Raw genomic sequence first — 56768 nt, 5'->3', positions numbered from 1 at the left:
GAATACCGCACTCAACTGTTCGGCGCGGCTAGCTCCGGCTGATGCGAGCTTCTCGTCGCGAAAGATTCGCCACCGCCGATCTCGAGCCCTCAGGTATTCAACGACGAGACCGTCTTTCGAGCCGAACCGTTCGTACAAAGTCTTCTTCGTGACCCCGGCGTCCAGTGCGACGGTATCCACGCCTACGGCATGAATCCCCTTTTCGTAGAACAGCTTCGACGCAGACTCCAGAATGCGACGCGCTTTCGGAGTCAATTCGGGTGTGGATTCCTCTGCCATGGACAAAAGTATACCGATCTGTATAGTCGGGCTCATGAGTAAACAGATCGGTATACCTCGGATCGTGACCTCGAGATCTGCCGTGACGGCTACCTTGTCGGTCCTGTTCGTCGCGTGCTGGAGTTCGGGATTCATCGGAGCCAAACTAGGCGCCGGCAGTGCCGGGGTCCCCACGCTGCTGATGTGGCGTTTTCTCCCGCTCGCGGTGGTACTGCTCCCGATTGTCTGGTTCTCCGCCCGGCGCCGGAACACGATGCCGACACCACGGGCTCTCGGCAGGCAGGTGGTGATCGGGATGCTCTCCCAGAGTGGCTACCTGTTGTCGGTGTACTGGGCAGTCGATCTCGGCGTGAACACCGGAACAACTGCGCTGATCGACGGTATTCAGCCGCTGGTGGCTGCCGCGCTGCTCGGTCCGGTCCTCGGTGTCGCAGTCCCGCGTATGCAGTGGGTCGGGTTGGCGATCGGAATGGGCGGCGTCGTGATGGTCACGGCAGCCGATGCCGGGGCCGGCACATCGGCGCCGTGGTGGGCGTACGCGATTCCGTTCCTGGGGATGCTCAGCCTGGTTGCATCCACCTTCGTCCAGCAACGCGCTCCCACGTCCACACCGCCACTGCAGGCTTTGGCCATCCACTGCTCAACCAGCGCAATAGTTTTCACAACTCTGGCGATCGTCTCGGATGCTGCCGTACCGCCGAGTATCAGCACATTCTGGATCGCGTTGCTCTGGTTGATCGTGTTGTCCACCTTCGGTGGTTACGGGCTGTACTGGTTGTTGCTCCGCCGCATCGGCATTACGTCCGTCAACACCCTGATGTTCTTGATCGCCCCCGTCACCGCGGTCTGGGGCGCACTGATGTTCGGAGAATCCTTCACTCCGTTCACCGCGCTCGGCTTGGCGGTGGGCATCGTCGCCGTCGTCGTGGTCACCCGGGTGGGCAATCGCCCGAAGAAGCAGGACGAGGGCACGGATTCCTGCCCGGCGAGAGCTTCGATCACGTCGCGCTGATGAAGGCCGATCGGGATGTGAACCGCTCGCGGAGCGCGGTGAGTTGCTCTGCGGTGAGCTTCAGTCCGTTGATTGCGTAGTCCTCGACGGTGCCGAAGTGCGTGCGCATTTCGTCGAGAGCTGCGTCGAAATAGCTGTCACGGACTCCGAGGAGGGGTCGTAGCACTTCTGCGTCAACGCCTTTGCTCGCGGCGAAGTCGAGAATCGGTTCTGTCATGGGGGCCAGATCGGTGTTCGTCTCCAGGTAGTCGGCGCGTACATCGGCTTCGTCGGCCCCGAGGAGGAGTAGGAAAGAGGTCGCGGCCCACCCGGTTCGATCCTTGCCGGTGGTGCAGTGGAAAAGTGCTGCCCCGGAGCGTTTTTCGTCGATGAGGTCGAGATAGAACGTGCGATAGGCGTCGAGAGCGGACGGCAGGCTGACGAAGTTGCGGTTGGCTTCCTCCATCTGTGCGATCCCACGTCCATCGCTGATGGTCTCGGCGTATGCGACCGGGTCCGTCATGAGTAGTCCAGTGGCCGCGGCGTTTTGGGCATTGTCGGCAAGTACGTCGAGCCAGACTGTGCGCGTCGAGTCAGGGAGATTGTCGAGTGCGCCGTCGCGCTCGGCGGCGGTCCTCAGGTCGTATACCGTCCGGACGTCCAAGTCGGCGACCGCGGCAAGGTCGTCGCCGTCGAGTTTCGCCAGAGTCGCCGAACGATAGAGCGCGCCCGCGCGGACGGTGCCGTCCGCAACAGGAATGCCACCGAGGTCCCGGAAGTTCGGAGCGGTCTTCAGGAGAACGCGGCGATCGAGCGGGTGAGTTGGCATGGCTGACTCCTTGTGGGTTCCGTTTCCGAACTGATCATTCATGCCTTCTGCACACTGCGCACGAGCTTTTCGGCATTGCGTCTCTTGATCCACTTGTCGATGACGAGAGCCATGAAGATCCACCCGCCCAATGCCGTGATCACCCACACGATGATCGGGGCGAGGATCCAGGACCCGACGCCGCTGATCTCGATACCGTCGGGGACCAGGGTCGCAACCCAGAGCGCGAGCAGTGTGGCGACCAAACCGACACCACCCGCGAGCGGAGCTGCGTAGTGCAGTGCCACGCTGAGCACGAATGGGCCGAGGATCATGTGTGCGAGGGTGAATACACCGATAGCGGCCAAGAAGCCGTTCACGCCCAGGCTGACCCCGGGAAGAGCAAAATGCACGACGATCAGCGCGATCGCGCCGAGAACACATTGCGAAATGAGCTGAAATAACAGACGCATGGCTTGTACCTCCGTGGTCAGGTCGAGTCACCCGAGAGTGGTGTGTGCGTGGGGAACGCTTTGCTGCAGGGCTTCGGGACGAGGCGCCGTCCAGGTGCCGTCGAGCACGGAGGGACGGGGGCGGTACAGGCGCAGTACGTAGTTCCACCCGGGCATGATGGGCAGTGCGTTCGCGACGCCGTCGAGATGGACCCCGAAGCGAATGGTGGTGCTGCCGTCGGAGTCTGGGGTGGCCGTGAGGCTGTTGATGCTGTTGACGCCCAGAGCGTTCTCTTCGAAGTATCCGGCCGCGTTGTACAGCGAGACCGACCAGAACGCATCCACGGGAACATCGTTCAGGCGGAGACGGTATTCCCCGACCGGGAGACGTTCGTCGAAGTTGACGTAGGTGGCCTCGTACTCGGGAAGGCCACCCCAGCCGGATGCGGTACCGAGCAGGTGCCTGATCGGATCGACTTCCGCAGCGGTACCGAATGAATGGTCGTACGTGGTGATGCCTCGCGCGAGTGCGAGGAGTGCGTCGCGGGTCTCGGTCTGCGATTGCTCGTCGTAGTCGGGCAACGGGAACTCTCCCGTTCCGCCGCCGTCGATGTTGAGGGCGTCTTGCAACCGGTTCACCTCGGCGACGTCTTCGGGGCTGTTCGGATCGACGAGGATGCGCACGATCAGTGCGGCGTAGTCGGTCCCGACCAATTCACGCGTGAGCAGGTGCTCTCCCGGGTCGCGCAGGATGACGGGACCGAAGTGATCTTGACTGACCACCCACACGGAGATGTAGCGCTCGCCGGTATCGGGCACCGTGATGGTGACGTTCTCGCGCACGTCGATGATCGCGCTGCTGTACAGAGTGTCGCGGTTCTGGCGGATGATCGGCTGGTTGTCGAGTGACCCGAGATCACGAGTGTGGTTCCACGTGCCCAGGCCGACGCCCGCGGCCAGGCGAGCGAACATGAGATCGGACTCTGCCCGATTGAAGTTCAGGACGTTGACGGCGATCGTGGACATAGTGGGTTCCAATCGGTGTCGGGGTACGGAAGCGGGCGCGGTAATCCATGGCCCGTCGGGGTGAATCAGCCGAGCAGTCGCGCTTTCGCGGCTTGGAACTCGGCGTCGCTCAGCAGGCCTTGTGATTTGAGGTCGCCGAGTTTCTGCAACTCGGCGACGAGATCGACCGGGGCCGCGGGTGCGGGTGTGGGCATCGGGAGTGCGGCATGCTGCTGGGCGAATTCGTACTGCGCCTGCTCGTAGTCGGCCTGAGCTCTCCTTTGCCGGCGGGTGGCCATACCGTCGCTGACGGCGGTCGCGGTACCGGTGACGACCGCGGTGCGGGCGGCGAGGCCCAGCAGTCCGGGGCGGCCTCGTCTCGGGATGTACGGCATGTCAGACCTCCAATTTCGGGATGATCGTGTCCATGAGGGCATTGACGACGGGTGCGGGTATCCGCTCGTAACCCAGTAGCACCGCGCCTGACGCAGCGGTGCGTGCGGCGAGTTCGCGCTGATAGACCAGCTCGAGCGCGACCAGCAGCGCTGTGGCACCGGTGGGAATGGCTGCCGCGAGTTCGGTGATGTCCTCATGCCCGAGCAGACCGGACGCGCCGAGCATCTCGACGTTGATCTCGAAGCCGTTCGGCAACTCCTCGACTTCGATGAGGGTGAGTTCATCGTCCTCGGACTTGGAGATGACGATCAGATCGAGCAGCCGCACCAGGCCGGTATCCGTAAGGTCGGTCAGTGCGGAGAGCGCGGCCGGGTCGAGGCTCTGCCCAGGCAGGCCGAGAAGGTAGAAGTCGACGGGGCCGAAACGCGCGGCACTCACGAGAGGACCTTCAGCTTGAGTGCGGCGAACTCGTCCTCGCTGATCGCTCCGGCTTCGAGCAGTGCTGCGGCTGCGGCGATCTCCTCGCTGGGGCTCTTCCCCGCGACCTCGCGGATATACGATTCGGCGGCCTTCTCGGCGTCGCGTGCGGCCTTGTTGCTGCGTTCCGTCATCCCTTCGCCGCGGGCGACGAGATAGACGAGCGCGGTGAGGATGGGCAGGAAGAGTAGGAAGAACACCCAGACGGCCTTCAACCAACCGCTGAGCTTGTGGTCGCGGAACAGGTCGGCGATGATCGCGAACAGCGCGAAGAGATATCCGATGAAGACGGTTGCCCACAGCATCCAGCCGAGGCTTTCCCAGAAGCTCATGTGTCTTATCCGTTTCGTGTCAGGCCTGCGCACCGGGATTCCGCCGACTAGCGCATTTCGGTTGATTCCGGCAATTCTCACTGGTTTCCGCAGGCTTCGATCGCGGTCTCATCCGAAGCGGATGAGACCGGATTTCCACGGACATCGAACGTCTCGAGTATCTTCGACACATGATCGAAGCCGTGCGTGACGCACTCGCCTCTGGTGAGGCGGAGCAGGCTCGACGAGTCCTGCGGAAAAACTGGCTTCGTTTGATTCTCGAATCTCACACCAGGGAACTCGAGCAGCTCTGCCTTGCTCATCCCGATCCCCACGATCCGCACATCCTGCTGATACGGGCGTGCTGCCGCGATCTCAGCGGTGATCCGTACGGCGCTGAGTTTCTCCGCGGGCAGGGTCTGCGGGTGGCGTCCGACGATTTTGTCGTCTGCTTCACCGACCTGCTGCTCGCTCCGGACACCTCGACCAAGGCCGTCATCGCCGATCGCGCGCGTCACGCGCTCGCCCAGTGCGAGCCCGAGGACGATTACCCGTCCGCGCTTTTCCTCCTCGGATGGACCGAGGTCAGGCTTCGTCGTGACCTTCCTCGTGCCATCGCGCTACTTCGCTCGGCCGGCGACGAGGCGCAGTTGCAGTCGCGCACGGAGACATTGCGTCTTGCACAGTCCAACTTGGCCTTTGCGCTGACCCACGCGGGAGCATTCACCGAAGCCGAACAGATCCTCGACGGCCTTCCTGCGCGAGATGTGGCGTCCGATTGGGAACGCTTCGAAGGTGGACTCCCACAGTCGAATCGAGGGTGCATCGCTTACTGGCGTGGCGACTTCGAGGAAGCGATCGCTCAGTTCGACTCGATCATCGTGGAGGGCAGTCCCGGAACCAACTTCGAGGCGCTCGCCCGTCTGTACCTGGTGATGAGCCTGATCGCTCTGAACCGGGAAGACCGGTACCACAACGCCGCTCGTCTGCTGCGAGGCGTGAGCACTGCGGACAAGCACGGCATTCCTTGGGATACGCTGCGGCGCGTCACCACGGCCTGGCTCGCCCACGCTCAAGGACAGGACGAGCAAGCTCGCCGCATCGCAATGCCCACGCTGACCAGAACAGGTGCTGCGGTCGCTCACGCGCTTCTCGCGGAGCTCTACCGAGTCATGGGGGATCCGGAACCGTCGGCTCAAGCGCTTCGCTTGGCAACCTCGGCCGCGCTGCCGCGATACGCGCTGGTGAGCACCCTTGTCACGTCTGCCGCCCTGAGCTCCGTCGCAGGGTGTGGACCGCAGGCACACGAGCAGTTGGATCGTGCGCTGGCCGAGGCAATCCCCGAGCGCATTCTCGCCCCATTTCTGAGCGGCGATCCGGTAGTTGTCGACCTCCTGACAGCGCACGCGGTCCGGGGGTCGAGACACCACGAGCTCCTACGCACGATTCTGGAAAAACGGGGCCAGCTCTCTGCCAAACTCGCCGGAGTCCTGACGGAACGTGAGAAAGAGATCCTCACTTTTCTGCGAACTACGATGACTGCAGACGAGATCGCTGCGCACCTCGGCATCGCCTATCCCACTGTGAAGACTCACATTCGCTCGATCTACCGCAAACTAGGCGTGACCAAACGGCGTGCCGCAGTCCAAGCAGCCGACAACCTAGACCGCGGGATCGGGGGCGATTCCGCGGCGGAGGCTGCGAACCGTCAGGTCCAAGGCTTGTAGGCGCGTCCCGGAACCACGGTTCACGTAGTCCATCGACGTGTAGAGCAGTGACCACAGCAGGTTCTGCACCCAGTCCGAACCCATGTCGGGGTCGATGGAACCGTCGGAGTGTCCGCGCTCGATGGCATCGGTGACTGAGTCGTCGTTCGACGCGGACTCGGCAAACGAATCTTCCTGATACACACCGGGAGTGAAGAACAGGACCGTCAAGAGGTCGGCCAGTTCGAAGTATTCATGGCACAGGCGAACCAGCGCTTCGGCTCCCGTACCCTCGCCGAGTCGAGCTGCTGCTGCTGCCTCTCCGACGGCGCGGGTGGCCTCGGCCGCGACTGCGTCGACCAGGTCTGACCGTTCGGGAAAGTAGCGGTGCAAAGTGGTCCGGCCGACCTTTGCGGCCGAAGCGATCTCGCTGAGGGTCGCAGCAGGCTTGGATGCGAACACCGAAACGGCAGCATCGAGGATGGCCTTCCGTGTGCGCTCGCGGGTCGCGCTTTGTTCTGGCGCGCTGTGGATCGTTGTCACGAATCCGAAGCGTAGCCGTGTCCGGTTTCGGTATCCAGTGTTTCCGAATCGGAATTTCTCTTGCCCTTTATGGAACATTCGTGTTCCATAAATTCATGCTTGAATCCGACGCTTCTCAGCCCGCACCGAAATGGAGCAATCTCCGCGTCCTCTCGGAGTTCGCTCGACCGCATCTGCCGTCGCTCCTCCTCGGATTGGTACTGGCGCTGTGCGGCTCCGCGGCGACGCTGGCAACGCCCATGGTCACCAAGTGGGTTCTCGACACCCTCGATACCGGTGCGTCGCTGAAAGGACCTATCCTCACGCTCGTCGTCCTTCTGATCGTCGGTGCCGTGCTCGGTTGTGCTCAGTGGATCGTTCTCGGAACCGCCGCCGAGAAGGTTGTCTTCGACGCCAGGTCGTCGCTGGTGAAGCGATTCCTGGCGGCGACCGTACCTTCGCTGCAATCGCGATCCGTGGGTGAATTGGTCACCCGGGTCACGTCTGACACCTTGCTGCTGCGGGAGGCTGCGTCGTCGGCCGCGGTGAATATTCTGAACGCAGCCGCGTTGACCATCGGAACGATTGTTCTGATGGGCGTACTGGATCTGCCGTTGTTGGGCGTCACCATGGTGGCAATCGTGTTCGCCTCCATACTCTTTGCCGTTCTGATGCCTCGGATTTCCGCAGCCGAAGCGCGAACCCAGGAATCGCTCGGTCAGCTCGGCGGCGTACTCGAGGGTGGCTTGCGTGCGATCCGGACGGTCAAAGTTTCCCTCGCCGAGGATCGCGTCGGCGCTCTGGTGACGAACAATGCGTCCGAGGCGAAAAAGCATGCGATCACGGCAGTTCGAGTGTCGGCAACCGCGTGGACTGTCGCGTGGACCGCCATTCAAGGATCGATCATTGCCATCCTCGGCTTTGGTGCCTGGCGAGTCGCCGACGGCGAAATGGCAGTCTCGACGCTCATCGCGTTTCTGCTCTACGCCTTCACCCTGATGGGGCCGGTGTCGGAGCTTGCGCAGAACGTGACCTCCGTTCAGTCGGGAATCGCGGCAGCTATCCGGATTCGCGAGATGCAGTCGTTGCCCACCGAGCAGTACGACGAGGTCGTGGACGTGGTCGCGAAAACCAACGCTGCCGCGCCGCTGATCGAGTTGCGCGACGTCACCGTGAGCTACCACGGATCGAACCAGCCGGCGTTGCGCGATGTCTCGCTGGTCATTCCGACGCGTGGGCACATGGCCATCGTCGGCCCGTCGGGTGCAGGAAAGACGACCTTGCTCTCGACCGTGCTGCGATTTGTCGAACCGCGATCGGGTGAGGTTCTCCTGCATGGAGTCGGTTACGACGCGCTCGATCACCGCGCTGTGCGCGAGAGTCTCGCATACGTGGAGCAGGAGACACCGGTGGTGCCCGGAACGATTCGGGAGAACGTCGTCTTCAGCCATCCCGATGCGACGGACGAAGAAGTCCAGGCCGTTCTGCGCTTGCTCCGGCTCGACGACGCGATCGAGGCCCTGCCCAACGGACTCGACACCGCTCTGACGGCCACTTCGCTGTCGGGCGGCCAACGTCAGCGGATCGCGATGGCGCGCGCAGTTCTGCGGCCGAGTGCTTTGCTTCTGCTCGACGAAGCCACTGCCCAGGTCGACACGCTCACCGAAGCCGCGATTGTCGACGCGATCAACGAACGTGCGCGCACCGGGGCCGTGGTGACTATCGCTCACCGGCTCTCGACGGTGCGTGACGCCGACTGGATCGTGGTCATGGAAGACGGTCGGATCCGCAACATCGGCAACCATGACGAGCTCATGGACAAGGACGATCTGTACCGCGACATGGTGGTTGCCGGCCGGCTCGATCAGGGCGAGGCAATGCTCGAGGATTGTTGACCCGACGCGTCGGCGTGTGCGAGAGTGCTGATACCGAGCGATCGCTCGGTCGGGATGTTCTTTCGGAGGTGGCTGGTGGCAATCGATCTGACGTACGCGCCCGAGGTGGTGGCGCTGATCGAGAAGACGCGCGACTTCACGCGCAACGTAGTGCTCCCCATCGAAGACGAACACGCCGGTGACATCGCTGTAGCGGGTGGCGATGCAATCCGCATCGAGATGCAGTCGGCAGCAAAAGAAGCCGGTGTCTTCGCCCCGCATGCGCCGATCGAGTACGGCGGACACGGACTCAACATGAGTGATCGCGCGCCGGTCTTCGAGGAAGCCGGCTACTCGCTATTCGGGCCGACGGCGCTCAACATCGCGGCGCCGGACGAGGGCAACGTTCACATGCTGGCCCACGTGGCGAACGAAGCACAGAAGCAGCAGTTCCTCGCGCCGCTCGCAAGCGGGGACATGCGGTCGGCATTCGCCATGACCGAACCCGCGCCGGGAGCGGGATCCGATCCTTCGGCTTTGAACACCCGCGCCGAGAAAGTCCCCGGTGGCTGGAAGATCAACGGTAAGAAATGGTTCATCACCGGCGCCGACGGCGCCGGGTTCTTCATCATCATGGCGCGCACGTCCGGTGAGCCCGGGCAGCGCGGCGGAGCGACCATGTTCCTGGCGCCGACGGACACTCCCGGCCTGGTAGTGGGTCGACACATCGACACCCTCGACAAGGCCATGATCGGCGGGCACTGCGAGGTCACGTTCGAGGATCTCTTCGTACCCGACGAGGCCGTTCTCGGTGAGGTCGATCAAGGTTTCGCCTACGCGCAGGTTCGCCTCGGTCCCGCCCGCATGACGCACGTGATGCGCTGGCTCGGTGCAGCGCGCCGCGGCCACGACGTCGCCGTGGCCAGGGTTGCCGAACGAGAAGGCTTCGGCTCGAAACTCGGTGATCTCGGAATGATCCAGAAGATGGTCGCCGACAACGAGATCGACATCGCAGCCAGCCGCGCACTTCTGGTGCAGGCCTGCTTCGAACTCGATCAGGGCGGGCACGCGAGCAACGCGACGTCCATCGCCAAGACCTACGCTGCCGAGGCGATCTTCCGGATCGTGGACCGCTCCATTCAGATGTGTGGCGGAATGGGCGTGTCCGGCGATCTGCCGCTGGCACGCTTGTCCCGCGAAGTGCGTCCCTTCCGCGTCTACGACGGCCCGTCCGAGGTTCATCGCTGGGCAATTGCGAAACGTGTTGTCGGAGCTGCGAAGCGCGCTGCTCGGGAGGAGTCGAAGTGACGGACTTTCCAGGACTCGATCTCGCGGCGCTCCACAAGTATCTGCAAGCCGCAGGCGTCGAGGTGAGCGGTGAGTTGCGAGCCGAACTGATTTCAGGCGGCAAATCCAATCTCACCTACGGAATCTTCGACGACAACTCGAAGTGGATTCTCCGTCGTCCACCCACGGCCGGCCTCACGCCGTCGGCGCACGACGTTGCGCGTGAGTTCCGAATCACCTCGGCGTTGCAGAACACCGCCGTGCCGGTCGCGCCGACCGTCGTGCTGTGCGAGGACGCCTCGGTGATGGGTGCGTCGTTCACGGTGGTCGAGTTCGTCACCGGTCAAGTGATCCGAACCAAAACCGAGTTGGAAGCTGTTCCGGCAGCGCAGGTCACGCAGTGCACCGACGAGTTGGTGCGTGTTCTCGCTGCACTGCACGACGTCGACTACACCGCAGTGGGTCTCGGCGAACTCGGCAGACCCGACGGTTACGTAGCCCGCCAGGTGAAGTTGTGGGCCGGTCAATGGTCACGCGTCAAGACCGAGGACTCGGCCGACGTGGACAGGTTGGCGTCGAGCCTCGCGGAATTGATTCCGGCGGAATCAGCCTCGTCGATCGTGCACGGCGACTACCGGATCGACAACACGATTCTCGCGGCGAACGACGTCACCAAGGTTGCCGCAGTGGTGGACTGGGAACTGTCGACGCTGGGAGATCCGCTGGCGGACATCGCGATGATGTGCGTCTATCGGCATCCCGCGCTGGATCTGGTTCTGGGTGAGCCTGCTGCGTGGACGAGCCCGTCGCTACCGTCCGTTGTCGATCTGGCGCAACGGTATTCGTCCGTTTCGGGTCGTGAACTGGCGCATTGGAACTTCTACATGGCGCTCGGGTTCTTCAAACTCGCCGTCGTGGCGCAGGGCATCGATCACCGATTCCGAGCAGGAGCCACCGTCGGCGGGGGATTCGACAAGGCTGGATCTTCTGTGCCGGAACTGATCTCGGCCGGACTCAACGCACTGCAAGGGAAATTCGAATGACTCGATCAGCACTGGTCACCGGCGCCTCCAAGGGAATCGGGCTCGGCATCGCAACACGCTTGGCTTCGCAAGGGTACGGGCTGACCATCACGGCGCGTGATACCGAGCGGCTCGCCGTTGTCGCCGAAGAACTTACCCGCGCCGGATCGCCGGACGTCGTCGTCTCGGCCGGCGACATGGCGGACGAGAACTTCGCCGCAGCACTCGTCGCCACACACAATGAGCGATTCGGCTCCATGAGGGCTCTCGTCCTCAACGCCGGAGTGGGAACCAGTGGGCGAGTAGCGGATTACCCGATGCGACGTTTCGACAAGACCGTTGCCGTCAATCTCCGAACACCGTTTGCACTATTGCAAGCGTCGCTGCCGCTCCTGCGTACAGCGGCGGACGCGGACCTTGCCGGCGGAGCGAAGGTGATCGCTCTCGCCTCGATGGCCGGTGTGTATGCCGAGAGCGGCCTGGCCGTCTACGGAGCCACCAAAGCTGCGCTGATTTCGATGGTCGAGGCACTCAACGCCGAGGAATCCGGAAACGGCGTCAGTGCGACGGCCATCGCTCCCGGTTACGTCGACACCGACATGTCGGCATGGACACACGATCGGATCACACCGGACACCATGATCAAGGTCGACGACGTCGTGGAGTTGGTGGACGGTCTGCTCAAGCTCTCGTCTCGAGCGGTCGTTCCGAAGGTCGTCATGGCGCGGGCCGGGACCAACGGCTACTCCGCCTGAAATTTCAATCCAGCTTGGCTTCGCCCCGCTTGCGAAAGAAGTGAAAGCCAGGCACCCCGACGATCGCCTGCCGCAGGTCCTTGACCACTCCGAGGAGTTCGTGGATCTCGGGCGAGACGGAGTCCAAGGTTCCGAGGATGGGCAACACCGCGGCCACCCGGTCGGTGAGCTCCGGTAGTTGGTCGATCAGCTTGATCGCGGCGCTGACCTCTGCCTCGGAAAGGTCGTCGGCGAACCTGGCGGCGAGCGGCGCGAGCTGTAGGGCGATGGGCTCGTAGATCTCGAGGAGTTGTCCCGCGATGTCCGACGTCTGCTCGACGGCCTCGACCAGTGTCTCAGCGCGAACGGTCACGGCGGCAGCTCCGATGACGACGCGGTCGGCGTTGTCGGCGATCTGGTTGATGCGCGCCACCAACCTCTCGACCGAGAAGAGGAGCGCCTCGAGTCGAGTGGGCAGGGTGACCGCAAAAGCGACCGTGGACAGGGACCAGTGCACCACGTCGCCGACGGAGCGGACGACGGTGGAGCTGCCGGGCAAAACTAGAGCCATCCCTCGATACTGCCTGATGTGACGTCAAAGTACAGGTAAATCTCACATTCACGAGGCCCGCGGCGTCTTCGAGGTGTCGGTGCCGGCGCGGACAATCAATTCACCCGCTGCCTGCCGCACCGCGCAACCTGGAAGGATCGAGACATGACGGCTATCCGTACGCACACTGTGATCGACTCGCCGATCGGAGCGTTGACGCTGGTAGCAGCAGGTGACGACCTCTGCGGTCTGTACATGGCGGAGCATCGCCACAAGCCGGACGAGTCCACGTTCGGTGATCGTTCCTCGGCGGTCTTCGGTGAAGTCGAATCGCAGCTCACCGAGTACTTCGAGGGTGATCGCACGGAGTTCTCCGTGCCGCTGGCGCCCGTGGGTACCGAGTTCCAGAAGCGGGTGTGGGACACCTTGCGAACGATCCCGTACGGCGAAACCTGGACCTACATGGAGCTCGCGCAAACTTTGGGTAACCCGCTTGCGATCCGTGCTGCCGCCGCGGCAAACGGCAAGAATCCGATCAGCATCATCGTTCCCTGTCATCGCGTGGTCGGTAGCGACGGAAGTCTGACCGGTTTCGCCGGCGGCCTCGAACGTAAGCGGTTCCTGCTCGACCGCGAGCACGGCGGCGAATCGGATGTCCTCTTCTGATGCGCTCGGCTCACAATTCGGTGATCGGGAACGTCTACCGGTCGTGACACTCAAACCGTTCGAAGACGTCGTGACCGAATACGGTGCAGTGGTCCTCCGTGTCTGCCGCGCGGTGGTCGGGCCCGTCGACGCCGAGGACGCGTGGTCCGAGACGTTCATCGCGGCGATGCGGGCATACCCGGATCTGAACCCGGACGCGAACATCGAAGCCTGGCTGGTCACCATCGCGCACCGCAAGGCAATCGACATCACCCGAGTGCGTGCCCGCGTGGCCGTGCCGACAGACGACGTTCCGGAGTTGCCGACGCGAATCGGCGTGCCGGGCACGTGGGATCACGAACTCTGGGACGCACTCGAACAACTACCACTCAAACAACGTGCGGCGGTCGCCTATCACTTTCTGGGTGGGCTGCCGTACGCAGAGATCGCGGACATCCTCGGCAACACGCCGGCAGCCGCCAGACGCGCGGGTGCGGACGGTATCGCCACCCTACGAAGAACCTACTTGTCCGCTACCGCTGCGGAAGGGAGTCACTCATGAGTAACGATGTGTTCGAGGCGCTTCCAGCCGTTGACGCTGACGCCATGATCCGCCTACGGGCGCGCCTGGCTGCTCAGGCGTCCGAAGCTGAATTGATCGACGTGGCATATCGAACCGTCGATTCGCCGGTCGGAAAGCTGCTCCTGGCGGCGACCGATGTCGGCCTGGTGCGGGTTGCCTTTGCCGTCGAAGGGCACGACCTCGTTCTGGAACGTTTGGCGGACACCGTCAGCCCCCGTGTGCTTCATTACCCGCGCAGGCTGGACACTGTCGCTCGCGAGTTGGACGAGTACTTTGCCGGTGCGCGTCGAGAATTCGATCTGCGCTTGGACTTCCAACTCGCGAAGGGGTTCCGACGCGAAGTGTTGCGTCATCTCCCCGAGATCGAATACGGCCACACTGCAAGCTATTCGGTGGTCGCAGCAGCGTCGGGAAGCCCGCGTGCGGTGCGTGCCGTCGGGACCGCATGCGCAAAGAATCCGCTGCCGTTGGTGGTCCCGTGTCACCGCGTGGTGCGCAGCGACGGCAGCCTCGGACAGTACGCCGGCGGCCCCGAACTGAAAGCGATTCTGCTGGATCTGGAAGCCGGCCGGTGAGCGCAGCGACGCTGCGCTTTCAGGCGCCCTATGCAGTCGAACCGCTCACCGGTGCCTTGCGGGCTCACTGCGTCGCAGGCCTCGAGCGTCACGACGACGGTGTTCACACCAGAGTCATACCGTTGCCTTCCGGCCCGGTAGTTGTGTCGGTGTCGTGGACAGACGACGGTGTCGTCGTGGATTCCGATGTGCCGGTAGCGGATTCCGCAGTGCTGGAGGTGATCGTGCGCCGTTGGCTCGACCTCGACGCCGATCACACTGCTGTCGAAGCAGCGTTCGGTAGTGATGAGTTGTTGGCCCCACTTGTTGCCGCCCGTCCAGGATTGCGTGTGCTCGGATCGGTGGACGGGTTCGAGACCGCAGTGCTCACCGTTCTGGGACAACAGGTTTCGCTCGGCGCGGCGAGGACGTTCGGTGGTCGTTTTGTCAGCGCATTCGGAGCGCCGGTGCAAGGGGATTTTCTTGCCTTCCCTGATCCGGACGTGGTTGCAGCGCAATCAACGGAGGGCATACAGAAAGCCGTCGGATTGACCACAGCGCGCGCAAGAACAGTGCACACGCTGGCAACTGCGGCAGCGAACGGCCTCGATCTCTCCTGGAATGCGGATCCTGTCCAATTTCGGCGAGAGCTGTTGGCGCTAAAGGGAATCGGACCGTGGACCGCTGACTATCTCACTGTTCGAATTCTCGGTGATCGCGACGCCTTCGTACCCGACGATCTGGTGTTGAAGCGAGCGTTGGGGGTTTCGTCGGGCAAAGAAGCCGCAGCGTTGTCCGAGCGCTGGCGACCCTGGCGAGCCTACGCGCTCTTTCATCTGTGGACCAAGGAAGCGTTTCTGTAGTCGGTCAGTCTTTCGCGCGCGCCAGTTCGGACGGCCACCAAATACGTTTCCCGATGTCGTGAGAGAGTGCCGGCACCAGGACGCTGCGCACGATGATCGTATCGAGCAGCACGCCGAAGGCCACGGCAAATCCGATCTCGGCGAGGAAGACCAGTGGCAGGATGCCCAGTACGGCAAATGTTGCGGCCAAGACGATTCCGGCTGACGTGATCACACCGCCCGTCACCGCAAGACCGCGCAGTACACCTGCGCGGGTGCCGAATTCTCCGGTCTCCTCCCGGACTCTGGTCATCAGGAAGATGTTGTAGTCGATACCCAGTGCGACGAGGAAGACGAAGGCGAACAGCGGGAACGATTGATCCGCCCCGGCGAACCCGAATACGTGTGTGAAGAAGAATCCGCTCACACCGAGGGTCGCCGCGAAGGAAAGCACCACGGTGACAATGAGAATCACCGGGATCAGCAGAGCGCGGAGCAAAGCGGCCAGAACCAGGAAGATCACCACCAACACGATCGGGATGATCAGGTTTCTGTCGCGGACCGAGGCGGCCTGGACATCAAGGGTGGTGGCCGTGCTGCCCCCGACGAGCGCGTCGGCGCCGGGCACGTCGTGGACGGCAGTCCGCAGTCGCTTGACAGTTTCGAGTGCCTGCGGCGAATCGTAGGAGTCGGCGAGGGTTGCATTGATCATGGTTCGGCCGTCGATCGGTGCAACGGTGAAAGCCGCAGGGGCGCAACCCGCAGCGGCGGCTTGTGCGACGGCAGCGGGGTTGGTCTTGATCAAATCGCTGACCTTTGCGACGTCCACCTGGGTGCAGACGGCGCCGGGATCCTGCGAGATACTTTCGACGCCGCTGGCTGCTTTGATGACGGCGTCGGCCTGGTCGGCGTTTGCGGTGATCACGGCCGGTGCGCCGGCTCCGGGATCGAACTTCGAGTCGTAGAGTTCCTGTCCGACAACGGCGTCGGGACGATTGGTGAAGCTTTCGGTAGACGTCAGGCCATCGGTTTTGAGACTGCCGATCCCGGCCGCGAACAGGATGATCAACAACACTGTGGCGCCGATCCACAGTGGGCGGTCCTTGCTGCCGACGGCCTCGGCGATCTTGCCCCACATCCCGTGCGTCGTAAGGTCTGCGGCGTGATCGACCTTGGGCTTGCGCGGCCAGAAGACCCACCGTCCGGTGGCGGCCAGAGCGACCGGCATGAACGTCATCATCACCAGATAGGTGCAGGCGATCCCGATGGCGGCGACGGGTCCGAGGCTCTTGTTGGAGTTGAGTTGAGAGAACGTCAGGCAAAGCAGACCGAGAATGACGGTGACAGCCGAAGCGGTGATGGCCGGCGCAGACTCGCGCCAGGCCTTGATCATCGCGTCGAAGCGGTTGGGATACGTGTGCAATTCTTCGCGATAGCGAGAGATCAAGAGTAGGGCGTAGTCGGTACCGGCACCGATCACCAACACGAAAAGGATGCCTTGAGACTGTCCGGTCAGAGTGAGTAATTCGGCTTTCGCGAGAAAATAGATCACCATCGACGACAAACCGATGGCGAGGAGCGCGGAGAACAGCGGGAAGAACCACAACACCGGCGATCGGTACACGACAAGCAGGATGAGGATCACGACCAGGAGTGCCGCGCCAAGGAGCGCTCCGTCCAGACCGGCAAAGGCGTCGATGAACGCAACGAGTAGCCCACCTGGCCCGGCTGGGAGTACCTCGACATCACCAGCTGCTTGTTTTGCTGCGTCGATGACGTTCTGCTCGGTGGTCGCCAGGACATCGCCTGCCACGGATGTGTCTCCGTCCTTGGCGACGAGTGGCACGAAGATCGACGCAGTTGTGCCGTCGGCGGAGTACTGAGTGGGCTGCATACCGTCGGCGTCTACCCCGGCGACGCCGGCAATGGCGCCGTAGGCCGAGTTGATTGCAGATTTGTCCGCCTCGGTGAGGGCCGAATCTCTATGGAACAGAACAAATCCAGGGATCGTCTCGACTGCGAGGAAGTTCGCGGATTGGTTGCTGACGATTGTCGATTCGGCGGAACTCGGGAGGTACGAGGCGTTGTCGTTCTTTTGAACCTCGGCGAGTTTGCCCTGGAAAGAACCGCCGAATCCGCCTGCGACGAAGGCGAAGATCGCAAGGGCGATCACGGTGAAGATCGGCACGCGAAGGCGCTTCACGGCTCCGCGCTCGTTCCGTTCTGCGTCAGTTGTGTCCAGCTTGGTCATGGTTCTCCTCGAACGCAGTCGACCAGCACCAACAAAGCAACGTTTTCCAGTAGAACACGCAATACGGGCGCGGTGGAACCACTTGGCGTGGAATTGACGACGCTACGAAGTGCCTTTGCCGTATGTCTCGCGGGCTGCGACGTCCATGGGAAAACGGACGACTGTGTCGCCGAACAACAATCGAGTTGCCGAAGCAGCTGCGGCCAGCACGTGCGCGGTACCGGTTTCGGGGTTGCGGGTATGCACGACTACCTCGTCGTGCTGGAAGAAGACCAACTCGCCGTCCGGGTCTTCGGCGAGGCGGCGCCTGAGGTCGGCCAGGAGGCACAGCGCCCACTCGGACGCAGTGGCCTGCACGACGAAGTTTCGCGTGAAACGACCGCGGGCGTGAGCGTCGCCGTGGGAGTAGAAGTCGGGAGACGGTGGGGGACAGGCCCGGCCGAGCAGTGACTTCACCACCTCGCCGCGCTCACCTGCCTTGGCAGCTTGCTCGACGTACTCGACGGCGACCGGGAATCGCTTCCGCAACAAGATGAGCAGTGCTTTGGCTTCACCCGCCGTCGCCCCGTACAGGACTCCGAGGATTGCGACCTTGGCTTTTGCGCGATCACCGCCGAAGGCTTCGGCACCGACAAGTGCGTACAGGTCGTCGTCCCCGGCGGCGGCCATCATGCGGCGGTCGCCGGACATGGCGGCCAGAATTCGGGGCTCGAGCTGACCGGCGTCGGCGACGACGAACACGTGGCCCGGATCGGCGACGACGCTCGAGCGCATTGTCTTCGGAATCTGGAGGGCCCCGCCGCCTCGACTCGCCCACCTGCCGGACACGACACCACCGGGAACGTAGATCGGACGGAATCGATCTCCCCGCACCCAACTGTCCATCCACTGCCACCCGTTGGTGCTGTACAGCTTGGCGAGTTCGCGATGACGAAGGAGTAGCGGCACAGCCGGATGATCGATCTCCTGCAGAAACCACTTGCGCGTCGACGGAAGTTCGATGCCCTGACGCCCGAACGCCTCGGTGATCTCCACCGAAGACGAAGGATTGACGGTGCGCCCGAAGACCTCACTGATCTGTGCGGCAAGTTCCTGCATACGAGCGGGGAGGTCGTATCCCGTCGGCCGCGGCCCCAGCCGTTCTTCGAGGAGTTCGCGATGCTTCTGCGTCGAGAACGGAAGGCCCGTGTGCGTCATCTCGGCGGCGCTGAGAGCGCCGGCCGATTCTGCTGCGATCAACAAGTCCAGTCGAGCGTCCGCGCCGATGGTTGCGCGCTGCTCGGCGAATTCGGTGACGACGGCGAGGGGATCGAGAACGGGTGCAGTGTCGAAGAGTCCGAGTCGATCGTCGTCGAACTCCTCGGCGGGCGGTGACGGTTTGCCGGCGCGCATTCCGAGTATCGCGCGGGTCAGGGAGATGTCGTGGCACCGCTGAACCCGTGCGCCTGCCCGCAGTAGCGGTGGGTACACGGTCGCCGTACTCGGCCACACCCACCGCGGGTGCTCGGCTTCCTCGATGGTGCGTACCGCTGCGATCAGGTCGGGGTATTCGACGGGATCGGCGAGCGGCGTTCCAGCGGGATCGGTCCGTAGGACAGTTGCCGTCACAGCTCCCGTGGACGTCGTACTACCGGGGACCAGGACAACTCGCACGACATCAGTGTGACGGCTGGGTCCGACACGCCATCGCTCGGCGTGCTCAGGCCCTGACGAACCGGATGTGTTGACCCGGGCGGGCTTGGCCGAGTCGGTCGATATCTGCGTCCGCGACCACTCCCACCACCGGATAGCCGCCGGTGATGGGGTGATCGGCGAGGAACACGACAGGTTGGCCGCTGGGTGGGACCTGGATCGATCCGAGTGCCACGCCTTCGGTGGGCAGTTCGGTGTCGTCTGTTCTTCGAAGTAGTTCGTCGGCGCCGACGCGATCGACGCGTGCGCCGATTCGGTCCGAGTCGGTCGAGATCGCCCATCGGCCCTGGAGGAGTGTTTCGGGGTTGGTGAATCGATCTGCGCGAGGACCGAACACCACTCGAATGGCGAGAGTCTCGTTTGCCATCGGCGGCACCGGTGCGAGGTCGACGGCTGAGAACGTGGTCGGCGATGGCCCGATCGGGAGAAAAACACCAGGCTCGAGAGGCGCCGGACCGATCCCGGACATCGTGTCGGTGCTGCGCGATCCCAGGATCTCGGGAACCACAATGCCGCCTCGGACGGTCAGATACGTCCGCAGTCCACTCGGTGCGTAGTCCAGGCGGACGGTCTGCCCAGCCCGCAGATCGATCACGCTCGAATGCCCGACCGGAATGCCGTCGCGGTAGGCCTGTGCAGGCGCACCGGTGAACGCGAACGTTGTCGGTTGCTGCGCCCGAAGACTCAGCCCACCCAGGAGGACCTCGACACCGGCTGCGCCCTCGTTGTTGCCGACGAGCCGATTGCCAAGCCTGAGAGATCGCCTGTCTGCCGCACCGGAAACCCCGACACCCGAGCGAAGATGACCTATCCGTCCGAGGTCCTGGATCAGGCTCAGCGGCCCGGTGTCGAGTATCTCCAGACCGTTCATCGTTGTTCCTCGTTCACGAAGCGCACGCGTCTGCCGGGCTGAACGGTGGCCGGTGGTGTGGCGTTCAGATCCCACATCACGGCATCGGTGCTCCCGATGATCTGCCAGCCACCCGGTGATGCACGCGGGTAGACCGCGCTGTATCCAGCGGCCAGGGCGACGGAACCGGCAGGCACAGCGGTTCGTGATTGCGTTCGACGCGGAACGTCGAGCCGAGTGTCGCCTGAAGTCAGGTAGGCGAAGCCGGGTGCGAATCCGATGAAGGCGCAACGCCACATTGCCCCGGTGTGGGCCGCAACCACCTCGGATCGGCTCATACCAAGTGACTGTGCGACGTCGTCGAGGTCGGGCCCGTCGTACCTGACGGCGATGGTGAGTGCATCCGTCTCGAAATGCTCGTCTGTGGTCGCGGCAGAATCGGTCTGCTCGAGATCGTTCAAGCGCTTCCGGACGTACGTGAGATCTGCCGCCGGGGTGCACGTGACCAGGACCGTGCGAGCTGCGGGGAGGAAGTCTTCGACCCCGACCGGGGTGTTACGCGTCAGTGCTTCGGTGAACGCGAGAACGCCAGCTTCGGAATCGAAGTCCACGAGCAATGCGCGTTCTCCCGCGGGAAGTATGCGAGTCACCGGGAGGGCTCCCTATCGACTCGAGTCCGCTCCACGTCCGCTCGCATCGCGGCGATGAAACTCGCGATGGTGGCTCGCTCTGTGGCGGTAAAATTGCCGAGGGTGCTCACCGCCCGTGAAATGAGTGGGCCGAAGTAACTCTCGCCCAGAGTGACCGCCGATGGTGTGACCTGCAAGAGCACCCGCCTGCGGTCTGCTGAGTCTCGCTCCCGAGCTACGTGGCCCGCTTTGACCATCCGGTCGACGAGCGCGGTCACCGACGCCGAGTTGATACCCAGCTGTGCGCCGAGCCAGCCTGGTGTCGCCGGTGCGTCCGAGCGCTCGGCATCGAGAAGGCAGATCAACGCGCGCACGTCGGTGGAGTGCATTTTGTACTTGTTCGCAAAGCCGGAAACCGCCACGTTCAAGTCGACGGTAAGTGCGCGAAGCGAGTGGACGATCGCCATCGCTTCGTCTTCTGCATCGCCGACGCTCAAGGATGCCTCCAGCCCTGGTGTGTTGTCTCTTGATTGTCTACTATCTCGATAATCGAGAGAAATGGGGGTGGGGGATGGACTTCAATCGCGCATACGACGCTGTACTGACCAAATGGCCGCAGAAACCGCTGGGTGTGGATCTCGCGGGGCGGTTCGGTAACACGCATGTGAACGTCTGTGGGCATGCAGACTCGCGGCCGTTGATCCTTCTGTCCGGGGGAGGTGCCACTTCGACGGTGTGGTTCGACAATGTTGCGACGCTGTCGAAATCCCGGCGTGTCTTTGCTGTCGACACCATGGGCGATGCCGGGCGGAGCGTTCCGAATGGTGATCCGATGAAGTCCGTCGACGATCTGATCGAGTGGATGGACTCGATAGTCGATTGCACCGGGGCCGGCACCGTTGATGTGATCGGACATTCCTATGGCGCAATGATTGCGTTGGCCTTTGCGCTGCATCGACCGAATCGTGTCGGGAAACTCGTTCTGCTCGATCCTAATTCGAGTTTCTCCGGCATGAAGGCGGGCTACCTTCTGCGTGCGCTTCCGCTGTTGCTCTCCCCGTCGCGAGCACGCCGACGGCGACTGTTGGAATGGGAGACAGGCGAGTTGAGTATCGACTCCGACTGGCTGTCTCTTGTGGAAGTGGGCACTTCGGATCTACCGCGACCCGATCTCGTAGTGCCTCGACGTCCGTCGAAGGAGGCCTTGAGCGCACTGGATGTCGAGTTGCTGGTGGTCCTCGCACAAGACGGACGGGTGCATGATGCGGAAACCGTGTCGAAGTCAGTGCGGGAGAGGGTTCCCGCAGCGCGTGTCGAGGTGCTGAAAGATTCTTCGCATCACAGCATTCCGATGGTTCCCGCCGATGAAATCAACCGGGTGCTCGTCGACTTCTTGGAGGGCTAGCGGATCAGGGTGCGACGACGCACCCCGGACCGATCGGGGTGGCCGGATTGACCATGACCGTTGCGACCGGCCCGCCCGCGGACGTCTGGTAGGCCATCAGGGAGTGCTCACCGGGTGCGGTCGGAGTCCACAGCGTGACTGCGTGGCCGAGCACCACCGGCAAGGTGAAGTAAGGATTGACGGTGTCCCAGATCAATTCCTGCGGGAACATGGTCGACGCCCGGTTCATGTCGACAATCGAGACGTTCGGCTCGTTCAACGCTGCTGTCCTGGCAACCACCAGATATGTGCAGCCCGCTCCGTACGGCGTCGTCGGTCCGCTGCTGAGACCCGGAAGGATCGTGACGTCGACTACGTCCGCGGAAGCTGACGTCGCGGAACAGATGGCTGCGCCCGCGCAGAGGGCGGCGGCGATCACGGAAGTGCGAGCGATACGTGAAAGTGTCATACCAGCAGGTCGGTTTTATCTGGGTGGGCGTTACAGGCAGACTGACCGGATGCGCGCACTTCACGTTCTGCTGGCCGGCTTCGGCTTCCTGCTGGGGTTCCTGATTATTGTTGTCTCCGGCCTGATCGAGTGGGCGTCCTTCGCCTCCCGAACCGATTTCGCCTTCGTCGGTGACTCCGCCGTGTCGGTTGGTGTTTCCAACGAGGCGATCTACACCGCCGTCGCTGCTCCACTGGTGGGTGCGCTGATGGGCTGGCTGTCAGCTGTCATCGCGACGAGGTTCGGGTGGAGCCTCACTCGTGGGAGTGTCACTCTGGCAAGCGAGTGACCAGGCAGCGGACCCGCTTGCTGGTCCGTGGGTTATGAGGAAAGGCCCCGACCTCCATCGAGGTCAGGGCCTTCCTTTGCGCCGAGCTACTTCTGTGTCGAACTACTTCTGTGTCGAACTACTTCTTCGAGACGCGGAGCAGCTTCTTGTTGACGAACTCGTCCATTCCCCACGGACCCAGCTCGCGGCCGACTCCGGAGCGCTTGACTCCGCCGAAGGGCAGACCGGGCAACGTCGTTCCGTGCTCGTTGACGAACGCCATTCCCACGTCGAGATCTGCAGCGACCGACCGGGCGGAATCGAGATCGCTGCTCCAGACGGATCCGCTCAGGCCGTAGACCGACGAATTGGCAAGTTCCACAGCCTCGCTGGCCGACTTGACCTTGTAGACGACTCCGGCAGGTCCGAACAGTTCTTCGCTGTAGGCCCGCATGTCCGGTGTCACGTCTGCGAGCAATGTCGGTTGAACGTAGGCGCCCGGGCCGTCGATCTTCTTTCCACCGGTCAGCAGCGTGGCACCCTTGGACACAGCGTCGTCGATCTGCTCGATCAGAGTGTCTGCCGCGCTCTGCGAAGAGAGCGGACCCAAGACTGTGGATTCGTCCAACGGGTCACCGGCAGTGACGGATTCGAAGGACGTCGCCAACTTGTCGGTGAAGTCGTCGTAGAAATCTTCGGTGACGATGAAACGCTTGGCCGCGTTGCAGGCCTGGCCGGCATTGGACAGACGTGCCTTGGTTGCGGACTTGACGGTGGCATCCATGTCGTCGGAATCGAGGACGATGAACACGTCTGATCCGCCGAGTTCGAGGACGACCTTCTTGAGATTGCGTCCGGCAGTTTCGGCGACGCTGGTTCCGGCGCGTTCGCTGCCGGTCAGTGACACACCTTGAACTCGGGGATCGGCGATCATGTCCGCGATCTGCTCGTTGGTCGCGAAGACGTTGACGTAGGCGTCGTCCGGCAATCCGGCTTGTCGCAGAATCTCTTCCATCAGCAGCGCCGACTGCGGACAGTTCGATGCGTGCTTGAGAATGATCGTGTTACCGAGCATCAGATTCGGTGCCGCGAAGCGGGCGACTTGGTAGTACGGGAAGTTCCACGGCATGACGCCGATTAGAGCGCCGATCGGTCGCCGGTACACAACCGACTCCTCGGCCCCGGGAACGTCGAGTCGTTCTTCCTCGAGCAGTGCCGGACCGTGGTCTGCATACCACTGATAGATCGCGGCCGAGAGTTGTACTTCGCCCTTGGCCTCGCGGACCGGCTTACCCATCTCCAAGGAGATCATTCGGGCCAGTTCGTCTGCGCGCTCTGTGTACAGTTCGGCGGTCTTGCTCAGGACTGCCGCACGCTGCTGTGGCGCACTGTTGCGCCAGGTCAAGTAGCCGCGATGCGTGTTCGCAAGTGCGGCTTCAACTCCGGCGTCATCCAAAGTATCGAATTCCCTGACGGTTTCACCTGTCGCGGGATTGACTGTTTTGTAATTAGCCATAGTTGTACAACGTGCGGAAGGGGCTCGAAGATTCCCGAAACGCGCGATCACATTGAATCGGCTCAACAGGTTTCGATCAAATCCCGGCTGGGTACCATGTCACGCCACCTTGGGACGGTGGGTGCGCTCGTAGCCCTTGCGGTCGTAGAAACGGGTGGTCACGATGCCGAGTACGACGCCGATCAGTAGACCCACCAACGTCATCCAGACGGCATGCAGCAGGCCTGCCTCACCGCGTGCGCCGAAGAACAGGATCGATCGCGTGCCCATGTAGATCTGGTGCATCGGCTCGAATTGCGCCAGCCAGGCATACAACCTGGGGCTGGCTTCGAGGGGGATGGTGCCACCGGACGAGGGCAGCGCGAGAATGACGAACACGAACAGGTTGATCAACATGCCCAACGAGCCGAACGCGGCCATCACCGACATCGCCGTGATGCCCACCGCTGTGATGACCAGCGCGCCGTACTCCCACAATGCAAGCCCGTGAGTGACCGGCATTCCGAGGGCGCGACTGATCCACTGGAACAACGCGGAGACTATGCCGGACAACACGATCATGAATGCCCATTTGACGAGCAGCGTTCGAAACCTGTTGATACCCACAACGTCGTTCTGAACGAAGAGTGGACCGAATTCGGTAGGCGCGTATCCGAGCATGCCGTCCACCAAGGAATTGACCACGGTTGCTCCGGTGAATCCCGCAAGGACCAACAGCAGCGCGAAATAGAATGCCACCAAACCGAATCCGGTTCCGTCGGGAAGCGGATCGTGGGCAACCGTGAGTACGTTCACCGGGTTTTCGAGCAGCAGGCGGCTCGCTCCGGAGATCTGGGTTCCGGTGCCTCCCGCTTCCAACTGCGCGGTGACAAGGGCGGTGAGTTGCTCGCCCATGTTCTTGTTGACCGAGGCGAGGGCTGTGGTTCCGATCGACTGGACCAGCGATGCCGAGACGGAACCGGCGCGAGGATTGGTGTAGATCGTGATGATCGGTTGCTCTACGTCACCGGCGACGACGCTGGCCTCCGCCAGGATGATCGTCCTCTTCGTGAAATCACTGGGAATCACGATCGCGCCGTACAGCGTGCCGGAGTTCAACCGCGATTGGGCTTCGGCGATACCGATCTGCTGCAGGTCGATCTTCTGGTGGTCGATTCCGCTTTCGAGGCCGGCGACGATGTCGTTTCCGAAGTTCTTGCGGTCGGCGGGGTCGCCACCGGGGAGGGTGTCGCCCTCGTCCTGGTTGACCAGGGCGATCGGGAACTGGTCCAGGTGTTTCTTGGGGTCGAGTATTCCGCCCATGTACAACGCTGCCAGCGCAGACATCAAGAGGGTGACCACTATCAATGGTGTCAACCAGAATCGTGGTGTGTGCATGACGGTGCGGGCAGACGGCTCCGTGTTCTTGCTCATCGTCAGTCGACCGGCTTTCGTTCGCGCGGAGTTCCTCGGGCTGAGCGTAAACGCAAAGGTGCGCCGGGGCAGTCTTTCGATCTGCCCGCGGCGCTGGAGACCTGTCCGGTCGGCGACAGGCCGGATTGCCGGCAGTCTCATCCGAAAAGGCTGAGAACGGATCGGTAGGGTATGGCCCGCGGCAACCCTGCCGAGACGATTTCGGAGAAACCGTTGACCAACGTGCTGATAGTTGTCCTGATACTCGTAGTGATCGCTGCCGTCGTGTTTGTGGTCCTGCGTGGACGCCAGGGCAAGCCGAATGCTCGCGTCGACCCGCTCGCCGACTATCCCGAGGTGTACGACCCCCACAAGATCGGGGTCGGCGACATCATCACGTACGCGGGTATCGACCATGTTGTTCGAGGGACCATCACGCTCGACGAAGAGGGGTACATCTGGCGTGAGCACCTTCTCGACGGTTCGACCGGTCGTCGTTGGTTGACGGTCGAGGACGACGAGGGCGAATTGGAGATGACTCTCTGGATGCGTCGAGAAGGAACCAACCTGGTCCCGAACGGCGACGTCATTCTCGACGACAAGGTTCACCGCAAGATCGAAAGTGGAACGGCGAAGTTCACGGCCGAGGGTACGACGGGTACGGCCCCTTCCGGCTCGATGGAATACGCGGACTATGCGACCGCAGACAAGACCGGCCTGATTGCATTCGAGAAGTGGGCGCGCGGACAGTCGTGGGAGGTTTCCACGGGACGGGCGGTCACTCGCAGCGAACTCACTGTCATCCACTCGGGCCCCCCGGAATGAGCCTGTATCTACTCGACGTGGAGCCGACCGACGTGGATGCCTCGGCACTGGGGTTGGTACTGGGAGCTCCTGCGCCACCGACCCTCGCCGAGTTGGTGATCGGAACTTCCGACGCGACGCTGACACTCGGAGTGCTCGGGGCTTCGCACGTGGTGACGGCCTGGGCGTCGGGAAAGGAACTGACCGAGCAGGTTTCGTGCGATGCTCTTGCCGCCGGCGGTGAACCCTTGCCGGCAGTGGAGTCCACGGAAAACTACCGGTTCGAGTCTTCCTCGCTGATCCTGGACCGAGTCGAATTCGATTCGGAAGCTGCATCGTTGAGAGAGTCCGCCGGCCAGGACGGTTGGATCTGCGGATCCTTTCCCGGCGACGACACAGCGTTGACCGCGTTGTGTGGCGTGCGAGACCGCCAGGGGTGGAGTTGGCAGAGTTGGCATTTGTACCCGGGGGAGGGGACAGGAGTGATCGTGAAGACGCGCAGTAGGTGGCGCCCGTGAGGGGGCGGACGTGGTTTGCTCCGGTGATGCTGGCGGCCGCAATTATGTTGTCGGCGTGCGGTGGTGGAGCCAAAGACTTCATCGCGGACAACTATTCCAAGACGTCCCAGGATGGCGACGTCGTGTTGTACTCGTCGAAAGATCCAGTGGGCACGACCGTCTCACGGATTGTCGACGCGGACGAACCAGCGGCCCGAAGTGCTGACGGCGGCAACGAATACCTGCGCTACGACGACGACATCGTCACTGTCAGTTCGGCTTCGGGCGGTGGCAGCACCATCAAGGTAGAGGACATCGACGGCACGTATCGCAGCGGCGGATACGCGTACCTGGGACCGGGCTTCAACCCGGGATCCCCGGCGGGTGGAAGCAGTGGCAGCGGCGGCTCGGGTAGTGCCAAATGACGGTAATGCTCAATGAGAAGGAGAACGGCGTGACGAACATCTTTGCATCCACTTCCGTCGAGATCGGAACGGTGGATCCGGCATTGCTCGTCGGGGGCGTTCTCGGCACCCTCGCCTACTTCGTCGTCGGTGCAGCGGTTCTGGCGACGGGATTCCTGGTCCTCGACCTCATGACACCCGGAAATCTCCGCCACCAGGTTTACGTCGACAAGAACCCGAACGCTGCGATTCTGTTGGCCTCCAATCATCTTGCGCTGGCGATCATCGTGGTGACGGCAATCCTGACCAGTTCGGACGGCTTTGCTCAGGGACTCGCCGACTCCGCGGTGTACGGACTGTTCGCGATCGTGTTGCAAGCGATCGCGCTGCGATTGATGAACGCATTCCTTCCCGGCAAGTTGGTTGCGCTGGTGCAGGATCCGAAGATGTGTGGCGCCGCGTGGGCTGTGGGTGTGAGCTTGCTGTCCATCGGTTTGGTGAACGCCGCAGCGCTCACCTGATGGTTGCCGCTGATCCCGATGTGACAGTTGACGAGCGTTCGACGATGCTCGGCCCGCGCGCACGCGTCCTTCTCCTTGCGGCTGTTGCGGCGTGCGCTGCGTGTGGCCTGATCTACGAGCTGGCCCTGTTGACACTCAGCGTGAGTCTGACCGGCGGCGGCATCACCCAGACGTCGTTGATCGTCGCGGGATTTGTTGCGGCTCTGGGTATCGGAGCGCTGGCCGCCAAACCTCTGCTGGGACACGCTGCCGTTTCGTTCGTGACGGTCGAGATACTGCTCGGGCTGATCGGCGGATTCAGTGCCGTCACGCTGTACGTGACCTTCACGTTCTTCGGTTCCAGCGCAGCAGTTCTGGTGGCGGCGACCGCGCTGATCGGCATCCTCGTCGGTGCCGAAGTGCCTCTGCTGATGACGCTCTTGCAGTCCGGTCGCAGCGACAACGACGCACAGAGCACCGGAAAGGTACTGGCCAACCTCAATGCCGCCGACTACCTCGGCGCATTGATCGGTGGTCTGCTGTGGCCGTTCGTACTGTTGCCGTGGGCGGGAATGATTCGCGGTGCCGCACTCACCGGCATGATCAATCTCGTGGCTGCGGCAGTGGTCGCGCTGATACTCCTTCGGTGGCAGCTCAGCCTGCGCGCACGATCGATCGCCGTCGTCGCAATGCTGATGGCAGCAAGTTTGATCGGATGGTTGCTGATCGCAGCGTCGGACATCGAGACCACGTCGAGGCAGCGGCTCTACACCGATCCCGTGGTGGCCGCCGAGCGATCGGTGTACCAGGAAATCGTCGTCACCGAGCGGGGGAACGACGTGCGCCTGTTCCTCGACGGAGACCTGCAGTTCTCCAGTGTCGACGAGCATCGGTACACGGAGTCGCTGGTGTATCCGGCCCTGGTGAACGACCCCCGGCGCGTGCTGATTCTGGGCGGCGGTGACGGCCTCGCTGCACGGGAAGTGCTGCGAATGAACAGCGTCGAGCAGATCGTTCAAGTGGAACTCGATCCGGCAGTCATCGAGTTGGCCAACACGCGTCTTCGTGATCTGAACGCGGGAGCGCTCGAGGATCCACGGGTGGACGTCGTACTCGACGATGCGTTTCGGTGGCTGCGAGAGCGTCCGGAACCGGGTTTCGATGCGGTGATCGTCGACCTCCCAGATCCCGACACCCCCGCACTCGGCCGCTTGTATTCGATGGAGTTCTACGGACTTGCCGCTGCCGCGATGAATCCGGGCGGGCTGATGGTCGTCCAGTCCGGCAGTCCGTACTCGACACCGGATGCGTACTGGAGAACGGTGTCGACGGTATCGGCTGTCGGACTGAGTGTCTCGCCCTACCACGTTTTCGTGCCGAGCTTCGGTGACTGGGGATATGTGCTCGCGCAAGCGGGATCCACTCCACCCGACCTTCGTCTGCCCGCTGATGTGCCGGAACTACGGTTCCTCGACGAGCCGACGCTGGCGTCGGCCTCGGTGTTTCCTCGCGATCGCCCGAGGCGGGAGTTGGAACCCTCGACGCTCGACCGGCCACGCATCGTCGACGATATGCGCAAGGGCTACGAACGCTGAACTCCCGACCGAGTAGCTTGAATCGAGACTCTCGGCCACGACGGAGGTACGGATGACTGTTCGGATCGAGGAGCACGCACCGGGAGTTCGGTTGCTCACGATGAAGCGCAGGAAGCATTCGCAGCTTTTCATGAAGAAGAGGTGATCGAAATGAACGGTGCACAGTCGCTCATCCAAAGCCTGGTCGACTCGGGCGTCGAGGTGTGCTTCGGCAATCCAGGAACGTCCGAGATGCATTTTGTCGCCGCACTCGATTCCGTTCCGCAGATGCGGGCGGTACTCGGCTTGTTCGAGGGCGCCGTGACCGGTGCCGCGGACGGCTACGCACGGATCGCCGGAAAGCCTGCCGCGACGCTGCTCCATCTGGGCCCCGGTATGGCGAACGGACTGGCGAACCTTCACAACGCGCGCCGCGCCCACACACCGATCGTGAACATCGTCGGGGACCACGCGACCTACCACCACGGTTTCGACGCTCCTCTCGAATCGAACATCGATGCGCTGACCGAATGGTTGGAGGGGTGGAGTCGACGTTCCGAATCCACCGCGACCGTCGGTAGCGACGCGGCCGACGCCGTTGCCGCCTCGATGAATCCGCCCGGGCACATTGCCACACTTGTCCTCCCTGCCGACGTCTCGTGGGGCGAAGGTGGAGTTCTTGCGGGTCCTCGGGACATACCGCCGCGGGCGGAAGTTTCTGCAACACAGATCGACTCGGTGGTGGGCGCGCTCAATGCCGAGGGTCGCGCCACGCTACTGCTGGGCGGCGCAGCCTGTTCCGAAGCTGGGCTGCGCGCCGCTTCCCGAATTGCGGTCGCGACCGGTGCCCAGATTCTGATCGAGACTTTTCCAGCCAGGCTTCAACGAGGTGCGGGGCTACCGTCATTCGAGCGTTTGGGATACTTCGCCGAGCACGCCACCGAACAACTTCGCGGAACAACTCAGCTGGTTCTGGCCGGAGCGGTTTCGCCGGTCTCGTTCTTTGCGTATCCCGGAAAACCGAGCGATCTGGCACCGGAGGGTGCTGCGGTGACAACGCTGGCAAGCGTCGGCGACGATGTTGCCGGTGCACTGGAGGCAGTGGCCGAACTCGTGGCACCGGGAGTCGAACCTGTTTTGCAGGAAGCGAATCGGCCGGCGCTGCCGAGCGGGCCTCTGGACGTTCGAAATTGGGCCGACGTGATCGGCGCCCTGCTGCCAGGCGACGCCATCATCTCCGACGAGGCGGCGACTTCCGGTTGGGCGATCCCGATTGCCCTTGCCGGAGCGCCGCGCCACGACGTGCTCACGCTCACCGGAGGTGCCATCGGCCAGGGCATCCCGGTGGCGACGGGCGCCGCTGTGGCAGCGCCGGAGCGACCGGTGATCAATCTCGAAGCCGACGGAAGCGCGATGTACACCATCACGGCGTTGTGGACGCAGGCGCGAGAGCAGTTGAACGTCACGACGATTCTGCTCAACAATCGCGCATACGCCATCCTGCGTGGCGAACTGCAACGAGTCGGCGCAGAAGGTGGCGGCGTCGTCGCACAGTCGATGTTGGATCTGTCATCTCCGAACATGGACTACGTCAAGATCTCCGAGGGGTTGGGAGTGCCCGCGTCGCGGGCGAACACAGCGGAGGAGTTGGCCGAACAGTTTGCCGCAGCGCTGGCGGAACCCGGCCCGCATCTCATCGAGGTCATGCTGCCTCCGACGTCGTGATTTCGACGCTCGAATCGATCGTCGATCGTGCATTCAACTGGAGGTTTTCGGTGCTAGCTGCGATCGGATTGTCTCTTCCGATTGCCCTCGGCCTGCTTTTCGTCTCGATGCCCATGGCGGTGATCGTGCTCGTCATGATCACCGCTGGAGCACATCGAGGGGCGGCATCTTTTCTACTCGGGTGGGTCCTCGGAATCTCGGCAGTCGTCGCGGTGACCATCGTGATCGCGGACTATTCGTTTGCGGAGTCGCAGTCGTCGCAGACTTCCGTGTGGTCGAGCGTCGTACGAATCGTGTTGGGTCTTGTCCTGTTCGGCTTGGCATACAAGCAGTGGCGCGCGCGTCCGCGAAACGGGAGTGAGCCGACAGTTCCGAAGTGGATGAAGAGCGTCGACGGGTTGACTCCGCGGAAGGCGTTCGGGTTGGCGTTCTTGTCCGCGGCGGTCAATCCCAAGAATGCAGCGCTGGCGGTATCCGGTGCGGCCACTATCGCGGTCGCCACGAATGTCGTTGTCCAACAGATTGTTGCCGCGGTGATCTTCACGGTCATCGCGAGCGTCGGCATCGCGTCGCCGATCCTGGTGAAGGTGTTCTCCGGCAAGCGTGCCGACGAGATCCTCGCGTCCGCGAAGGCATGGATGACCGCCAACAACGCGGTGATGATGACGGTCATCCTGATGATCCTCGGTGCGACCGTGCTGGGCGAGGGGCTCAGTGGGCTGCAATAGGTCGCCTACCATTGGCGGGTGACTGATTTCGACGACGACGCTGCCGGTTCCATTGCCTCCGCTGCTTTGGCTGTTCTGCGCGAGCAAGGCCCGCTGAGTCTCGAAGAGTGGGCGACCCATCTCGAGGAGTACGGAACTGCGACCGAGTTGGCCGATGTACTCGAGTACCTGTCCGAACCGATGCTCGGGTACCTGCCCAACGGAAAGTACGTCGCTCTCGACACGGTCCTCGAAGGGCTCGTGTTCACTCACCGGCTCAGCGAAGTCGAAATTGCGTCGGACATCCTTGACGCGAGCCCCGACCTGGAACCGATCTTGGCATTCGGCGACGACGACGGGGCGATCCGGGTGGCCCTGGCGGAAGAAGCAGCCTCCGAACGCGGAGCTGCTCCCTTCCGGAGTCGACGAGTTGTGGTACTTCCGGCCGGAACCCTCGGCGAGTGCGCCGACGGTGATCTCGTCGGCTTGGCTGTCGAAGACGGAACACTTGCGTTTCGTCTGGTCGAGATCGAGGACGAACCCGATCTTGCTCCGGCGCTCGGCGAACTCTTCGAGGAGGACGGAGTCGAGGCCCTGGATTCTGTGTGCTGGCAACTCCTGATCGAGGATCCGTCACTCTTCACGGTTCCTGTTGCGCCGCTGGGTGAGATCTTCGAGGTGGCAGGTTACGAGCACGAGCGTGAGCTACTGGCTCGGCGGGGATTCGACTTCGACGCCTACGACCTGCAGATTCGGACAGCCTTGGTGGCCAGTACCTACGACCTGACCCACGACGAGGCAGTCTCTGCCGTTGCGTTTGTCGATCTGGCGGACCGCGGATACACCGACGCGGTCATCGCCGACTTCGATATCGCGGACTGGGCCCACCGTCATGTGAGCGCTGCTCCGGACTCTTTTGTCTCACTGGCAGATCCGGGTGCTGCAGTGGCCGTGTTCGATCTCGGATTTCGGAATCAGGACCCGGTGACCGACGCAATCCTCGAATCGCTTGCCTCCGAACTGGCCGAGCGAGGGCCACGGTCGGTGCGGGCGGCGGCTCATTGGCTCGCCGGTAAGGCTGTCGATCGGCTGGGGCGCGTCCTCGAAGCGGAGGCGCACTACGAGAAAGCGCTCCTTGCCGAATCCGGTTGGGGTCCGGCCTTGTTCGAGCTGGCTCAGTTCGCGTCGGACCGCGGCGATGCGACCCGGGCGCTGTCACTGCTCGGGCGGATCGACGGCGGAACCGAAGAGAATCTCTACGCCGTACTGCAGGACTTCGTCCCAGCCGATCACCCGGAACTCGGGCGAAACGACAAGTGTTGGTGCGGTTCCGGCCGCAAATACAAGGTCTGCCACCTCGGAAAGGCCGATGAATCCGTCAAGGCGGACGGTCGGTGGCTGTACAAGAAGGCATGCCTGTTTGCGTTTGCCTCCGAATTCGTCGACATCGTGACCGGGCTCGACGATCTCGAAAACGAAAATCTCTCCGAGGACGAACTGATCGCGGCCACGATCTTCGACGGATCGGCACTGGACGTCGCTCTGTTCGAGGGTGGAATCTTTGCCGAATTCTTGGCCAGACGCAGCGAACTACTTCCGGAGGCGGAAGTTGTGACAGCCGCACAGTGGCTCGGAATCCGGAGGTCGGTGTACGAGGTGATCGAAACGTCCGACACCGGCGTCGTGCTGCTCGATCGTGGGTCCAAGGAGACCGTCACGGTTGCTCACTCGGTCGAAGGCAAGCCAGGTGATGTGATCAGTGCTCGGGTCCTGACGGCCCCCACTGGCGCGTTTGCGGTGGGTGTTGTGGTCATGGCAACGGAATCGCAGGCTGCGAGGGTACTCGAAGTTCTCGCTTCCGAAGATCTCGAGGCCGAAGAACTGGTGCGCGAGTTGCGTGGAGGCGCCGATCACTCGACCGATGACCGGTGACGATGTATCGAGTCGACCCCGTTAAAGTTGGATAGGTGAACGAACCGATGGATGCCAATGACTTGATCGCCGAAGCCGCGATGGAGTTGTTGCGTGAGCACGGCCCGCAGACAGCGGCGGACTGGGGCACCCTGTTGGCCGATGCCGGCCACGGTACAGCCGACGACATGGCCGAATTCGTAGAGTACGTCGAGGACCCACTGCTCGGCTACTTGAGTGAGGAGCGGTACGCCGCACTCGACACGTTGTTCGAGCATCGAGTGCTGACCCATCGGCTCACCGAAGCCGAAATAAAGTCCGGCGTTCTCGACGCGAACCCCGATCTGATGATGCTGCGGGTGTTCCTCGATCGTGACGACGACGAGATTCATGGCATCAGCGTCGTGCACCGCGGGATAGACGACGACCTGTTGGCTGATCGTGGGATCGAAGATCCGGAGTTCCCACACGACGAAGGCTTTCTACTCGACACCGACACCCTTGCCGAGTGCTCGGCAGGTGACTTGATCGGATTGTTCGTCGCTGACCGTGAGCTGACGCTCTGCACCATCCCCGAGGTACTGGATCCCGCACCCGGATTCGGCGAGCACCTGGCGACGGTCCTTGCCGACATCGGTGCTGACACCCTCGATGCCATTGTCTGGCAGTTGATGCTCGACGAGCCGTCGCTGTTCCGTCAGCCGACCGCCCCGCTGGGCGAGATGCTCGAGGCGTCAGGTTACGTCCGCGACGGTGACTACGTTGCGGTCGACGGATTCGATTTCGAGGCATACCACCTGGCGAACCGGGCCCGCATGCTCGAGGTCCGCGAGAATCTGCACCCCGAAGAAGCCGCGTCGGTGATCGCCTTCGTCGATGTGGTCATGGCCGCGAAAGCCGAAGGCGTCGACGATGTCTCGGACTGGGCGCGCAAGCAGATCAAGGAGGATCCGCAGGCCTTCGCAGGCCTCGCCGAGCCGCCCGCGGCTGCGGCAGCGTTGGAGCTGTTGTCCGAACTCGACGATCATGATTCCGTATTGCATTCTGTTGCAACTGCTCTCGCCGAAAAAGGGTCGCGTCGTGTCAAGCCGGCAGCGCACTGGCTGGCGGGCAAGGCTTCGGATCGTCTCGGCAAGATCCTGGCCGCTGAGGCGTCGTACGAATCAGCGCACGATCTCGATCCCGACTGGACTCCCGCGATCTTCGATCTGGCGCTACTGGCCGCCGATCGAAGCGATGTGACGCGCGCGCTGGCTTTGCTGGGCCGAATCGAGGGTGGCGAGTCCGAGGTTCTGCACGAGGTTCTTCAGCGCTACGCCCCGGCCGAGCACCCCGAACTCGGACGAAATGACAAGTGCTGGTGCGGTTCCGGTCGAAAGTTCAAGGTTTGCCATCTCGGTAAGTCCGAGGTGACGTTCGACGACCGGGCCAGCTGGCTCTACGTCAAGGCTCAGTTGTTCTCGCGCACACCGGAGTACTTCGACGCCGTGTTCGATCTTGCGCTCATCCGTGCCGAGCAGTTCAACAGCGAAGAAGCACTGACGCTGGCCGTCGAAGGTGGTTTGGCCGTCGACGCTGCCTTGTTCGATGCGGGTATTTTCGCAGCTTTTGTCGAGCGCCGCGGAGAACTGCTGCCTGCCGACGAACGCGAACTGGCCGATCAGTGGTTGTCGATTCCGCGCTCGGTGTACAAGGTCGCCTCGACGGAGCCGGGACAGTTGGTGACCCTCAGCGACGTCCGCAACGGGCATCTGGTGAAGGTCACGGACGAGTGGGGCTCGCTGAACCTCGAGCCAGGCACACTCGTGTGTGCTCGTGTTCTTCCGGCCGGGTCCACGATGCGCACGTTCGGTGGCATCGAACCGCTTGCGGTAGAAGACAAGAAGGAGTTGATCCAACTGATCGAGTCGGTGGATACCGAACCGGGTCAGCTGGTGGAGTTCCTCAGCCGCGGCCTTGCCGGTGCGCCTTTCCGGTAGCGTGCACTACCAAAAAGGCGCACGGGGCCGGAGGCCCTAGGGCGTTACCTGAGCCAACATCATCTGCTCGAAACCCTCACCGTACGGCGGGAGCATTCCCCATTCACCGCGTGGGTCATGCTGCGCTGCTTCGAATACCGTTCGCGCGTGACTGAACTCGAGGAAACCCTCACGGCCGTGGTAGTGCCCGATGCCCGAAGCTCCGACGCCGCCGAAGGGTGCGTCGCTCAGCCCGGGGTGAGACATCGCGTCGTTGATGGTGACGCCGCCCGAGACGGTCCGTTCGAGTACGGATTCCTTCTCGTCCAGATCGGTTCCGAAGTAGTACAGCGCCAACGGTTTCGGTCGTGAATTGATGTCGGCGACGACGTTGTCGAGTTGGTCGTACGGCAAGACGACGACGGCCGGCCCGAAGATCTCCTCCTTCATGATCTGCGCGTCGGTCGGAGGGTCGACCACGATTCGCAGTGGGCGACGACGAGTGTCTGCGGAGAGTTCTTCGTCGGGAACGGTGATGATTCGTGCCCCACGTTCTTCGGCGTCCGCGATGTACCCCTCGATGCGTGCGAGGTGACGATCGCTGACTATCGAGACCATGTCTTTGTTGTCGGCAATCGTGGGAAACAGTCCCGTGAACTGGTCGGTGAACGCGTCGATGAATGCTTCCGTGTTCTCGCGCGGAACGTAGATCAGATCGGGAGAGACACAGAGTTGACCGGCGTTGGTGGACTTCGCGATAGCCAAACGCGAAGCAGCAGAGCTGATATCGGCACTGCGGCTCAAGACGCTCGGTGACTTGCCGCCGAGTTCGAGGGTGACCGGCACCAGGTTCTTCGCAGCATTGGCCATGACCAGCTTTCCGACGGTCGTGCTGCCGGTGAAGACGAGGTGGTCGAAAGGCAGCGACGTCAGCCGATCAGCGACTTCCGGGCCGCCGGTCACCACCGCGACCTCCACGGGGTCGAGAGTTCGACGCGCCGCCTCGGCCAGGACGGCCGCAGTATTGGGCACGATCTCCGACGGTTTGAGAACGGCGCGATTTCCTGCTCCGAGGGCGCAGGCGAGCGGGCTCAGGAGAGTGAAAAGGGGAGCATTCCAGGTTCCGATGATGCCGATCGAACCCTTCGGCTGGTACGACACGTACGCCGTGGCACCCAACTGGTCCTGCATCGCTCCGGTAGCTCTCGGTGAGCGAATCATCCACTCTTCGAGCGAATCACGAACGTGCTTGAGTGAAACCATCGACCCGAGAACGTCATTCATCACCGAGTAGGCCGGGATTCGACCGCCGAAGTCTTCGTTGATCGCCTCGGTCAGATCCTTGTGGTTTGCCACCAGGAGATCGACGACGCGTTGAATGCGCTCGCGTCGTGTCTGCGCGGACGGAAGACCAGCGGCTCGAGTTGCTTCCTGCTGAGCGCGCAGAATCTCTTCGAGATCAGTGGTGACGGCGGCATCGGTGCTCATGGGCACTCCTCGTAGTGGCGAAGTATTGACCGGACCGTATCGACGCGGTGCGAGTGGATGTCCTTTTCGTCTCGTTGACCGGGACGGATTCGATTGGTAGAGAGAACACATGTCGCAGACACAGGTAGAAGACACTGCAGTGAAGATTTCCGTCGAGGAATCGGTGGGACTCGGTTTCCTGACGCTCGATCGGCCGGCGCGGCGCAATCCGCTCTCGGCGGAGACCATGCGTGAGGTGACGGCTGCCCTTGTCGAATTGTCTGTAGACGAGCGCGTGCGGGTCGTGATCGTGCGCGCCGAAGGCCCGGTGTTCTCCGCCGGACACGATCTGACGGAGATGATCGGGAGAACCCTCGAGGACGAGCGGGCGATCTTCGACGGCTGTACCGAGATGATGGAGACCGTACAGCGGATTCCGCAGCCGGTGATTGCCGCAGTACAGGGCCCGGCTATCGCGGCGGGCTGCCAACTGGCCGCGTCGTGTGATCTGGTTGTTGCTGCGTCGAATGCTGTCTTCGGCACGCCGGGCGTCAAGATCGGACTGTTCTGCTCGACGCCCATGGTGGCGCTGAGCAGGGCAGTAGGGCGCAAGCGCTCGATGCAGATGTTGCTCACCGGGCAGACGATCGACGCCGACACCGCTGCGGACTGGGGTCTGGTGAACTTCGTCGTCGCGCCCGAAGACCTGGACCGAGAGGTGCGCGAACTGGCCGCCAAGATCACGACGGCCAGCCCCTTGACGGTGAAGATCGGTAAGCAGGCGTTCTATCGCCAGATCGATCTGCCGCAAGCGCAGGCGTACGAGGCGATGGCGGAAACTATGGCAACCAACGCCGTGACCTGCGACGCTCAGGAAGGTATGCAGGCCTTTGTGGACAAGCGAAAGCCCGAATGGCGCAATAAGTAACGATCACTCTTCCGGTTTAGTTGGACGTCCTATAACCTGAGGCGCATGAGCCTGGATCCACGCACCAACACTGTCGACGGAGTGCTTCGGCGCTCGGCAGCCAAGTACCCCGACCGTGTAGCCGTCGTATTCGAAGATCGCACTCGCACCTACCGCGAACTCGACGACGCGGTGACGCGGGTCGCCGCCTACTTGCTCGGTCTGGGGCTCGAACACGGCGACCGCGTCGCGGCATACGGAACCAACTCCGACGCCTATGCAATCGGATTTCTTGCCTGTGCACGAGCAGGTTTGGTGCATGTTCCGGTCAATTACGCACTGAAGGGGGAGGAACTCCGGTACCTCGTGGCGCAGTCAGGCGCCCGCGCGGTGTTGGTGGATCCGGCATTGGCGCCGACGCTCGACTCGGTACGCTCCGACCTCGATCTCGATCACGTGATCGCACTGCGGGACGCGGAACTGTCCGTGGTCACGATCGGTGAGGCGGGCGAGGTGCCGGTCTTCGAACCGCGTGCGACGTCGACCGATCTGGCGCAACTCCTGTACACCTCGGGCACCACCTCGAAGCCCAAGGGCGCCATGATGTCTCACGGTGCACTGGTTCACGAGTACGTGTCCTCGGTGATCGCGCTCGGCCTCGACAAGAACGACAACCCGCTGATCTGCATGCCGATGTACCACTCCGCGGGCATGCACGTCTTCATGCTGCCGTACCTGTCCGTCGGCGCGACGGTCAGTCTGATGCAGGCGCCGGACATCCCGGAAATCCTGCGCCGTGTCGAAGCCGAAAAGATCGGATCGCTGTTCCTGGCGCCGACCGTGTGGGTGCCGCTGGCCAACCATCCGGACCTCGAGACCCGCGATCTGTCTTCGCTGAAGAAGGCGCAGTACGGCGCCTCGATCATGCCGGTCACCGTGCTCAATCGTCTGCGCGAGCGCTATCCGGACATCGGTTTCTACAACTGCTTCGGCCAGTCCGAAATCGGCCCACTGGCAACAGTTCTCCAGCCCAGCGAGCATGCTGATCGCCCGTCTTCCTGTGGTCGCGCGGTGTTCTTCGTCGAAACCCGCGTCGTCGACGCCGACGGAAACGATGTTGCCGACGGTGAGTCCGGCGAGGTTCTCTACCGCTCACCCCAGCTGTGCAACGGCTACTGGGAGAATCCGGAAGCCACCGCCGAGGCCTTCCGTGACGGCTGGTTCCATTCGGGCGATCTGGTCGTGCGGGACGAAGAAGGGTTCATCACGGTCGTCGACCGGATCAAGGACGTCATCAACACCGGCGGCATCCTGGTGGCGTCACGCGAGGTCGAAGATGCGGTCTACACGCACCCCGCCGTGGCAGAAGTTGCCGTGATCGGTACGCCCGACGAGAAGTGGATCGAGGCCGTCACCGCGATCGTCGTGCTCAAGGACGGCAACGACGAGTTGACGCCCGAGGCGTTGATTGCCCACGTCAAGGAGCGAATCGCTCCGTTCAAGGTGCCCAAGCATGTCCGTTTCGTGGCCGAGCTTCCGCGCAACCAGAGCGGCAAGCTACTGAAGCGGGAACTGCGCACCGTCTGAAGCTTGCTATAGGTTCTGCCTTACCTTCGGTTCGTTTTCAGGTCTTTGACTCCGATTGCCTCACGGTATTGACTTCGGGGGACGGCATGGACTTCGGAAACAGCAAGGTGAGTGGTGGGAATGCAGGTCGACGCAGATGACTTCGCAGATATCTTGGCGACTGCGCGGGAGTTCATCCGTAAGGAAGTAGTTCCGCGTGAGCAGGAGATAGCCGACACCGACGCCATTCCTGAGGACATACGCAAGAAGGCCGCAGCTATCGGGCTCTTCGGTTACGCGATCCCTCAGGAATGGGGTGGGCTCGGACTCGACCTCACCCAAGACGTCGAACTGGCAATGGAATTCGGCTACACGTCTCTGGCGCTGCGTTCGATGTTCGGTACCAACAACGGAATTGCCGGACAGGTGCTGGTCGGCTTCGGTACCGACGAGCAGAAGGCTCAGTGGCTCGAGCGCATCGCCTCCGGTGATGTCGTGGCTTCCTTTGCTCTCACCGAACCGGGCGCGGGCTCCAACCCGGCCGGCCTTCGGACCAAGGCAGTGCTGGATGGATCCGACTGGGTGATCGACGGCAACAAGCGGTTCATCACCAATGCTCCACTGGCGCAGCTGTTCGTGGTGTTCGCGCGCACTCGCCCGGCGGATTCCGATGGTCCGGGAATTGCAGTGTTCCTGGTTCCGGCTGACACGCCAGGTGTCACGGTCGGTCCCAAGGACAAGAAGATGGGTCAAGAAGGTGCTTGGACCTCCGAGGTCACCTTCGACAACGTCCGGGTTCCCGAGTCGGCCCTCGTCGGTGGCGACCAGGACACCGGATACCGCGCAGCGATGACGTCTCTCGCGCGCGGACGAGTCCATATCGCGGCGCTCTCGGTGGGAGCAGCACAGCGAGCGCTCGACGAATCTGTCGCGTTCTCCGTGGTCACGGAACAGGGCGGCACCGCGATCGGCGACTTCCAGCTGGTTCAAGCGATGTTGGCAGACCAGCAAGCCGGTGTGATGGCAGGGCGCGCGATGGTGCGCGAGGTGGCCGCGCGGTACGTCAGCGGTGAGGATCGCCGTCTCGGGCCTTCGGCGGCAAAGCTTTTCTGCACCGAGATGGTGGGCAAGGTCGCAGATCTCGCCGTGCAGATCCACGGGGGCAACGGGTACATGCGCGGTGTTCCGGTCGAACGCATCTACCGTGAAGTTCGCCTGTTGCGCCTGTACGAGGGAACCAGCGAGATCCAGCGTCTGATTCTCGGTGGTGGGCTCGTGGCGCAAGCGAAAAATCAAAACCAGCGCTGACACATTTTCCAGACGAGCTTTAACCTCACGAACGGAGTGGACATGGGATTGTTGGACGGCAAGGTTGCGGTAGTGACCGGCGGAGCCCAGGGCATCGGGCTCGAAATTGCGCGCACCTTCATCAAGGAAGGCGCGACCGTCGTTCTCGGCGACATCAACGAAACCGTGGGAACGGCTGCGGTCGCCGAACTCGGTGGAGAGTCGGTCGCCCGTTTCGCTTCCTGCGACGTGCGTGACTCCGGACAGGTCGAGGCCATGCTCGATCTGGCCGAAAGCGCTTTCGGTCCAGTCGATGTCATGGTCAACAACGCCGGCATGACGCGCGACGCCACGATGCGGAAGATGACCGAGCAGGACTTCGACGACGTGATCGCCGTTCACCTCAAGGGCGCCTGGAACGGAACACGCGCTGCCGCCGCCCGCATGCGCGAGCGTGAGACGGGCGCGATCGTGAACATCTCGTCGATCTCCGGCAAGGTGGGCATGCTCGGGCAGACCAACTACTCGGCCGCGAAGGCCGGGATCGTCGGTCTGACGAAGGCCGCGGCAAAAGAGGTCGCGTTCAAGAACGTTCGCGTCAACGCCGTTCAGCCCGGACTGGTCCGCACGGCGATGACCGAGGCGATGCCCGAACGGATCTGGAACGAGAAGCTTGCCGAGATTCCGATGGGGCGCGCAGCCGAGCCTTCGGAAGTTGCTTCGGTTGTGCTGTTCCTCGCGAGCGACCTCTCGAGCTACATGACCGGAACGGTTCTCGAGATCACCGGCGGCCGCCACATCTGATCCGTCCTGTTCGAGTGCAAGAATTCAGAGTGTGAGAATTCTGGGTGTAAAACTTCTGGGGTGACTACTGACATGGGACAGCCGAACTCGGATCTTCCGCTCGACGGAATCACCGTAGTTGCACTCGAACAGGCGGTGGCGGCACCGCTCGCCACCAGACATCTCGCGGACATGGGTGCGCGGGTGATCAAGATAGAACGCGTCGGCGAGGGTGACTTCGCGCGTCACTACGACCAGGCGGTTCACGGTCAGGCATCACACTTCGTGTGGCTCAACCGTTCCAAGGAATCGATCGCCGTCGACGTGAAGTCGGAAGCCGGCCGGCAGATCCTTCTCGATCTGGTCGCGCGAGCCGATGTGTTCCTGCAGAACCTGGCTCCCGACGCAGCCGCGAGACTGGGGTTCGGCGCGGAGGAACTGCGCGATAAATACCCACGGCTCATCGTGATCGACATGTCCGGCTACGGCAGTGCCGGCCCGCGGCGCGAGCGCAAGGCCTACGACATGTTGGTCCAAGCCGAGACCGGAATGATCTCCGTGACAGGCACACCGGAGACGGCCACCAAGACCGGCATCCCGGTCTCCGACATCGCAGCAGGAATGTACGCGCTGACTTCGATTCTGAGCGCCCTGTTCCGTAGAGAGCGAACGGGCAAGGGAGCGCTCGTCGAGGTCTCGATGTTCGATTCCACCGTCGAGTGGCTGGGTCATCCGATGTACATGAAAATGTATGCAGACAAGCAGATTCCACGTGTCGGTCTCGGCCATGCCGCGATCGTTCCCTACGATTCGTATCCCACGGCCGACGGCGAAATCCTGATCGGCGTCCAGAACGACCGTGGATGGCGAGCGCTGATGGTGGACGTGTTCGAGCGAGAGGATCTGGTCGATCATCCGCGTTACCGCACCAACATCGTGCGCGTCGAAAACCGTGGCGAGGTAGACGAATTGGTGGGCTCTCTGACGCGTCTGTACTCGACGACAGATCTGGATCAGCGTCTGGCCGCCGCTGGTGTTCCGGCCGCGGCACTCAACGACATGGCCGGTCTGCTGGAACATCCGCAGCTGGAGAAGCGTGCCAGATGGCGGTCCGTGGGCACCGAGAACGGTCCGATCGATGCCGTGCTGCCTCCGATGACGTATTCGGATGTCGAAATGCGCATGGGTGACGTTCCGGCACTCGGCCAGCAGACGGATTCTCTGCTGGCCGAGTTGGGACTTACGGGCGACCGGATCGCGGAACTTCGCCGCGACGGATCGATCGGTTAACGCTTCTAGCGTCGCAGGTTCTCGAACACCGCGGCAATCCCTTGTCCGCCACCGATACACATGGTTTCGATCCCGTATCGTGCCTGGCGCCGGTCGAGTTCGCGCAGCAGATTGGCGAGGATCCGTCCACCGGTAGCGCCGACAGGATGTCCGAGCGAGATTCCGGAACCGTTGACGTTGAAGCGTTCTTCGATGTCCTGCGCGCTCAATCCCCAGGCTTTGGCGCACGCGAGAACCTGGGCCGCGAAGGCCTCGTTGACTTCGATGAGGTCGATGTCGTCGAGCGACAGATCGACACGGGAGAGAGCCTTCGCCACGGCAGGCACCGGTCCGATGCCCATCCGGTTCGGCTCCACACCGGCCACACCCCAGCTGACCAGTTTCGCGAACGGCCGCAGGCCCAGCCGTTCGGCGTTGGCCGCAGTGGTGACGATGGCCGCGGCTCCGGCGTCGTTCTGGCCGCAGGCGTTTCCGGCGGTGACTGTTGCTTCAGGGTCGACGCGACCTCGAATGGGGCGCAGTGCAGCAAGATCGGACAGTTGTATCCCTCGGCGCGGATGCTCGTCTTGGGTGACGACTGTCTGCTCACCACGGCGTCCGGGCACCGAAACGGGAATGGTCTCGTCGTCGAAATACCCGCTGTCCTGGGCGTGAACGGCCCGTTCGTGCGATCGCACCGCGTATCGGTCCTGCTCGTCGCGGGTGATCGAGTACTCCCGGCGCAAGTTCTCGGCGGTCTCGATCATGCCGCCTTCCACCGGAAAGTTGACTCCGCCGGAGTTCGTGCGCGGTTTGGCCAATCGGTCGTGGAACTCGACGGAAGGGCGCTTTGTGCCCCAACGCATGTCGGTGGAGTAGAACTCGGTTCCGCTCATGCTTTCGGCGCCGCCGGCGATGACCAGATCACTCATTCCGGTCTGTACCTGCATCGCGGCGTAGATGATCGCCTGCAATCCCGAACCGCAACGGCGATCGAGTTGTATTCCGGGAACGGACACGTCCAGACCGGCGTCGAGTGCCGCGATTCGCCCGATGGCCGCGGCCTCTCCGTTGGCGTACCCCTGACCGAAGATGACGTCGTCGACATCGGTGGCCGCAATGCCGGTTCGTTCGACGAGGCCACGCACAACAGTGCCGGCGAGTGTGGTGACGGGAACGTCCTTGAAGACTGCGCCGAATCCGCCCACCGGGGTGCGAACGGGTTCACAGATGACTGCGTCGTGCATGGAATGCGCCTGTCTCGAGGAGAGTGGGGAATGCGTCGCGTGAACGGGCCGATCGAAGGGCCCACCGCGACCTGGCCTCTCGAATATCCAGCACACGTGGCGCGGTTGTCAACAGCAGGAACGACCTGTTCGGACATAGTTTCCGCCATACGGTTCGTATGCGAAATCGACTTTGACACATATACCGTTCGGGGATTGAATGGATGCAGCGTCTCTGCCGCACACACGTCGCGGTGGGATGAAAGTTCCTGGAGTCGAATCAATTTCGTCGACCGGGAGGGCACGAAGTACCGACTGACAGGTGGAACAGTGACTCGTTTGGCGCAGACGGCGGGATTGACCGAAACCCAGACCGATATCGTCGGGGCGGTACGCGAGTTCGTCGATCGTGTGGTCATCCCCGCGGCGCAGGAACTCGAACACTCGGATACGTACCCGACCGACATCGTCAAGCAGATGAAGGACATGGGTCTGTTCGGACTGACCATCGACCCCGAGTACGGGGGTATCGGCGAATCATTGCTCACCTACGCGCTGTGCGTCGAAGAATTGGCCCGTGGATGGATGAGCGTGTCCGGTGTCATCAACACGCATTTCATCGTGGCTCACATGATTTCGGCGCACGGGACGCCGGAACAGAAGGCGAAGTACCTGCCGCGTCTGGCGTCCGGGGAACTCACCGGTGCATTTTCCATGTCGGAGCCTGCTCTCGGTTCCGATGTTGCTGCCATATCGACCAAGGCGAAGCGGACGGACTCCGGCGATTACGTGATCACCGGCCAGAAGATGTGGCTGACCAACGGAGGTTCCTCGACCTTGGTGGCAGTCCTGGTCAAGACGGACGAGGGCGCGGAGAAGCCGCACAACAATCTGACGACGATATTGATCGAGAAGCCCGCAGGTTTCGGCGAGGTACTCCCGGGCCTGACCATTCCGGGCAAGCTCGAGAAGATGGGGTACAAGGGAATCGACACCACGGAGATGATCTTCGACCGTTTCGAGATCGGAGCCGAGGAGGTTCTCGGTGGCACCCCTGGCTCGGGATTCCGGCACATGATGGACGGCGTCGAGGTCGGCCGGGTCAACGTCGCCGCGCGTGCCTGCGGAATTGCCCAGCGCGCTTTCGAACTGGCTGTCACCTACGCCAAGCAACGCGAGACTTTCGGCAAGCCGATCGCCGAGCATCAGGCCATCGCGTTCCGGATCGCCGAGATGGGCACCAAAGTCGAAGCGGCGCATCTGATGATGGTCAACGCTGCCAGGCTCAAGGACTCGGGTGAGCGCAACGATGTCGCAGCGGGTATGGCGAAGTATCTGGCGAGTGAATTCTGCTCGGAGGTCACCCAGGACAGCTTCCGTATCCACGGCGGATACGGCTATTCCAAGGAATACGAGATCGAGCGGTTGATGCGTGAGGCGCCGTTCCTTCTGATCGGTGAAGGTACCAGCGACATCCAGAAGCAGATCATCAGCAAGGGCCTGCTTCGCACGTACAACTGAGCCGAGAAGCGGCACCGCGAATATGCGCGGTGCCGCTTTGTCGTGTCGGGTCAGCGGGTGAAGGCCAGGGTTGTCACCGGTGACCGGTTGCCGTATGCGTCAACGGCTTCGACGCGGGCTTCGTATGCGGTGCCCGCTGCGGCATCGGGAATCGGAATGTCGAGGCTGTTCGGCCGCGGCATGAAGTAGAAGTCCGAGAGCACCTTCGACGAGACCACCTTCGCTCCGGTGGCTGTGTCCGTGACCTCGACGGCGTAGTGGTGCACCATCTGATCGTCCTTGGCCTGCGCGATCCTCAGTGCGGTCGCACCGTTTTCGCCGGTCGTCACCGAGAGCGGAGTGCTCGAGGTGAACTCCGGCGCGTGCGTGTTCCGTGCGCCCGAGGTGTAGCGGAAGTTGTCCTTGATCTGCCGGTTGGTCGACCCGTCGAGTTCGACCGTCCACCCCGAACCGCTCAGCGTGCCCGCGCTCGAGTACGGCGGCTGCCAGTTGGCTGACCACGCGCCACCGGCGTAGATGTCGTGCTTGTCTGCGGCCATGTTGATTCGGTTGATTTCCGTGCGGTCCTGGTAGACCTCGACGAAGAGCGCTTGGGCAGTGGGTGATTCGAAACGGTTCGCGAGACCGGACTCGGTCGCCATCTGGTAGCCGTGATCGATTTCGATGTACGACATCGAGCCGTCGTTGACCGACGTGAAGTCACGCTGATGGATCGACCGGTCGTCGTTGTTGTTCAGATGTGAGTGCCCGGAGAAGAAGATTGCCTGAGGGAAGGCACTCAGGTCTTCGGTCAATCGAGGGTTCGACGCCTGCTGCCCGTCCATGGCTGTGTTGCTTGCCGGCCGGTGTCCCTGGACCAGGATCGGCTTGGTCAGGTTCCCGGACTCCGCGGTGATTTCGGTCAGGCGGGACTTCAGCCAATTGCGTTGCGCTGAATCATTGTTGTAGGTTTCGGTGTTGACCGTGAAGAGATGGACACCATTGACGTCGGATTCGTAGTATCCGCCACCGGAATCCGGGAACCACTCCGCCGGGTATCCGGCTCTGATCGCCGCGAGACTTGCATCGTGATTGCCGTTGGAGATCAGGAGTTGTGTGTCGTTCATGCCCTTCCGGGCGAGGTTTGCCTGGAAGATTTCTGCGACGATCTTGTGGTCGGGCCCCTTGCCGTCTCCGTTGTCGTTGATCATGTCCCCGTTGGAGAGGATAGCGTCGGGTTTCGGGAAGATGGAACCGATTGTGTCGAAGAAGCTTTCGTACTTCTTGTCGTTGTTCGCGTGATCGCCGACGTGGACGTCGGACATCACGACGACCTGAGCCAGCGGCTTTTCCGAGGTCTTGATCAGGTAGCCGAACGAGACGGCCGCGCTCGCGTGATCGCCGCGGAAAGCTGCGACAGTGACGTTGGTGTCCTGTGCGATGTGCAGCGGACGTCCCGGCGTGGCAGCTTGGCTGTCGGTGGTGGGTGTCGTTCCGTCCACGGTGTAGCGGACGGTGGCGCCGCGCTCGGCGGTGAAGGTCAGGTCGACGGGGTGCTCGTACCGTCCGCCGGGGACGCTGACGCCGGGCGCTGCGGGCGGCGTGTTGTTCTCGCCCGAAGAGCTGCCCCATTCGAAGGACGAACTGCCCCAGCCGGGTTCGGCGTGGGATTCGGCGGGGGCGATGCCGGGAACGGCGAGAGCCGCGGTCACGGCTGCTATCGCGATGGTCGTACGTCTCACGAGGATTCCTTGTCTTCGACGCGGTGGTTCAGACCTATCCGTAATTGGTCTGGACCAATTACGGTAGGTGGCGCCGGGTAGAAGAAGGTGTGTCCTGAATGTCCGATTAATGAAGCGTGTGTGAACACCCTGCAGTGCTTGGTACCGGTATACCTGTCTGCGTTTATGGCAAAGTCGATGGAGTGGACCTACGTCAGATCGAGTACTTCCTTGCCGTTGCCGGTGGTGAGTCCTTGTCGACGGCTGCGCAGAATCTGTCGGTCACCAAGCCGTCGCTGTCGCAGGGTATTCGTGGCCTCGAGCGTGAACTCGGAGTCGAACTGTTTCACCGCGTCGGTCGCGGTTTGGTGCTGACGGCAGCAGGTCGGGCATTGGTAGGGCCGGCGAGGCAGATGACTCGCAGCAGCGCGGCCGCGTTCGACGTCGCGATCGGTACGGCCGACGAGCCTCGTGGCCGGCTCGACATCTGCTCCGCGGCACATGGTCTCGAAGGTCCGATCGCACGCATCGTGGCAGACTTTCGTGAGCGGTGGCCTGCTGTGACCGTTCGGGTCGGTGAGTTGCCGCAGGGTGCAACGTCTGAGCAGGTGTTGGCAGACGGCGCGTGCGAGGTGGTCTTCAGTTACTGGCCACCCGACATGTCGGCGCTGTCCACGAAAGTGTTGGGGGTGAACGAGTACTGGCTGGCAGTGCCGTCGGGGGTTCATCCTGACGTCTGGCCGAATGGTGTGAAACCCGCTGCGGGAGAGCCGGTGTCATTGACGGCATTGCCCGATCTCCCCGTGGTGGGTGTGCTCAAACACTCGCGGGCTCGCCTTGCCATCGAGTCGTCTCTGCAGGCCGCCGGGGCCCGGACTCGGATGTCGACGGAGTTGGCGCAGCGGGAGACCGTCGGCGCGTTCGTCTTTGCTGGTTTGGGCATGGCATTCATGGAGCGTTCGTTGGCCGAGAGATCGGTCGCGTCCGGCGCGGAGATATTTCCGGTGGAGCCGCCGATCTCACTGAATTACGGCGTCGAGTTCGATCCGGAGACGCTCTCGCCGTTGGGCAGGCTGTTCGTGGAGGGCTTGTGACGTGGGGAGATGTTCTCGATGTACGCAGACCCGGCCGGTGAGAGCGGGCCGTCGCGGTAGACCAAGATCGTCTGCCGGGTGATCGGTGGGAAAAGCGAGCGAACCTCAGATGCCGGTGAGTCTTGTTCGGCGATCGATCTGGGCAGCAGCGCGGCGCCTACACCTTGCCCGACCATTTCCCGGACAGCAAGGCGATCTGGCACTTCCACGACGACGTCGGTGAGTTCCAGATCGTCGTCGATCGAGTGCCCGCGCCGAACTGCGGATGCCTCGACCACCATCGGCAGGCGCGCGACCACCGTGCGCGGAACCGGATCGGGGAGGTCTGTGGCCAGGCGAATGGGGATCGACAAGACCGTTTCCTGGGTGCTCACGGCAATTTCTCGAAGCCCGTCGGAGACTTCGGTACCCGGGTGGGTCTCGAGAAACCCGAGTTCACACGTACCTGCTCTGACGAGCGCGCGCACGTCCTGTGCGTTGGCGGAGGCGTTCGTGGAGAACCGAATTCCGGGTGCCGTCAGATGGAGGCGTCCGGCGACCTCTGCAACAGGGTCGATGGCGAGATCGGACTGAACTGCTATGGCGAGTTCCCCGGCGCGCAAGGCGGTTACCGCAGCCACCGCGGCCTCGGCCCGAGCAACGTCGGCGAGCAACGTACGGGCAGAATCGGCAACTGCCAGTCCGACCGTGGTGGGAGCCAGACCGCGAGTGGTGCGCTCGAAGAGTGTGGCTCCGAGAGCTCGTTCGAGGTTGCGCACGGCCTGCGAGAGGGACGGTTGCGAGATACGCAGGACGTCCGCGGCGGCAGTGACGCTGCCGTGATCGACGACCGCGACGAGATACTGCGCGCTGCGTATGTCCATCCCGGGTGCCTGCATCTGACGAATTCTCCCAGATGACGGAGCCTTGGCGGCGGTGACTTGCTGCGACCTGCGGACATAGGTCTGAGCTATGGCTCTGTGCGCCTTCTCGTCTTTGTGGCGCAGGCCATAGCGATGGTCGACTGTTCCAGTACCACCGACCGCGGTTCGTGCTCGGTGAGTACCTGGAACACAGGAGCGTGATGTGAGCGAGCTTCACCTACCCAACCGGATACGCCACTCGGCGTCGACACGGCCGTCCGATCCGGCAATCACGTGCGGCGACCGAACGTTGACTTGGGCTGAGCTGGATGGCGAGACCAGCACCTTGGCGAGTGCGCTGGCAGAAGTGACCACAACGGGTGCTCGTGTCGGTGCGCTACTGCGTATGGGGCTCGAAGGTGCGGAAACCTTCATCGCATGTGCGAAGGCAGGCGCTGTGTTCATACCGTTGAACTGGCGGCTCAACCCACTCGAACTCGTCGACATCGCCGAGGACGCGGAGCTCGACGTCTTGATCGTCGATGACGAGTTCGCCGCGGGGGCGGCGGCGATGTCCGCAGCGTTGCCGGACATCGAGGTCATAACCGTGGGAGCTGCAGGGGGCCTGCCGGATTCGCGAACCTGGGCGGAGTTCGTGGCATCAGGTACCGGTGTCGACCCCGGACACGGGCACGATCCGGACGCAGCAGTTCTGCAGCTGTACACGTCCGGGACAACCGGCCGGCCCAAGGGCGTCGTGGCCACGCACCGGAATCTGTACAACGAGCCCGAGGGGTTCGATGTCTACGAATTCGGTTCGAATGCAGTCGCACTCGATGCACTTCCCCTCTTTCACATCGCCGGTGCCGGCTGGATGAGTACATGCTTGTCGGCCGGAGTGCCTTTGGTGCTGCTCGGAGACATGGCGCCGGCTCGGGTCGCTGATGCCATCGCGACCCACCGCGTCACCCACGCATTTCTGGTGCCTGCAGTCATTCAGACGCTGGTAGATCTGCCGACTCTCGACAGTTTCGATCTGACCAGCCTGGAGGTGGTCGCCTATGGGGCGTCACCGATCACTCCGGCGCTCCTCGCCCACGCGATGACTGTCTTGAACTGCAAATTCGTTCAGCGATACGGGATGACCGAGACGACGGGTTCGGTATCCGTCCTTCGTGCTTACGACCATCATGTGAGCGGGCCGCGTTCGGAGTTGCTTCGCTCTGCGGGCAAGCCGATGATCGGCGTCGAGATCTCGATTCGAGACGTCACCACTGGTGAGGAATTGCCGCCCAATAATTCCGGTGAGATCGTCGCGCGCAGTAGAAACAACACTCGCGGATACTGGCGACGTGACCGTGAGACCGCCGAATTGTTCACCCACGACGGTTTCCTCCGAACGGGGGACGCCGGCCATCTGGACGACGAGGGGTATCTGTTCGTCACCGATCGACTCAAGGACATGATCATCACCGGCGGAGAGAACGTCTATCCGATCGAGGTGGAATCCATTCTGGCCGAGCACCCCTCGGTCGCCGAGGTCGCGGTGGTCGGGGTTCCCGACAAGCGCTGGGGTGAATCCGTGACCGCAGTGGTCAAACTGGTCGACGGTGCCGACGTGCCGAGCGTCGACGAGTTGATCGCTTTCAGCACAGCGAAGTTGGCGTCGTACAAGAAACCTCGCCAGATCCATTTCGTGGACTCCCTACCTCGCAACGCGAGCGGAAAACTGCTCAAGTCGAGCCTGCGGACCATGCTGAACGCGAGCGGAGAAGCATCATGATCGTGACCGAAGACGTCGGTGTCGCACAACGTGAGGCATGGGCGAACAAAGTCCTTCCACCGGTCGAACAGGTGCGGGACGGATTGTGGTCGATCCCTGTTCCTATGCCGGACAACCCTTTGCGCTACGTACTCGTCTACGCACTCGCGCTCGACGACGGACTTGCCCTCATCGACGTCGGTTGGGATCACGAACAGTCCTGGCAGGCTCTCGTCGACGGCATAGCATCGATCGGATACCACGTTTCCGAAGTGCGCTATGCGGCAATCACGCACCTGCATCCCGATCACTTCGGCCTGGCGCCGCGTCTTCGGCAGGTCAGCGGCGCGACACTTGCGATGCACGTGGCCGACGCGACGCTCCTCGGGTACCACGGGCCCGAACAGACCCGCGACGACATCAGTGGCTGGAACCTGCAGTTGTCCGAACTCGGCGCACCGGCCGAAGTGCTCGACGCGTCTCGGGTCGACCTGGTGCGGTTCGCTGAGCACGAAACCATCGACATTGTTCTGGGAGAGGGGGATTCACTCGACCTGCCCGGTTGGAATCTCCGCGCCCAATGGACACCGGGGCACACTCCCGGACATCTCTGTTTCGTGGAAGAGGACAGAGGCTTGTTGTTCAGCGGCGATCACATGCTGCCGAGGATCAGCCCGAACATCTCCACGATTCCCGGTGAACTCGAGAACCCACTTCATCGTTATCTTCTCTCGCTCGAGGCGACGACAACACTGGGCGAGTGCGAAGTGCTTCCGGCACATGAATATCGATTCCGTGGGATCGCCGATCGTGCACGTCAATTGATGGGGCATCACGAGGAGCGATTGGCGGAGATCGTGGCTGCGGTGCAGGATGAGCCTGAATCCACGGCCTGGGAACTCTCACGCACGATCTCCTGGTCTCGCCCGTTCGAACAGATGTCGCCGCGACTACTTCGCTTGGCAGTCCGCGAAACCCATGCTCATCTTGTTGTTTTGGCCAAGCGGGAGATCGTGACACCGTCCGGCGGCACACCCGTGCGCTGGAGCATTCGCGCGCAGTGACCTTTCAAGAATCTCATCACGGAAGTAGGAACCGAACATGAGCGTCGTGCTCACCGACTTCGCCGACGGCGTTGCCGTCATCACCCTCAATCGTCCCGAGGCCAAGAACGCGGTCAACCTGGAACTCGCACAGGCACTCGCCGCCGCGATCGACGAGTTCGAGGAACGCCCCGATCTCACCATCGGCATTCTGACCGGATCTGGTGGAACCTTCTGCGCCGGTATGGATCTGAAGGGATTTGCGCGCGGAGAGCGGCCATCGCTACCGGGTCGTGGTTTTGCCGGTCTGACCGAGGCACCGCCGTCGAAGCCGCTGATCGCAGCCGTCGAAGGTTGGGCACTCGCCGGCGGTTGCGAACTGGCCTTGGCGGCCGACTTGATCGTGGCGTCCACGGACGCGAAATTCGGCCTGCCCGAAGTGAAGCGGGGACTTGCCGCGGCCGCCGGCGGACTCCTACGTCTGCCGAAGATTCTTCCGTATCAGTTGGCCATGGAAATCGCGATCACGGGGGATCCACTCAGTGCCACCGTGGCGCATCATCACGGCTTGGTCAATCGGCTCGCCGAACCGGGACACGCGCTGACCGTCGCACGCGAGCTTGCGGCCCGAGTAGCGGCTAACGGTCCACTGGCTGTTCGCGCGACCAAGCAGGTACTGGCAATGTCCGCCAAGTACACCGATCCGGATGCCTTTGTCGCGCAACGCGAATTCATCGATCCGGTCTTCACCTCTCGTGATGCCAAGGAGGGCGCCACGGCATTTGCCGAGAAGCGCTCTCCCGTGTGGAGTGGTTCATGAGTGCCGAGACGATCGAGCGTGCGGCCGTAAGCATCGAACGAGACGGTGCTGTCGCGACGATTGTTCTCTGTCGGCCGCACCGCCGCAACGCTCTCGATCTCGACGCCTGGATCGCTCTACGTGAAGCAGTCCTCGAACTTCAAGAGGACGCGCAGATTCGCTCGGTGATCCTGACCGGCGCGGATGGGACCTTCTGCGCGGGCTCCGATCTGGACAAGCGTGGCTCGTCGCACCCGCTCGATCGCATGCGTGTCATCAACGCAACGGCAATCGCACTGAGTGAGTTTCCCAAACCTCTGGTGGCGAAGGTCGACGGGTTTGCCGTCGGAGCCGGATGGAACATGGCGTTGCTCTGCGACTTCGTCGTGGCGGCCAAGGGTGCGAAGTTCAGCCAGATCTTTGCCAAACGGGGGTTGTCTGTCGACTTCGGTGGTTCGTGGATCCTGCCGAGACTGGTCGGCCTCCAACAAGCCAAGCGACTGGTGATGCTTGCCGAGACGATCGACGCACAGGAAGCCTACGAGCTCGGGTTGGTGACTTATCTGGTCGAACCGGCCGAGCTGGACGAACACACGTCAACACTGGCGCAGCGGCTCGCCGCCGGCCCGCCGGCCGCACTGAGTCAGTCTGCCGCCATGCTCGAACGTCACACCTCCCTCTCGTTGCGGGAGGCCTTGGACAACGAGGCGAGGGCGCAAGCGGTCAATTTTGCGACGGATGCCACCGACGCGGTTCGTGCCTTCGTGGAAAAGCGGGAGCCGATCTTCACCGGAGAGTGGGCCGTACCAGGGGCAACTCGGGTGGAGTGAGCGACGGATCGCTGGTCGTATGATGGATGAGTGGATCTGCACTTCGTCACCTACTTCGTCGCTGTTGTCGACCACGGTGGGATAACGAAGGCCGCTCAGGCTCTCTACATTTCGCAGCCCTCGCTGTCACAGGCAATTCGTACGCTCGAGCGTCGACTCGGCGCCACGCTGTTCGACCGGACGGGCAGGCGGTTGGTTCTTACCGACGCGGGCCGCACGTTCGATCTCGCGGCCAGGAGAATCCTTGCCGACGTCGAGCGCGCGAAGGCGAAAGTGACCGCCGTTCGCGAACTCGAGTTCGGTCGTGTCGACGTCGTCTCGTACTCGGCGTTCTCGATCGATCCGATGGTCGAGTTGGTCCGGCGATTCCGGGCCAACTTCCCGAAGATCGTCGTGCGTGTTCTCGACACGTACGGCCCGGCCGGGGTCGACAATGCGTTGCGGCGAGGGTCGGCCGAGGTCGGCGTCACCGATCTGAGTATCGGGTACGAAGGTTTGGTCACGGCTCCGATTGCCACTCAGGAGTTGGTGCTCGCCACCCATGCGTCGTTGTCCGGCCGACTTGCAACGCCGTTGGCGGATCCGGTTCCGCGAGCGCTCTTGCACAGTTTGCCGCTTGTGGTCGATCTCGGTGATCAATCGAATCAGTTCCGGGGCTTGCTCAGCGAAGGCGCCGAGAACGTAGTCGTGGACTGTGTCCACCCTGTGACCACGTGGGAACTCGTGCGTCGAGGAATCGGCGCCACTGTAGTGCCGAGAAGGGTTGCACAACAGCAGATGACAGACGTCTGCGCCTTCTCCTTCGATCCGCCGCTGACACGCGACGTCGGTATCGTCTATCGCTCGGGCGAGCAATCCCCGGCGGCCGCTGCATTCATCGCGACGGCTGCGGAAATGGCCACCTCCGCCGTTCCGTCCACGGAAGAGGAGTGAACTGTGGAGTTCCGGCAGATGGAGTACTTCCTCGCAGTGGTCGAGAACAAGGGGATCAACGGCGCCGCAGCGGCTCTCGGCGTTGCTCAGCCGACCGTGTCACAAGCGTTGCGCGGGCTCGAACGTGAACTGGGAGTGAGGCTGTTCCACCGCATCGGGCGCGGCATGGTGCTCAGTGCTGCCGGTCGCAGTCTGGTCGGCCCGAGTCGACAGGTTTTGCGAGACGTAGCTGCGGCGGCTGAACAGTTGACGGCATCCGATGGCGCCATCGTCGGTCGCCTCGACATCATGGCTTTCCCTGCACTGACCTCGGGGACGATCGTCGATCTGATTGCGGAGTTCTGTCGACGGTATCCGCAAGCACGAGTCAGATTCTCGGAACTCGAGCGTGAGGACAATCTGGAAAGTCTCATCCGGGACGGCCACTGCGAATTCGCGGTGGCTCATCTGCCGCTCGAGGCGGGCGAAGGGCTCGAAATCGTCGAATTGGGGGAGCAGGAATACCGCCTGGTCTACCCGGCGGGAACGGAACTACCCGAGGGGCCGGTACGCCTTTCGGAAATGCCGGACATTCCCATGGTATTCGTTCCTCGCGGGGCAGCGATGGGTGACGCGATCGAAGATTCGATCCGAAAGGCCGGTACCAGAACGGAACTCGCGGTGGTGACCGAGCAACGGGAGTCGCGGCTCCCGATGGTCATCGCCGGACTCGGCGGCTCGTTGGTCGAGCGCTCGGTGGCGAAATCGATGCCTGGTCAGGTGGTGGAACGGGCCTGCGAGCCGAGATTCCTGCGTGCGTACGGTCTCGCCTTCGACCCCTCGACGTTGTCGCCGGTGGGACAGGTATTCGTGAACCTGATCCACGAGTACCTGTCCGACGAACGCCGGTCACAGCACTAGAGTCGGCAGATACGTTCTCGCGCGGCAGAGTACTCGGCGGCGAGACGCTCTACTACTGCATGCGTCGGAAGGACTGCATCGATCGCTCCGATGCCCTGTCCGGCGCCCCAGATGTCACGCCAGGCCTTGGTATCGGTGTCGTTGGTCGCGAAACTCATTGCGGATGGATCGGATTCGGCCAGGTTGTCGGGGTCCAAGCCGGCGGCAACGATGCTGCCCCGCAGGTAGTTTCCGTGTACTCCGGTGAACAGGTTGGAATAGACGATGTCGGAGGCCCCTGAACCCACGATCATCTCCTTGTACGCAGGATCCGCGTTAGCCTCTTCGGTTGCGATGAAAGCTGATCCGACGTATGCCAAATCGGCCCCGGCCGCGAGCGCAGCGAGAATCGAATCACCATGAGCGATGGCACCTGACAACAGCAGTGGACCGGCGAACCACTCACGAATCTCCCGAATCAGGGCAAACGGCGACTGCCTACCGGCATGACCACCGGCCCCGGCAGCTACCGCGATCAGTCCGTCGGCGCCCTTCTCGATCGCCTTGCGTGCAAAGCGATTGTCGATGACGTCATGGAGAACGATTCCGCCGTATGCGTGGACTGCGTCGTTGATGTCGGTGCGAGCGCCGAGGGACGTGATGACGATCGGAACCTCGAACTCGGCGATGGTCGCCAGATCCTCTTCCAGGCGGTTGTTGGACCGGTGGACGATGAGGTTGACGGCAAATGGCGCCGACGGATTCTCCGGGTGCTCACGATCATGTTCCTCACGAGCCACGGTGATCAGTTTGAGCCAATCCCGAAGTGCCGACTGCGGACGAGCATTCAGTGCCGGGAAGGACCCGATGATGCCAGAGGTGCACTGCGCGATGACGAGGTCAGGAGTCGAGATGATGAACATCGGTGAAGCGAGAACCGGGACACGCAGTTGCGACGTCAGGTCTGCGAAGGTCGTCACCTGGAACCGCCTTTCTGATCGACGGATTCGAGAAGTCTCGAGCGGAGGTCGGTCTTGAGGACCTTACCGGCAGCCGATGTCGGAAGGAGTTCTACCTCGACGACTTCGCGAATCTTCTTGTACGGCAGCACCTGCTCGGCGACGAACGCCTTGATCCGCTCGGCGTCGAACTCGGCGCCCGGAATCATCACCACGAAGGCTACGGGCTCCTGGCCGTTGCTCCCCACTTCGCGGCCGACAACCGCAGCAGTCGAGATCGCCGGGTGCGAGAC

57 protein-coding genes (2 of these 57 only partly in view) are annotated in these 56768 nt (G+C 62.6%); 34 read left to right on the top strand and 23 right to left on the bottom strand.

Annotated elements, in window-relative coordinates; genetic code table 11:
* A protein-coding gene (locus tag M1L53_RS11520) for a TetR/AcrR family transcriptional regulator (RefSeq protein ID WP_054188407.1) crosses the window boundary here: on the bottom strand, positions 1-279 show its 5' end (the start). It extends 300 nt beyond the left edge of the window; the window shows 279 of its 579 coding nt (coding positions 1-279); its start codon is at positions 277-279; its stop codon lies off the left edge, out of view.
* A gap of 34 nt (positions 280-313) precedes the next feature.
* On the opposite strand from M1L53_RS11520, the gene M1L53_RS11515 reads away from it, so the two are divergent.
* Positions 314-1291, top strand: coding sequence for a DMT family transporter (locus tag M1L53_RS11515; RefSeq protein ID WP_231782578.1), 978 nt, complete (start codon positions 314-316; stop codon positions 1289-1291).
* Here M1L53_RS11515 and M1L53_RS11510 read toward each other — a convergent pair.
* The 6 genes from M1L53_RS11510 to M1L53_RS11485 all read right to left on the bottom strand — a co-directional run bounded on the left by M1L53_RS11510 (position 1278) and on the right by M1L53_RS11485 (position 4740).
* Complete coding sequence (locus M1L53_RS11510) at positions 1278-2099, bottom strand: tyrosine-protein phosphatase (RefSeq protein ID WP_047272157.1); 822 nt, start codon at positions 2097-2099, stop codon at positions 1278-1280. The genes M1L53_RS11515 and M1L53_RS11510 overlap by 14 nt on opposite strands.
* A 38-nt stretch (positions 2100-2137) precedes the next feature.
* Entirely contained in the window at positions 2138-2551 is a 414-nt protein-coding gene (locus M1L53_RS11505; protein ID WP_050654589.1) for a phage holin family protein, read from the bottom strand.
* A gap of 27 nt (positions 2552-2578) precedes the next feature.
* Positions 2579-3556, bottom strand: coding sequence for a DUF1214 domain-containing protein (locus M1L53_RS11500; RefSeq protein WP_003940299.1), 978 nt, complete (start codon positions 3554-3556; stop codon positions 2579-2581).
* A gap of 65 nt (positions 3557-3621) precedes the next feature.
* Positions 3622-3930, bottom strand: coding sequence for an SHOCT domain-containing protein (locus tag M1L53_RS11495; RefSeq protein ID WP_007729626.1), 309 nt, complete (start codon positions 3928-3930; stop codon positions 3622-3624).
* 1 nt (position 3931) lies between these two features.
* Entirely contained in the window at positions 3932-4369 is a 438-nt protein-coding gene (locus M1L53_RS11490; protein ID WP_042923946.1) for a DUF6325 family protein, read from the bottom strand.
* The gene (locus M1L53_RS11485) at positions 4366-4740 is read right to left on the bottom strand and encodes a PLDc N-terminal domain-containing protein (protein ID WP_030537228.1); all 375 of its coding nucleotides are present in this window, start codon (positions 4738-4740) and stop codon (positions 4366-4368) included. The genes M1L53_RS11490 and M1L53_RS11485 overlap by 4 nt, the downstream gene beginning before the upstream one ends.
* A 170-nt stretch (positions 4741-4910) precedes the next feature.
* On the opposite strand from M1L53_RS11485, the gene M1L53_RS11480 reads away from it, so the two are divergent.
* Positions 4911-6446 carry a LuxR family transcriptional regulator gene (locus M1L53_RS11480; protein ID WP_050654591.1) on the top strand — a complete coding sequence of 512 codons (1536 nt, stop codon included), beginning with the start codon at positions 4911-4913 and terminating at the stop codon, positions 6444-6446.
* Here M1L53_RS11480 and M1L53_RS11475 read toward each other — a convergent pair.
* A complete protein-coding gene (locus tag M1L53_RS11475; protein ID WP_030537226.1) occupies positions 6381-6968 on the bottom strand; it encodes a TetR/AcrR family transcriptional regulator in 588 nt (195 codons plus the stop codon). The genes M1L53_RS11480 and M1L53_RS11475 overlap by 66 nt on opposite strands.
* Before the next feature lie 95 nt (positions 6969-7063).
* Between M1L53_RS11475 and M1L53_RS11470 the strand changes: the two genes are divergently transcribed.
* The 4 genes from M1L53_RS11470 (at position 7064) to M1L53_RS11455 (ending at position 11885) form a co-directional block, all read left to right on the top strand.
* On the top strand, positions 7064-8842 hold the full coding sequence (locus tag M1L53_RS11470) for an ABC transporter ATP-binding protein (RefSeq protein WP_050654632.1): 1779 nt from the start codon (positions 7064-7066) through the stop codon (positions 8840-8842).
* Positions 8843-8917: 75 nt separating this feature from the next.
* The gene (locus M1L53_RS11465) at positions 8918-10129 is read left to right on the top strand and encodes an acyl-CoA dehydrogenase family protein (protein WP_003940162.1); all 1212 of its coding nucleotides are present in this window, start codon (positions 8918-8920) and stop codon (positions 10127-10129) included.
* Entirely contained in the window at positions 10126-11151 is a 1026-nt protein-coding gene (locus tag M1L53_RS11460) for a phosphotransferase family protein (RefSeq protein WP_007729609.1), read from the top strand. The genes M1L53_RS11465 and M1L53_RS11460 overlap by 4 nt, the downstream gene beginning before the upstream one ends.
* The gene (locus M1L53_RS11455) at positions 11148-11885 is read left to right on the top strand and encodes an SDR family oxidoreductase (protein ID WP_050654592.1); all 738 of its coding nucleotides are present in this window, start codon (positions 11148-11150) and stop codon (positions 11883-11885) included. Before M1L53_RS11460 ends, M1L53_RS11455 begins: the two co-directional genes overlap by 4 nt.
* A 4-nt stretch (positions 11886-11889) precedes the next feature.
* On the opposite strand, the gene M1L53_RS11450 is transcribed toward M1L53_RS11455, so the two are convergent.
* A complete protein-coding gene (locus tag M1L53_RS11450; protein WP_007729604.1) occupies positions 11890-12435 on the bottom strand; it encodes a hypothetical protein in 546 nt (181 codons plus the stop codon).
* Between the two features lie 144 nt (positions 12436-12579).
* On the opposite strand from M1L53_RS11450, the gene M1L53_RS11445 reads away from it, so the two are divergent.
* The 4 genes from M1L53_RS11445 to M1L53_RS11430 are packed head-to-tail and all read left to right on the top strand — an operon-like array spanning position 12580 to position 15059.
* A complete protein-coding gene (locus M1L53_RS11445; protein ID WP_003940613.1) occupies positions 12580-13080 on the top strand; it encodes a methylated-DNA--[protein]-cysteine S-methyltransferase in 501 nt (166 codons plus the stop codon).
* Positions 13067-13621, top strand: a complete 555-nt coding sequence (locus M1L53_RS11440; protein WP_080961251.1) for an RNA polymerase sigma factor — start codon at positions 13067-13069, stop codon at positions 13619-13621. The genes M1L53_RS11445 and M1L53_RS11440 overlap by 14 nt, the downstream gene beginning before the upstream one ends.
* A complete protein-coding gene (locus M1L53_RS11435; protein ID WP_007729599.1) occupies positions 13618-14217 on the top strand; it encodes a methylated-DNA--[protein]-cysteine S-methyltransferase in 600 nt (199 codons plus the stop codon). The genes M1L53_RS11440 and M1L53_RS11435 overlap by 4 nt, the downstream gene beginning before the upstream one ends.
* Entirely contained in the window at positions 14214-15059 is an 846-nt protein-coding gene (locus tag M1L53_RS11430; protein WP_054188406.1) for a DNA-3-methyladenine glycosylase, read from the top strand. Before M1L53_RS11435 ends, M1L53_RS11430 begins: the two co-directional genes overlap by 4 nt.
* A 4-nt stretch (positions 15060-15063) precedes the next feature.
* Here the strand turns inward: M1L53_RS11430 and M1L53_RS11425 are convergent, their stop codons facing one another.
* The 5 genes from M1L53_RS11425 to M1L53_RS11405 all read right to left on the bottom strand — a co-directional run bounded on the left by M1L53_RS11425 (position 15064) and on the right by M1L53_RS11405 (position 20957).
* Entirely contained in the window at positions 15064-17289 is a 2226-nt protein-coding gene (locus M1L53_RS11425) for an MMPL family transporter (RefSeq protein ID WP_054188405.1), read from the bottom strand.
* Between the two features lie 102 nt (positions 17290-17391).
* A complete protein-coding gene (locus M1L53_RS11420) occupies positions 17392-18942 on the bottom strand; it encodes a bifunctional 3'-5' exonuclease/DNA polymerase (RefSeq protein ID WP_054188404.1) in 1551 nt (516 codons plus the stop codon).
* A gap of 46 nt (positions 18943-18988) precedes the next feature.
* Positions 18989-19852, bottom strand: a complete 864-nt coding sequence (locus M1L53_RS11415) for a biotin-dependent carboxyltransferase family protein (protein WP_054188403.1) — start codon at positions 19850-19852, stop codon at positions 18989-18991.
* A complete protein-coding gene (locus M1L53_RS11410; RefSeq protein ID WP_003940006.1) occupies positions 19849-20481 on the bottom strand; it encodes an allophanate hydrolase subunit 1 in 633 nt (210 codons plus the stop codon). Before M1L53_RS11410 ends, M1L53_RS11415 begins: the two co-directional genes overlap by 4 nt.
* Positions 20478-20957: a MarR family winged helix-turn-helix transcriptional regulator gene (locus M1L53_RS11405; protein ID WP_054188402.1), complete on the bottom strand. Its 480-nt coding sequence runs from the start codon at positions 20955-20957 to the stop codon at positions 20478-20480. The genes M1L53_RS11410 and M1L53_RS11405 overlap by 4 nt, the downstream gene beginning before the upstream one ends.
* A gap of 74 nt (positions 20958-21031) precedes the next feature.
* Between M1L53_RS11405 and M1L53_RS11400 the strand changes: the two genes are divergently transcribed.
* Positions 21032-21865 carry an alpha/beta fold hydrolase gene (locus M1L53_RS11400; RefSeq protein WP_054188401.1) on the top strand — a complete coding sequence of 278 codons (834 nt, stop codon included), beginning with the start codon at positions 21032-21034 and terminating at the stop codon, positions 21863-21865.
* A 4-nt stretch (positions 21866-21869) separates the two neighbouring features.
* Here the strand turns inward: M1L53_RS11400 and M1L53_RS11395 are convergent, their stop codons facing one another.
* Entirely contained in the window at positions 21870-22313 is a 444-nt protein-coding gene (locus M1L53_RS11395; RefSeq protein WP_054188400.1) for a hypothetical protein, read from the bottom strand.
* 49 nt (positions 22314-22362) lie between these two features.
* Here M1L53_RS11395 and M1L53_RS11390 point away from each other — a divergent pair, with 49 nt between their 5' ends.
* On the top strand, positions 22363-22641 hold the full coding sequence (locus M1L53_RS11390) for a hypothetical protein (protein WP_054188399.1): 279 nt from the start codon (positions 22363-22365) through the stop codon (positions 22639-22641).
* Positions 22642-22759: 118 nt separating this feature from the next.
* Here M1L53_RS11390 and M1L53_RS11385 read toward each other — a convergent pair whose 3' ends face one another.
* Positions 22760-24136, bottom strand: a complete 1377-nt coding sequence (locus tag M1L53_RS11385; protein WP_030537211.1) for an NAD-dependent succinate-semialdehyde dehydrogenase — start codon at positions 24134-24136, stop codon at positions 22760-22762.
* A gap of 99 nt (positions 24137-24235) precedes the next feature.
* The gene (locus tag M1L53_RS11380; protein ID WP_007729572.1) at positions 24236-25549 is read right to left on the bottom strand and encodes a YhgE/Pip domain-containing protein; all 1314 of its coding nucleotides are present in this window, start codon (positions 25547-25549) and stop codon (positions 24236-24238) included.
* Between the two features lie 171 nt (positions 25550-25720).
* Here M1L53_RS11380 and M1L53_RS11375 point away from each other — a divergent pair, with 171 nt between their 5' ends.
* From M1L53_RS11375 to M1L53_RS11335, 9 genes are all read left to right on the top strand, one after another.
* Entirely contained in the window at positions 25721-26353 is a 633-nt protein-coding gene (locus M1L53_RS11375) for a DUF4178 domain-containing protein (RefSeq protein WP_050654601.1), read from the top strand.
* The gene (locus M1L53_RS11370) at positions 26350-26850 is read left to right on the top strand and encodes a DUF2617 family protein (RefSeq protein ID WP_042448582.1); all 501 of its coding nucleotides are present in this window, start codon (positions 26350-26352) and stop codon (positions 26848-26850) included. The genes M1L53_RS11375 and M1L53_RS11370 overlap by 4 nt, the downstream gene beginning before the upstream one ends.
* Before the next feature lie 26 nt (positions 26851-26876).
* Positions 26877-27254, top strand: coding sequence for a DUF4247 domain-containing protein (locus M1L53_RS11365; protein WP_042448578.1), 378 nt, complete (start codon positions 26877-26879; stop codon positions 27252-27254).
* Positions 27251-27754 (top strand): DUF350 domain-containing protein, encoded by a 504-nt coding sequence (locus M1L53_RS11360; RefSeq protein ID WP_042448576.1) that lies wholly within the window; start codon positions 27251-27253, stop codon positions 27752-27754. Before M1L53_RS11365 ends, M1L53_RS11360 begins: the two co-directional genes overlap by 4 nt.
* Complete coding sequence (locus M1L53_RS11355) at positions 27754-29328, top strand: polyamine aminopropyltransferase (RefSeq protein WP_054188398.1); 1575 nt, start codon at positions 27754-27756, stop codon at positions 29326-29328. Before M1L53_RS11360 ends, M1L53_RS11355 begins: the two co-directional genes overlap by 1 nt.
* 150 nt (positions 29329-29478) lie before the next feature.
* Positions 29479-31032, top strand: coding sequence for an acetolactate synthase large subunit (locus M1L53_RS11350; RefSeq protein ID WP_054188481.1), 1554 nt, complete (start codon positions 29479-29481; stop codon positions 31030-31032).
* A 50-nt stretch (positions 31033-31082) separates the two neighbouring features.
* Complete coding sequence (locus tag M1L53_RS11345) at positions 31083-31760, top strand: GAP family protein (RefSeq protein WP_054188480.1); 678 nt, start codon at positions 31083-31085, stop codon at positions 31758-31760.
* Positions 31761-31778: 18 nt separating this feature from the next.
* On the top strand, positions 31779-33671 hold the full coding sequence (locus M1L53_RS11340) for an SEC-C domain-containing protein (protein ID WP_054188397.1): 1893 nt from the start codon (positions 31779-31781) through the stop codon (positions 33669-33671).
* 35 nt (positions 33672-33706) lie between these two features.
* A complete protein-coding gene (locus tag M1L53_RS11335) occupies positions 33707-35629 on the top strand; it encodes an SEC-C domain-containing protein (RefSeq protein ID WP_232319088.1) in 1923 nt (640 codons plus the stop codon).
* A 36-nt stretch (positions 35630-35665) separates the two neighbouring features.
* Here M1L53_RS11335 and M1L53_RS11330 read toward each other — a convergent pair whose 3' ends face one another.
* Positions 35666-37096 carry a coniferyl aldehyde dehydrogenase gene (locus M1L53_RS11330; protein ID WP_003940108.1) on the bottom strand — a complete coding sequence of 477 codons (1431 nt, stop codon included), beginning with the start codon at positions 37094-37096 and terminating at the stop codon, positions 35666-35668.
* A 109-nt stretch (positions 37097-37205) separates the two neighbouring features.
* Between M1L53_RS11330 and M1L53_RS11325 the strand changes: the two genes are divergently transcribed.
* From M1L53_RS11325 to M1L53_RS11305, 5 genes are all read left to right on the top strand, one after another.
* Positions 37206-38003: an enoyl-CoA hydratase gene (locus tag M1L53_RS11325; protein WP_003939812.1), complete on the top strand. Its 798-nt coding sequence runs from the start codon at positions 37206-37208 to the stop codon at positions 38001-38003.
* A 45-nt stretch (positions 38004-38048) separates the two neighbouring features.
* Entirely contained in the window at positions 38049-39569 is a 1521-nt protein-coding gene (locus M1L53_RS11320) for an acyl-CoA synthetase (protein WP_003940405.1), read from the top strand.
* A gap of 120 nt (positions 39570-39689) precedes the next feature.
* Positions 39690-40856 (top strand): acyl-CoA dehydrogenase family protein, encoded by a 1167-nt coding sequence (locus tag M1L53_RS11315; protein ID WP_054188478.1) that lies wholly within the window; start codon positions 39690-39692, stop codon positions 40854-40856.
* Positions 40857-40898: 42 nt separating this feature from the next.
* Positions 40899-41639, top strand: coding sequence for a 3-oxoacyl-ACP reductase FabG (gene fabG / locus M1L53_RS11310; protein WP_003940214.1), 741 nt, complete (start codon positions 40899-40901; stop codon positions 41637-41639).
* Positions 41640-41711: 72 nt separating this feature from the next.
* On the top strand, positions 41712-42908 hold the full coding sequence (locus M1L53_RS11305; RefSeq protein ID WP_007729534.1) for a CaiB/BaiF CoA-transferase family protein: 1197 nt from the start codon (positions 41712-41714) through the stop codon (positions 42906-42908).
* A gap of 5 nt (positions 42909-42913) precedes the next feature.
* Here M1L53_RS11305 and M1L53_RS11300 read toward each other — a convergent pair whose 3' ends face one another.
* The gene (locus M1L53_RS11300) at positions 42914-44134 is read right to left on the bottom strand and encodes an acetyl-CoA C-acetyltransferase (protein WP_054188396.1); all 1221 of its coding nucleotides are present in this window, start codon (positions 44132-44134) and stop codon (positions 42914-42916) included.
* Positions 44135-44443: 309 nt separating this feature from the next.
* On the opposite strand from M1L53_RS11300, the gene M1L53_RS11295 reads away from it, so the two are divergent.
* On the top strand, positions 44444-45634 hold the full coding sequence (locus M1L53_RS11295) for an acyl-CoA dehydrogenase family protein (RefSeq protein WP_054188477.1): 1191 nt from the start codon (positions 44444-44446) through the stop codon (positions 45632-45634).
* Positions 45635-45684: 50 nt separating this feature from the next.
* Here M1L53_RS11295 and M1L53_RS11290 read toward each other — a convergent pair whose 3' ends face one another.
* Positions 45685-47355, bottom strand: a complete 1671-nt coding sequence (locus M1L53_RS11290; RefSeq protein WP_054188395.1) for a chitobiase/beta-hexosaminidase C-terminal domain-containing protein — start codon at positions 47353-47355, stop codon at positions 45685-45687.
* Between the two features lie 182 nt (positions 47356-47537).
* Between M1L53_RS11290 and M1L53_RS11285 the strand changes: the two genes are divergently transcribed.
* Positions 47538-48428, top strand: coding sequence for a LysR family transcriptional regulator (locus M1L53_RS11285; protein WP_007729523.1), 891 nt, complete (start codon positions 47538-47540; stop codon positions 48426-48428).
* Here M1L53_RS11285 and M1L53_RS11280 read toward each other — a convergent pair.
* Positions 48362-49306: a LysR family transcriptional regulator gene (locus tag M1L53_RS11280; protein ID WP_054188394.1), complete on the bottom strand. Its 945-nt coding sequence runs from the start codon at positions 49304-49306 to the stop codon at positions 48362-48364. The two genes, M1L53_RS11285 and M1L53_RS11280, sit on opposite strands and share 67 nt — an antisense overlap.
* A 187-nt stretch (positions 49307-49493) precedes the next feature.
* On the opposite strand from M1L53_RS11280, the gene M1L53_RS11275 reads away from it, so the two are divergent.
* Genes M1L53_RS11275 through M1L53_RS11250 form a run of 6 tightly spaced genes read left to right on the top strand, consistent with a single transcriptional unit; the run spans position 49494 to position 55537 of the window.
* The gene (locus tag M1L53_RS11275) at positions 49494-51053 is read left to right on the top strand and encodes a long-chain-fatty-acid--CoA ligase (protein ID WP_003939977.1); all 1560 of its coding nucleotides are present in this window, start codon (positions 49494-49496) and stop codon (positions 51051-51053) included.
* Positions 51050-52096: an MBL fold metallo-hydrolase gene (locus tag M1L53_RS11270; protein ID WP_030537195.1), complete on the top strand. Its 1047-nt coding sequence runs from the start codon at positions 51050-51052 to the stop codon at positions 52094-52096. Before M1L53_RS11275 ends, M1L53_RS11270 begins: the two co-directional genes overlap by 4 nt.
* 37 nt (positions 52097-52133) lie before the next feature.
* Entirely contained in the window at positions 52134-52895 is a 762-nt protein-coding gene (locus M1L53_RS11265) for a crotonase/enoyl-CoA hydratase family protein (protein ID WP_030537194.1), read from the top strand.
* Positions 52892-53704 carry an enoyl-CoA hydratase/isomerase family protein gene (locus tag M1L53_RS11260; protein ID WP_030537193.1) on the top strand — a complete coding sequence of 271 codons (813 nt, stop codon included), beginning with the start codon at positions 52892-52894 and terminating at the stop codon, positions 53702-53704. Before M1L53_RS11265 ends, M1L53_RS11260 begins: the two co-directional genes overlap by 4 nt.
* 30 nt (positions 53705-53734) lie before the next feature.
* Positions 53735-54637, top strand: coding sequence for a LysR family transcriptional regulator (locus M1L53_RS11255; protein WP_007729501.1), 903 nt, complete (start codon positions 53735-53737; stop codon positions 54635-54637).
* A gap of 3 nt (positions 54638-54640) precedes the next feature.
* On the top strand, positions 54641-55537 hold the full coding sequence (locus tag M1L53_RS11250; RefSeq protein ID WP_003939949.1) for a LysR family transcriptional regulator: 897 nt from the start codon (positions 54641-54643) through the stop codon (positions 55535-55537).
* Here M1L53_RS11250 and M1L53_RS11245 read toward each other — a convergent pair.
* Together M1L53_RS11245 and M1L53_RS11240 are read right to left on the bottom strand one after the other, a co-directional pair.
* A complete protein-coding gene (locus M1L53_RS11245; RefSeq protein WP_202427117.1) occupies positions 55534-56439 on the bottom strand; it encodes a nitronate monooxygenase family protein in 906 nt (301 codons plus the stop codon). The genes M1L53_RS11250 and M1L53_RS11245 overlap by 4 nt on opposite strands.
* Positions 56440-56492: 53 nt before the next feature.
* On the bottom strand, positions 56493-56768 hold the final stretch of the coding sequence (locus tag M1L53_RS11240) for a class I adenylate-forming enzyme family protein (protein WP_185744512.1). The gene runs 1380 nt beyond the window's last position; the window shows 276 of its 1656 coding nt (coding positions 1381-1656); its start codon lies beyond the right edge, outside the window; the stop codon is at positions 56493-56495.

Source organism: Rhodococcus sp. T9N (assembly GCF_024436645.1).
GTDB classification, from domain to species: domain Bacteria; phylum Actinomycetota; class Actinomycetes; order Mycobacteriales; family Mycobacteriaceae; genus Rhodococcus_F; species Rhodococcus_F qingshengii.
The sequence above is the reverse complement of the archived record's forward strand: the minus strand, read 5'-3'. Positions and strand labels throughout refer to the sequence as shown.

Excerpts from the sequence above, each read along its gene's own strand:
- M1L53_RS11245 (WP_202427117.1), bottom strand. The coding sequence starts at position 56,439 with ATGTTCATCATCTCGACTCCTGACCTCGTCATCGCGCAGTGCACCTCT.
- M1L53_RS11515 (WP_231782578.1), top strand. The coding sequence starts at position 314 with ATGAGTAAACAGATCGGTATACCTCGGATCGTGACCTCGAGATCTGCC.
- M1L53_RS11375 (WP_050654601.1), top strand. The coding sequence starts at position 25,721 with ATGGCCCGCGGCAACCCTGCCGAGACGATTTCGGAGAAACCGTTGACC.
- M1L53_RS11280 (WP_054188394.1), bottom strand. The coding sequence starts at position 49,306 with ATGCAGGCACCCGGGATGGACATACGCAGCGCGCAGTATCTCGTCGCG.
- M1L53_RS11360 (WP_042448576.1), top strand. The coding sequence starts at position 27,251 with ATGACGGTAATGCTCAATGAGAAGGAGAACGGCGTGACGAACATCTTT.
- fabG (WP_003940214.1), top strand. The coding sequence starts at position 40,899 with ATGGGATTGTTGGACGGCAAGGTTGCGGTAGTGACCGGCGGAGCCCAG.
- M1L53_RS11300 (WP_054188396.1), bottom strand. The coding sequence starts at position 44,134 with ATGCACGACGCAGTCATCTGTGAACCCGTTCGCACCCCGGTGGGCGGA.
- M1L53_RS11500 (WP_003940299.1), bottom strand. The coding sequence starts at position 3,556 with ATGTCCACGATCGCCGTCAACGTCCTGAACTTCAATCGGGCAGAGTCC.
- M1L53_RS11330 (WP_003940108.1), bottom strand. The coding sequence starts at position 37,096 with ATGAGCACCGATGCCGCCGTCACCACTGATCTCGAAGAGATTCTGCGC.
- M1L53_RS11265 (WP_030537194.1), top strand. The coding sequence starts at position 52,134 with ATGAGCGTCGTGCTCACCGACTTCGCCGACGGCGTTGCCGTCATCACC.
- M1L53_RS11370 (WP_042448582.1), top strand. The coding sequence starts at position 26,350 with ATGAGCCTGTATCTACTCGACGTGGAGCCGACCGACGTGGATGCCTCG.
- M1L53_RS11315 (WP_054188478.1), top strand. The coding sequence starts at position 39,690 with ATGCAGGTCGACGCAGATGACTTCGCAGATATCTTGGCGACTGCGCGG.
- M1L53_RS11385 (WP_030537211.1), bottom strand. The coding sequence starts at position 24,136 with ATGGCTAATTACAAAACAGTCAATCCCGCGACAGGTGAAACCGTCAGG.
- M1L53_RS11510 (WP_047272157.1), bottom strand. The coding sequence starts at position 2,099 with ATGCCAACTCACCCGCTCGATCGCCGCGTTCTCCTGAAGACCGCTCCG.
- M1L53_RS11470 (WP_050654632.1), top strand. The coding sequence starts at position 7,064 with ATGCTTGAATCCGACGCTTCTCAGCCCGCACCGAAATGGAGCAATCTC.
- M1L53_RS11435 (WP_007729599.1), top strand. The coding sequence starts at position 13,618 with ATGAGTAACGATGTGTTCGAGGCGCTTCCAGCCGTTGACGCTGACGCC.
- M1L53_RS11485 (WP_030537228.1), bottom strand. The coding sequence starts at position 4,740 with ATGAGCTTCTGGGAAAGCCTCGGCTGGATGCTGTGGGCAACCGTCTTC.
- M1L53_RS11325 (WP_003939812.1), top strand. The coding sequence starts at position 37,206 with ATGTCGCAGACACAGGTAGAAGACACTGCAGTGAAGATTTCCGTCGAG.
- M1L53_RS11480 (WP_050654591.1), top strand. The coding sequence starts at position 4,911 with ATGATCGAAGCCGTGCGTGACGCACTCGCCTCTGGTGAGGCGGAGCAG.
- M1L53_RS11270 (WP_030537195.1), top strand. The coding sequence starts at position 51,050 with ATGATCGTGACCGAAGACGTCGGTGTCGCACAACGTGAGGCATGGGCG.
- M1L53_RS11355 (WP_054188398.1), top strand. The coding sequence starts at position 27,754 with ATGGTTGCCGCTGATCCCGATGTGACAGTTGACGAGCGTTCGACGATG.
- M1L53_RS11390 (WP_054188399.1), top strand. The coding sequence starts at position 22,363 with ATGCGCGCACTTCACGTTCTGCTGGCCGGCTTCGGCTTCCTGCTGGGG.
- M1L53_RS11400 (WP_054188401.1), top strand. The coding sequence starts at position 21,032 with ATGGACTTCAATCGCGCATACGACGCTGTACTGACCAAATGGCCGCAG.
- M1L53_RS11425 (WP_054188405.1), bottom strand. The coding sequence starts at position 17,289 with ATGACCAAGCTGGACACAACTGACGCAGAACGGAACGAGCGCGGAGCC.
- M1L53_RS11455 (WP_050654592.1), top strand. The coding sequence starts at position 11,148 with ATGACTCGATCAGCACTGGTCACCGGCGCCTCCAAGGGAATCGGGCTC.
- M1L53_RS11320 (WP_003940405.1), top strand. The coding sequence starts at position 38,049 with ATGAGCCTGGATCCACGCACCAACACTGTCGACGGAGTGCTTCGGCGC.
- M1L53_RS11445 (WP_003940613.1), top strand. The coding sequence starts at position 12,580 with ATGACGGCTATCCGTACGCACACTGTGATCGACTCGCCGATCGGAGCG.
- M1L53_RS11305 (WP_007729534.1), top strand. The coding sequence starts at position 41,712 with ATGGGACAGCCGAACTCGGATCTTCCGCTCGACGGAATCACCGTAGTT.
- M1L53_RS11450 (WP_007729604.1), bottom strand. The coding sequence starts at position 12,435 with ATGGCTCTAGTTTTGCCCGGCAGCTCCACCGTCGTCCGCTCCGTCGGC.
- M1L53_RS11380 (WP_007729572.1), bottom strand. The coding sequence starts at position 25,549 with ATGAGCAAGAACACGGAGCCGTCTGCCCGCACCGTCATGCACACACCA.
- M1L53_RS11415 (WP_054188403.1), bottom strand. The coding sequence starts at position 19,852 with ATGAACGGTCTGGAGATACTCGACACCGGGCCGCTGAGCCTGATCCAG.
- M1L53_RS11440 (WP_080961251.1), top strand. The coding sequence starts at position 13,067 with ATGTCCTCTTCTGATGCGCTCGGCTCACAATTCGGTGATCGGGAACGT.
- M1L53_RS11350 (WP_054188481.1), top strand. The coding sequence starts at position 29,479 with ATGAACGGTGCACAGTCGCTCATCCAAAGCCTGGTCGACTCGGGCGTC.
- M1L53_RS11260 (WP_030537193.1), top strand. The coding sequence starts at position 52,892 with ATGAGTGCCGAGACGATCGAGCGTGCGGCCGTAAGCATCGAACGAGAC.
- M1L53_RS11505 (WP_050654589.1), bottom strand. The coding sequence starts at position 2,551 with ATGCGTCTGTTATTTCAGCTCATTTCGCAATGTGTTCTCGGCGCGATC.
- M1L53_RS11495 (WP_007729626.1), bottom strand. The coding sequence starts at position 3,930 with ATGCCGTACATCCCGAGACGAGGCCGCCCCGGACTGCTGGGCCTCGCC.
- M1L53_RS11365 (WP_042448578.1), top strand. The coding sequence starts at position 26,877 with ATGCTGGCGGCCGCAATTATGTTGTCGGCGTGCGGTGGTGGAGCCAAA.
- M1L53_RS11395 (WP_054188400.1), bottom strand. The coding sequence starts at position 22,313 with ATGACACTTTCACGTATCGCTCGCACTTCCGTGATCGCCGCCGCCCTC.